The organism is Achromobacter semiaridum (assembly GCF_053543755.1).
Window position 1 is genome coordinate 2604 of record NZ_JBLVOL010000097.1, and the last position, 55403, is coordinate 58006.

The 55403-nt window shown below is 64.2% G+C and carries 57 protein-coding genes, 1 tRNA gene and 1 pseudogene (1 of these 59 only partly in view); 39 read left to right on the forward strand and 20 right to left on the reverse strand.

Annotated features, from left to right (window positions below; translation table 11 throughout):
• Together truB and typA are read left to right on the forward strand one after the other, a co-directional pair.
• The coding region (gene truB / locus ACNPP0_RS22485) for a tRNA pseudouridine(55) synthase TruB (RefSeq protein ID WP_448707058.1) at positions 1-702 on the forward strand (702 nt) is incomplete at its 5' end.
• Positions 699-2522, forward strand: a complete 1824-nt coding sequence (gene typA / locus ACNPP0_RS22490) for a translational GTPase TypA (protein ID WP_332610422.1) — start codon at positions 699-701, stop codon at positions 2520-2522. The genes truB and typA, both read left to right, overlap by 4 nt.
• 117 nt (positions 2523-2639) lie before the next feature.
• On the opposite strand, the gene ACNPP0_RS22495 is transcribed toward typA, so the two are convergent.
• Positions 2640-3038: a tautomerase family protein gene (locus tag ACNPP0_RS22495; RefSeq protein ID WP_332610420.1), complete on the reverse strand. Its 399-nt coding sequence runs from the start codon at positions 3036-3038 to the stop codon at positions 2640-2642.
• Between the two features lie 104 nt (positions 3039-3142).
• On the opposite strand from ACNPP0_RS22495, the gene ACNPP0_RS22500 reads away from it, so the two are divergent.
• Positions 3143-4006 carry a LysR family transcriptional regulator gene (locus ACNPP0_RS22500; protein ID WP_448707059.1) on the forward strand — a complete coding sequence of 288 codons (864 nt, stop codon included), beginning with the start codon at positions 3143-3145 and terminating at the stop codon, positions 4004-4006.
• A 110-nt stretch (positions 4007-4116) separates the two neighbouring features.
• On the opposite strand, the gene ACNPP0_RS22505 is transcribed toward ACNPP0_RS22500, so the two are convergent.
• Positions 4117-4797 (reverse strand): LOG family protein, encoded by a 681-nt coding sequence (locus ACNPP0_RS22505; protein WP_448707060.1) that lies wholly within the window; start codon positions 4795-4797, stop codon positions 4117-4119.
• Between ACNPP0_RS22505 and polA the strand changes: the two genes are divergently transcribed.
• The 3 genes from polA to ACNPP0_RS22520 all read left to right on the forward strand — a co-directional run bounded on the left by polA (position 4796) and on the right by ACNPP0_RS22520 (position 9315).
• Positions 4796-7513, forward strand: coding sequence for a DNA polymerase I (polA, locus tag ACNPP0_RS22510; protein ID WP_332610416.1), 2718 nt, complete (start codon positions 4796-4798; stop codon positions 7511-7513). The genes ACNPP0_RS22505 and polA overlap by 2 nt on opposite strands.
• 117 nt (positions 7514-7630) lie before the next feature.
• Positions 7631-8470, forward strand: a complete 840-nt coding sequence (locus tag ACNPP0_RS22515; RefSeq protein WP_448707061.1) for a ZIP family metal transporter — start codon at positions 7631-7633, stop codon at positions 8468-8470.
• A 56-nt stretch (positions 8471-8526) separates the two neighbouring features.
• Positions 8527-9315 (forward strand): dienelactone hydrolase family protein, encoded by a 789-nt coding sequence (locus ACNPP0_RS22520; RefSeq protein WP_448707062.1) that lies wholly within the window; start codon positions 8527-8529, stop codon positions 9313-9315.
• 165 nt (positions 9316-9480) lie between these two features.
• On the opposite strand, the gene ACNPP0_RS22525 is transcribed toward ACNPP0_RS22520, so the two are convergent.
• The gene (locus tag ACNPP0_RS22525) at positions 9481-11142 is read right to left on the reverse strand and encodes a Na/Pi cotransporter family protein (RefSeq protein WP_046802783.1); all 1662 of its coding nucleotides are present in this window, start codon (positions 11140-11142) and stop codon (positions 9481-9483) included.
• A 175-nt stretch (positions 11143-11317) separates the two neighbouring features.
• Here ACNPP0_RS22525 and ACNPP0_RS22530 point away from each other — a divergent pair, with 175 nt between their 5' ends.
• Positions 11318-12709 carry an L-serine ammonia-lyase gene (locus tag ACNPP0_RS22530; protein WP_332610412.1) on the forward strand — a complete coding sequence of 464 codons (1392 nt, stop codon included), beginning with the start codon at positions 11318-11320 and terminating at the stop codon, positions 12707-12709.
• 88 nt (positions 12710-12797) lie between these two features.
• Here the strand turns inward: ACNPP0_RS22530 and htpX are convergent, their stop codons facing one another.
• On the reverse strand, positions 12798-13679 hold the full coding sequence (htpX, locus tag ACNPP0_RS22535) for a protease HtpX (RefSeq protein WP_046802784.1): 882 nt from the start codon (positions 13677-13679) through the stop codon (positions 12798-12800).
• Between the two features lie 153 nt (positions 13680-13832).
• On the opposite strand from htpX, the gene ACNPP0_RS22540 reads away from it, so the two are divergent.
• A complete protein-coding gene (locus ACNPP0_RS22540; RefSeq protein ID WP_448707063.1) occupies positions 13833-14687 on the forward strand; it encodes a DMT family transporter in 855 nt (284 codons plus the stop codon).
• 29 nt (positions 14688-14716) lie between these two features.
• Positions 14717-15568 carry a sulfurtransferase gene (locus ACNPP0_RS22545; protein WP_448707064.1) on the forward strand — a complete coding sequence of 284 codons (852 nt, stop codon included), beginning with the start codon at positions 14717-14719 and terminating at the stop codon, positions 15566-15568.
• Between the two features lie 84 nt (positions 15569-15652).
• On the opposite strand, the gene ACNPP0_RS22550 is transcribed toward ACNPP0_RS22545, so the two are convergent.
• Entirely contained in the window at positions 15653-16222 is a 570-nt protein-coding gene (locus ACNPP0_RS22550) for a phosphonate degradation HD-domain oxygenase (RefSeq protein WP_006218288.1), read from the reverse strand.
• Positions 16223-16275: 53 nt separating this feature from the next.
• Entirely contained in the window at positions 16276-17139 is an 864-nt protein-coding gene (locus ACNPP0_RS22555; protein WP_332610858.1) for a LysR family transcriptional regulator, read from the reverse strand.
• Positions 17140-17286: 147 nt separating this feature from the next.
• Here ACNPP0_RS22555 and ACNPP0_RS22560 point away from each other — a divergent pair, with 147 nt between their 5' ends.
• The 5 genes from ACNPP0_RS22560 to ACNPP0_RS22580 all read left to right on the forward strand — a co-directional run bounded on the left by ACNPP0_RS22560 (position 17287) and on the right by ACNPP0_RS22580 (position 23371).
• On the forward strand, positions 17287-18441 hold the full coding sequence (locus ACNPP0_RS22560) for a putative 2-aminoethylphosphonate ABC transporter ATP-binding protein (RefSeq protein ID WP_448707065.1): 1155 nt from the start codon (positions 17287-17289) through the stop codon (positions 18439-18441).
• Positions 18442-18448: 7 nt separating this feature from the next.
• A complete protein-coding gene (locus ACNPP0_RS22565) occupies positions 18449-20221 on the forward strand; it encodes a putative 2-aminoethylphosphonate ABC transporter permease subunit (RefSeq protein WP_448707066.1) in 1773 nt (590 codons plus the stop codon).
• Between the two features lie 24 nt (positions 20222-20245).
• Entirely contained in the window at positions 20246-21067 is an 822-nt protein-coding gene (gene phnX, locus ACNPP0_RS22570) for a phosphonoacetaldehyde hydrolase (protein ID WP_332610405.1), read from the forward strand.
• Positions 21068-21204: 137 nt separating this feature from the next.
• The gene (locus ACNPP0_RS22575) at positions 21205-22227 is read left to right on the forward strand and encodes a putative 2-aminoethylphosphonate ABC transporter substrate-binding protein (RefSeq protein WP_332610403.1); all 1023 of its coding nucleotides are present in this window, start codon (positions 21205-21207) and stop codon (positions 22225-22227) included.
• Between the two features lie 13 nt (positions 22228-22240).
• Positions 22241-23371, forward strand: a complete 1131-nt coding sequence (locus ACNPP0_RS22580) for a TIGR03364 family FAD-dependent oxidoreductase (RefSeq protein WP_448707067.1) — start codon at positions 22241-22243, stop codon at positions 23369-23371.
• Positions 23372-23531: 160 nt separating this feature from the next.
• Here ACNPP0_RS22580 and put2H read toward each other — a convergent pair whose 3' ends face one another.
• From put2H to ACNPP0_RS22595, 3 genes are all read right to left on the reverse strand, one after another.
• Positions 23532-24677: a putrescine 2-hydroxylase Put2H gene (gene put2H / locus ACNPP0_RS22585; RefSeq protein WP_332610400.1), complete on the reverse strand. Its 1146-nt coding sequence runs from the start codon at positions 24675-24677 to the stop codon at positions 23532-23534.
• A gap of 332 nt (positions 24678-25009) precedes the next feature.
• Positions 25010-26020, reverse strand: a complete 1011-nt coding sequence (locus ACNPP0_RS22590) for an acyltransferase (RefSeq protein WP_448707068.1) — start codon at positions 26018-26020, stop codon at positions 25010-25012.
• A 227-nt stretch (positions 26021-26247) separates the two neighbouring features.
• On the reverse strand, positions 26248-27216 hold the full coding sequence (locus tag ACNPP0_RS22595; RefSeq protein ID WP_332610398.1) for a Bug family tripartite tricarboxylate transporter substrate binding protein: 969 nt from the start codon (positions 27214-27216) through the stop codon (positions 26248-26250).
• 169 nt (positions 27217-27385) lie between these two features.
• On the opposite strand from ACNPP0_RS22595, the gene ACNPP0_RS22600 reads away from it, so the two are divergent.
• From ACNPP0_RS22600 to ACNPP0_RS22655, 12 genes are all read left to right on the forward strand, one after another.
• Positions 27386-28240 carry an IclR family transcriptional regulator gene (locus ACNPP0_RS22600; RefSeq protein WP_448707069.1) on the forward strand — a complete coding sequence of 285 codons (855 nt, stop codon included), beginning with the start codon at positions 27386-27388 and terminating at the stop codon, positions 28238-28240.
• 82 nt (positions 28241-28322) lie between these two features.
• The gene (locus ACNPP0_RS22605) at positions 28323-28589 is read left to right on the forward strand and encodes an exodeoxyribonuclease VII small subunit (protein ID WP_046802796.1); all 267 of its coding nucleotides are present in this window, start codon (positions 28323-28325) and stop codon (positions 28587-28589) included.
• Positions 28590-28596: 7 nt separating this feature from the next.
• On the forward strand, positions 28597-29508 hold the full coding sequence (locus tag ACNPP0_RS22610) for a polyprenyl synthetase family protein (RefSeq protein WP_332610396.1): 912 nt from the start codon (positions 28597-28599) through the stop codon (positions 29506-29508).
• 53 nt (positions 29509-29561) lie between these two features.
• Positions 29562-31430 carry a 1-deoxy-D-xylulose-5-phosphate synthase gene (gene dxs / locus ACNPP0_RS22615; protein WP_332610395.1) on the forward strand — a complete coding sequence of 623 codons (1869 nt, stop codon included), beginning with the start codon at positions 29562-29564 and terminating at the stop codon, positions 31428-31430.
• Positions 31431-31744: 314 nt separating this feature from the next.
• Entirely contained in the window at positions 31745-32542 is a 798-nt protein-coding gene (gene folE2, locus ACNPP0_RS22620; RefSeq protein WP_332610394.1) for a GTP cyclohydrolase FolE2, read from the forward strand.
• Positions 32543-32549: 7 nt separating this feature from the next.
• A complete protein-coding gene (locus ACNPP0_RS22625; RefSeq protein ID WP_332610393.1) occupies positions 32550-33473 on the forward strand; it encodes a DUF817 domain-containing protein in 924 nt (307 codons plus the stop codon).
• 195 nt (positions 33474-33668) lie between these two features.
• Positions 33669-34043 carry a 30S ribosomal protein S6 gene (gene rpsF / locus ACNPP0_RS22630; RefSeq protein ID WP_006218306.1) on the forward strand — a complete coding sequence of 125 codons (375 nt, stop codon included), beginning with the start codon at positions 33669-33671 and terminating at the stop codon, positions 34041-34043.
• Positions 34044-34094: 51 nt separating this feature from the next.
• Positions 34095-34418 (forward strand): primosomal replication protein N, encoded by a 324-nt coding sequence (gene priB, locus ACNPP0_RS22635; RefSeq protein WP_046802801.1) that lies wholly within the window; start codon positions 34095-34097, stop codon positions 34416-34418.
• A 118-nt stretch (positions 34419-34536) separates the two neighbouring features.
• A complete protein-coding gene (gene rpsR, locus ACNPP0_RS22640) occupies positions 34537-34809 on the forward strand; it encodes a 30S ribosomal protein S18 (protein ID WP_006218308.1) in 273 nt (90 codons plus the stop codon).
• A gap of 15 nt (positions 34810-34824) precedes the next feature.
• Entirely contained in the window at positions 34825-35280 is a 456-nt protein-coding gene (rplI, locus tag ACNPP0_RS22645) for a 50S ribosomal protein L9 (protein WP_332610392.1), read from the forward strand.
• A 127-nt stretch (positions 35281-35407) separates the two neighbouring features.
• Positions 35408-36247: a BUD32 family EKC/KEOPS complex subunit gene (locus ACNPP0_RS22650; RefSeq protein WP_448707070.1), complete on the forward strand. Its 840-nt coding sequence runs from the start codon at positions 35408-35410 to the stop codon at positions 36245-36247.
• The gene (locus tag ACNPP0_RS22655; RefSeq protein ID WP_006218311.1) at positions 36244-37626 is read left to right on the forward strand and encodes a replicative DNA helicase; all 1383 of its coding nucleotides are present in this window, start codon (positions 36244-36246) and stop codon (positions 37624-37626) included. The genes ACNPP0_RS22650 and ACNPP0_RS22655 overlap by 4 nt, the downstream gene beginning before the upstream one ends.
• Before the next feature lie 103 nt (positions 37627-37729).
• On the opposite strand, the gene ACNPP0_RS22660 is transcribed toward ACNPP0_RS22655, so the two are convergent.
• The 5 genes from ACNPP0_RS22660 to ACNPP0_RS22680 form a co-directional block, all read right to left on the reverse strand.
• Positions 37730-38707 (reverse strand): bile acid:sodium symporter family protein, encoded by a 978-nt coding sequence (locus ACNPP0_RS22660; RefSeq protein WP_448707071.1) that lies wholly within the window; start codon positions 38705-38707, stop codon positions 37730-37732.
• 167 nt (positions 38708-38874) lie between these two features.
• Complete coding sequence (gene pdxA / locus ACNPP0_RS22665; RefSeq protein ID WP_448707072.1) at positions 38875-39855, reverse strand: 4-hydroxythreonine-4-phosphate dehydrogenase PdxA; 981 nt, start codon at positions 39853-39855, stop codon at positions 38875-38877.
• Positions 39852-40160, reverse strand: a complete 309-nt coding sequence (locus tag ACNPP0_RS22670; protein WP_332610386.1) for a hypothetical protein — start codon at positions 40158-40160, stop codon at positions 39852-39854. The genes pdxA and ACNPP0_RS22670 overlap by 4 nt, the downstream gene beginning before the upstream one ends.
• 92 nt (positions 40161-40252) lie before the next feature.
• Positions 40253-40711, reverse strand: a complete 459-nt coding sequence (locus tag ACNPP0_RS22675; RefSeq protein ID WP_050446088.1) for an Lrp/AsnC family transcriptional regulator — start codon at positions 40709-40711, stop codon at positions 40253-40255.
• 77 nt (positions 40712-40788) lie between these two features.
• Positions 40789-41394 carry a hypothetical protein gene (locus ACNPP0_RS22680; protein WP_448707073.1) on the reverse strand — a complete coding sequence of 202 codons (606 nt, stop codon included), beginning with the start codon at positions 41392-41394 and terminating at the stop codon, positions 40789-40791.
• Between the two features lie 183 nt (positions 41395-41577).
• Here ACNPP0_RS22680 and ACNPP0_RS22685 point away from each other — a divergent pair, with 183 nt between their 5' ends.
• A complete protein-coding gene (locus ACNPP0_RS22685; protein ID WP_046802809.1) occupies positions 41578-41823 on the forward strand; it encodes a hypothetical protein in 246 nt (81 codons plus the stop codon).
• 236 nt (positions 41824-42059) lie between these two features.
• Positions 42060-42332: a hypothetical protein gene (locus tag ACNPP0_RS22690; protein ID WP_332610381.1), complete on the forward strand. Its 273-nt coding sequence runs from the start codon at positions 42060-42062 to the stop codon at positions 42330-42332.
• 9 nt (positions 42333-42341) lie between these two features.
• Here the strand turns inward: ACNPP0_RS22690 and ACNPP0_RS22695 are convergent, their stop codons facing one another.
• Together ACNPP0_RS22695 and ACNPP0_RS22700 are read right to left on the reverse strand one after the other, a co-directional pair.
• On the reverse strand, positions 42342-42905 hold the full coding sequence (locus ACNPP0_RS22695) for a DedA family protein (protein WP_448707074.1): 564 nt from the start codon (positions 42903-42905) through the stop codon (positions 42342-42344).
• Entirely contained in the window at positions 42902-44341 is a 1440-nt protein-coding gene (locus ACNPP0_RS22700) for an aminotransferase-like domain-containing protein (RefSeq protein ID WP_448707075.1), read from the reverse strand. The genes ACNPP0_RS22695 and ACNPP0_RS22700 overlap by 4 nt, the downstream gene beginning before the upstream one ends.
• Positions 44342-44498: 157 nt before the next feature.
• On the opposite strand from ACNPP0_RS22700, the gene ACNPP0_RS22705 reads away from it, so the two are divergent.
• The 4 genes from ACNPP0_RS22705 to ACNPP0_RS22720 all read left to right on the forward strand — a co-directional run bounded on the left by ACNPP0_RS22705 (position 44499) and on the right by ACNPP0_RS22720 (position 47125).
• Complete coding sequence (locus tag ACNPP0_RS22705; RefSeq protein WP_448707076.1) at positions 44499-44900, forward strand: hypothetical protein; 402 nt, start codon at positions 44499-44501, stop codon at positions 44898-44900.
• Positions 44901-44924: 24 nt separating this feature from the next.
• Positions 44925-45001, forward strand: a tRNA-Met gene (locus tag ACNPP0_RS22710).
• A gap of 222 nt (positions 45002-45223) precedes the next feature.
• Entirely contained in the window at positions 45224-45568 is a 345-nt protein-coding gene (locus ACNPP0_RS22715) for a hypothetical protein (RefSeq protein WP_046802813.1), read from the forward strand.
• Between the two features lie 294 nt (positions 45569-45862).
• A complete protein-coding gene (locus ACNPP0_RS22720) occupies positions 45863-47125 on the forward strand; it encodes a TIGR03862 family flavoprotein (RefSeq protein WP_448707077.1) in 1263 nt (420 codons plus the stop codon).
• A gap of 28 nt (positions 47126-47153) precedes the next feature.
• Here ACNPP0_RS22720 and ACNPP0_RS22725 read toward each other — a convergent pair whose 3' ends face one another.
• Positions 47154-47561, reverse strand: a complete 408-nt coding sequence (locus ACNPP0_RS22725; protein ID WP_448707078.1) for a hypothetical protein — start codon at positions 47559-47561, stop codon at positions 47154-47156.
• A gap of 13 nt (positions 47562-47574) precedes the next feature.
• Positions 47575-47934, reverse strand: a complete 360-nt coding sequence (locus ACNPP0_RS22730; RefSeq protein WP_332610375.1) for a hypothetical protein — start codon at positions 47932-47934, stop codon at positions 47575-47577.
• 275 nt (positions 47935-48209) lie between these two features.
• Between ACNPP0_RS22730 and ACNPP0_RS22735 the strand changes: the two genes are divergently transcribed.
• The 6 genes and pseudogenes from ACNPP0_RS22735 to ACNPP0_RS22760 all read left to right on the forward strand — a co-directional run.
• Positions 48210-48338 carry an entericidin A/B family lipoprotein gene (locus ACNPP0_RS22735; protein ID WP_039883990.1) on the forward strand — a complete coding sequence of 43 codons (129 nt, stop codon included), beginning with the start codon at positions 48210-48212 and terminating at the stop codon, positions 48336-48338.
• A gap of 128 nt (positions 48339-48466) precedes the next feature.
• The gene (locus ACNPP0_RS22740; RefSeq protein WP_332610374.1) at positions 48467-48898 is read left to right on the forward strand and encodes a BPTD_2524 family lipoprotein; all 432 of its coding nucleotides are present in this window, start codon (positions 48467-48469) and stop codon (positions 48896-48898) included.
• 3 nt (positions 48899-48901) lie between these two features.
• The gene (locus tag ACNPP0_RS22745) at positions 48902-49312 is read left to right on the forward strand and encodes a hypothetical protein (RefSeq protein ID WP_332610373.1); all 411 of its coding nucleotides are present in this window, start codon (positions 48902-48904) and stop codon (positions 49310-49312) included.
• A gap of 166 nt (positions 49313-49478) precedes the next feature.
• Positions 49479-50771: an aspartate carbamoyltransferase gene (locus ACNPP0_RS22750; protein WP_332610372.1), complete on the forward strand. Its 1293-nt coding sequence runs from the start codon at positions 49479-49481 to the stop codon at positions 50769-50771.
• A 136-nt stretch (positions 50772-50907) separates the two neighbouring features.
• Complete coding sequence (locus ACNPP0_RS22755) at positions 50908-52329, forward strand: diguanylate cyclase (protein WP_332610371.1); 1422 nt, start codon at positions 50908-50910, stop codon at positions 52327-52329.
• Positions 52330-52486: 157 nt separating this feature from the next.
• Positions 52487-53081, forward strand: a pseudogene (locus tag ACNPP0_RS22760) (IS3 family transposase); the annotation flags it as partial.
• A gap of 75 nt (positions 53082-53156) precedes the next feature.
• Here the strand turns inward: ACNPP0_RS22760 and ACNPP0_RS22765 are convergent.
• A complete protein-coding gene (locus ACNPP0_RS22765) occupies positions 53157-54056 on the reverse strand; it encodes a recombination-associated protein RdgC (RefSeq protein ID WP_006218333.1) in 900 nt (299 codons plus the stop codon).
• Between the two features lie 151 nt (positions 54057-54207).
• Between ACNPP0_RS22765 and ACNPP0_RS22770 the strand changes: the two genes are divergently transcribed.
• On the forward strand, positions 54208-54417 hold the full coding sequence (locus tag ACNPP0_RS22770; RefSeq protein ID WP_046802820.1) for a hypothetical protein: 210 nt from the start codon (positions 54208-54210) through the stop codon (positions 54415-54417).
• Positions 54418-54830: 413 nt separating this feature from the next.
• Here the strand turns inward: ACNPP0_RS22770 and ACNPP0_RS22775 are convergent, their stop codons facing one another.
• Positions 54831-55403, reverse strand: partial view of an MFS transporter gene (locus ACNPP0_RS22775; RefSeq protein ID WP_442880325.1) — the 3' end only. 1089 nt of this gene lie beyond the right edge of the window; only the last 573 of its 1662 coding nucleotides appear in the window; the start codon falls outside the window, past its right edge; the stop codon is at positions 54831-54833.

A 55403-nucleotide genomic window follows, 5' to 3' on the forward strand; every position in this document is an offset into this window, starting at 1 on the left:
CCCGTAGGTTTGTCGAGCAACCACGCCTTGCAACGCGCCAAGCGTTCCATGGACGCGGCGAAAGCCGGTCATACGGGAACGCTGGATCCCTTCGCCACCGGCTTGCTGGTGTGCTGCATGGGACGCGCAACCAAGATTTCCGGCGCGATGCTTAACGCTGACAAGGCGTATCGCGCTACGCTGCAATTTGGCAGCGAAACCGATTCTGGCGACCTGACCGGCAATGTCGTGTCCACCGCCGAACCGGGCTTTACCCTTGACGAACAGGCGCTGCGCGACGCGCTGTCACGTTTCTCGGGCACGATCGAGCAGATTCCGCCGATGTACTCCGCGCTCAAGCGCGACGGCAAGCCGCTGTACGAGTACGCGCGCGCCGGCATCGAGCTGGAACGGGCGCCGCGCCAGATCACGATTCACCGCATCGAGCTGTTGTCCCTTTCGGGAACGCAGGCAGAGATCGATGTGGCTTGCAGTAAAGGCACATACATCCGAACACTGGCCCAGGACATCGGGCGCGTGCTGGGCTGTTTCGCCCACCTGACGGCGCTGCGGCGCACGCATGTCGGGCCATTTTCTCTGGAACGCGCCGTTGAGCTGGAAGCCTTGCAGGCCATGCCAGACCCCAAGCAGGCATTGCTTGCACTGAACGAATTGCCGGAGGGCTTGCTGCCCTCCACCCTGACCTTAAAGGACTCGCTATGACTCGCGCCTTGCGCAACGTCGCCATCATCGCCCACGTGGACCACGGTAAAACAACCCTGGTCGACCAGCTGCTGCGCCAATCCGGCACCTTCCGCGAAAACCAGGCGCTGACCGAACGGGTCATGGACTCGAACGACCTGGAAAAAGAACGCGGCATTACGATTCTGGCCAAGAACTGTGCCGTTGAATACGAAGGCACGCACATCAACATCGTCGACACCCCGGGTCACGCTGACTTCGGTGGCGAAGTCGAACGCGTGCTGTCCATGGTTGACGGCGTGCTGCTGCTGGTTGACGCCGTTGAAGGCCCGATGCCGCAGACCATTTTCGTGACCCGCAAGGCACTGGCCCTGGGCCTGAAGCCGATCGTGGTCGTCAACAAGGTCGACCGCCCGGGCGCCCGTACCGACTTCGTCATCAACGCCACGTTCGACCTGTTCGACAAGCTGGGCGCGACGGAAGAGCAGCTGGACTTCCCCGTGGTGTACGCCTCGGGCCTGTCCGGCTACGCCGGCCTGACCCCTGACGTGCGCGAAGGCAACATGCGCCCGTTGTTCGAAGCCATTCTGCAGCACGTGCCGCAGCGTGACGACGATCCCAACGGCCCGCTGCAGATGCAAATCATCTCGCTGGACTACAACAGCTACGTCGGCAAGATCGGCGTGGGCCGCATCAACCGTGGCCGCATGCGCCCCGGCATGGAAGTGGCTTACAAGTTTGGTCCGGACGGCCAGGGCGGCAAGGGCCGTATCAACCAGGTCCAGAAGTTCCATGGCCTGGAGCGCGTTGTGGTTGAAGAAGCCGAAGCCGGCGACATCGTGCTGATCAACGGCATCGAAGAGCTGGGCATTGGCTGCACCGTGACCGACGTGCTCACGCAGGAAGCCCTGCCGATGCTGCGCATCGACGAGCCGACGCTGACCATGAACTTCATGGTCAACACGTCGCCGCTGGCCGGCCGCGAAGGCAAGTTCGTGACCAGCCGCCAAGTGCGTGATCGCCTGGACCGCGAGCTGAAGTCCAACGTGGCGCTGCGTGTGCGTGACACCGGCGACGACACGGTGTTCGAAGTGTCGGGCCGTGGCGAACTGCACCTGACGATTCTGCTGGAAACGATGCGTCGCGAAGGCTACGAGCTGGCCGTGTCGCGTCCGCGCGTGGTGTTCAAGGACATCGACGGCGTGAAGTGCGAGCCGTTCGAATCGTTGACCATCGACGTTGAAGATGCCCACCAGGGTGGCGTGATGGAAGAGCTGGGCCGCCGCAAGGGCGACCTGCAAGACATGCAGCCGGACGGCCGTGGCCGTACGCGTCTGGAATACCTGATCCCGGCCCGTGGCCTGATCGGCTTCCAGAACGAATTCCTGACGCTGACGCGCGGCACGGGTTTGATGAGCCACATCTTCCACGAATACGCCCCGGTCAAGGAAGGTTCGATCGGCGAGCGTCGCAACGGCGTGCTGATCAGCCAGGACCAAGGCGATGCCGTGGCCTACGCGCTGTGGAAGCTGCAGGATCGCGGCCGCATGTTCGTGAGCCCGGGCGATGCGCTGTATGAAGGCATGATCATCGGCATTCACAGCCGTGACAACGACCTGGTCGTGAACCCGATCAAGGGCAAGCAGCTGACCAACGTGCGCGCCTCGGGTACCGACGAAGCCGTGCGCCTGGTGCCGCCGATCCAGATGTCCCTGGAATACGCCGTGGAATTCATCGACGACGACGAGCTCGTTGAAATCACGCCGAAGTCGATCCGTCTGCGCAAGCGCCATCTGCTGGAAAACGAACGCAAGCGCGCCGCGCGCGAAGCCTCCGTCTAAGACGAACCCCGGGGCATTCTGCCCCGGCGATTCGGCAGCAAAAAAGCCGCACACCTTTGGGTGCGCGGCTTTTTTTATGGATGCGGCTCGGCCCGCTGCGGGGCCGCCGCCGGAGGACTACACCCCGCTTTGCTGATGCCGGTATTCCTGCGTGGCGCCGCCGTATCCATAGGCGGCTGCCCGCGCGTCGATCACGTGCACGTACGAGCATTCGTGCAGTTCGCCCAGTATCTGCTGGAAGGACGCATAGATCTCTTTGATGTAGCGTGCCTTTTCGGCCTTGGTGTTGGTTTCATCCGTGACGCTGATGTCCAGGTGGAAAGCGTTCTTGCCCAGTTCCGATAGCGGCTTGCCGCCGATGAACCAGAGATCGTGGGGGATGTGCTGCAACGTAATGGCGATGACCGGCAGCTTCTTGCCCAGCACGGACTGCGTCAGTCCAGCCACGGAGTCGACCACGCGACGATTGATGGCAGGGTCCGACTGGCCGGAAAGGTGTACGACGATATGGGGCATGACAAGCTCCTGTGTAGGGGTAGAAGGCCAGTGTAGAGAGACGTTTGACATCGGAAAAGCAGGAAATTACGATTCTATCCATCGTAGAAACCGTTGGATGGGCTATGCCTGGATTTGACCTTGACCAGTTGCGCACGCTGGTCGCCGTGCTTGATGCCGGCAGCCTGACGGCGGCGGCGCCCAAGGTTTTTCTGTCGCAATCGTCGGTAAGCGAGCAGATGCGCAAACTGGAAGAGCGCGCCGGCCAGCCGCTGTTGACGCGCGCCAAAACGGGCGTGACCGCCACGCCGGCGGGCGAGCGCCTGCTGCGTCATGCGCGCGCCATCCTGGCGCTAAGCGACGAGGCTTACCGCGATTTGCGCGGCGTGGCGCTGCGCGGCGAATTGCGCTTGTTCATCACGGATTACTTTCGCCCCGGCGATGTGGCGCGCATGCTGCGGCGCTTGAACGAACAGTATCCGCAGGTGCGGTTGCACGTGACGATCATGAAAAGCGGCGCGATCGAGGCCGCCTACGAGCGAGGTGAGATCGACGTGGGCATATCGATGTCGATCCAGGAACGCGGCGCGCCACGGGCCCGGGCCCAGGGTGCATTGCTGCGCCGCGAGCCGCTGCTATGGATGGCCGCCGAAGGCGCCGCGGCGCCTGCCGGCGAACCCGTGCCGTTGCTGGTCTTGCCCGAGACCTGCGCATTGCGCCAATACGTGGAACGCCAGCTGACACGGCATGCCGTGCCGTACGCCGTGGCGCATGTGGCATCGGGCGTGGCAGGCTTGCAGCTGGCCATTTCGGCGGGCCTGGGGGTGGCGTGCCTGAACGAGTCAGCGCTGGCGCCCGGCATCGCACGGTTGCACGCACCCGGCCTGCCGACGCTGCCGTCGGTGGAGTTTCGGCTCTTGCCCGCCCGCCCCGGAGAGAGCGAGTTCATCGGACTGGCGCGCGAAGCCATCGTCAAAGCCATGGCCTGAGGCGGTGGCCTGGAGTCACGGCCAGAGATCGCGGCGCGAAACCATAGGATTGACGCGGCAGCCTGGGGCGGCCGCCGCGTCCTGCGCAGGCTAAAAGCCCCGCCTTGGACTCAGGCGGGCAGGGACGGCGCGTATTGCGCCTCGGAAGTGACCTTGTCATGGAATTCCACGACGCGGCGCACCACTTTGACGGGGTCGTCCTCGATGATGAAAAGGTCAAGGTCGTGCGCGCCGATCATGCCATTGCCCAGCACCTGATCGCCTAACCACTCGACCATGCCCGACCAGTATTCGCTGCCCACCAGCACGATGGGCGCGGGCGGCACTTTGCCCGTCTGGATCAGCGTCAGCGCTTCGAAGAGCTCGTCCAGCGTGCCAAAGCCGCCCGGCATCGCCACGTAGGCGAAGCTGTGCATGAAGAACGTCGCCTTGCGCGAGAAGAAATATTCGAATGACAGGCTGATGGTCTGATATTCGTTGTTGTGCGCTTCGTGCGGCAGGCTGATGTTCAGCCCGATGCTGGTGCCGCCTGCCTCGAAGGCGCCCTTGTTGGCGGCCTCCATGATGCCGGGGCCGCCCCCTGCGATGACCGCGAACCCGGCACCTGCCAAGGCGGCCGAAATGGCAACGGTGGTTTCATAGTGGGGGGAGTTGCGGCTGACGCGTGCGCTGCCGAAGACACTGACTGCGGGCCCGATGTTCGCGAGCTTATCTGCCGCCGTCCGTATCTCTGACATAATCAGCGGAATTTGTTTGCCGGCGGGTGTTTCCATATCTGCCTTTGTAACCATGAAAAAAACCTTATTACTGGTCGACGGTTCAAGCTACTTGTACCGCGCTTTCCACGCTATGCCTGATTTGCGCAACGCGCAAGGCGAACCCACGGGTGCGCTGTACGGCGTGGTCAATATGCTGCGCAAGCTTGTATCTGATCATAAGGCAGAGTATGCCGCATGTATTTTCGATGCTCGCGGCAAGACTTTCCGAGACGACCTGTATCCCGAATACAAGTCGCATCGGCCGCCCATGCCGGAAGACCTGGCGGCGCAGATCGAACCCATCCACCGCGCCGTGCGCGCGCTGGGCTGGCCGGTGCTGGCCATCGAAGGGGTAGAGGCCGACGACGTCATCGGTACGCTGGCCAAGCGCGCTGCCGAACACGATGTGCACACCATCGTTTCGACCGGCGACAAGGACCTGGCGCAGTTGGTCAACAGCCACGTCACGCTGGTCAACACCATGACCGGCGAAGTGCTGGACGAGCCCGGCGTGGTCAACAAGTTTGGCGTGCCGCCCGACCGCATCGTCGACTACCTGATGCTGGTGGGCGATACCGTGGACAACGTGCCGGGCGTCACCAAGGTTGGCCCCAAGACGGCCGTGAAGTGGTTGACCGAATTCGGCTCGATCGACAAGCTGATCGAAGGCGCCGACACCATCAAGGGTGTGGCCGGCAACAACCTGCGCGAGGCCATCCCCAACTTTCCGCTGACCCGCCAATTGTTGACGGTGAAGTACGACTGCGACCTGACCGGCCATGTCGAAAGCGTGGACGACCTGAAACCGCGCGCGCGCGACGACGCCACCTTGACCGAACTGTACGAACGCTACGGCTTCCGTACCTGGCTGCGCGACCTGACCGGGGACGCCGAACGTGTACCCACGGGCGATGCGCGCATCGCCGTGGATATGCCCGAGGCGCCCACCGAACTGGACTACCGCATCATCTCCGACTGGGCCGAATTCGACGCCTGGTTCGAGCGGCTGCAAAATGCATCGCTGGTGGCGCTGGACACCGAAACCACTTCGCTGGACCAGATGCAGGCGCGCCTGGTGGGCTTGTCCCTGGCGGTGGAACCGGGCGTGGCCTGCTACATCCCCGTGGCGCATCGCGGGCCGGACGGCGCCACCCAGTTGCCCAAGGCCGAGGTGCTGGCGCGCCTGAAGCCCTGGCTGGAAGATGCGTCGCGCGCCAAGCTGCTGCACCACGCCAAGTACGACGCCCATGTGTTCGCCAACGAAGGCATTGCGCTGGCGGGCATCACCGACGACACGATGCTGCAAGCGTACGTGCTGGAATCGCATCGCGGCGTGGGGCTGAACGACCTGGCGCAGCGCTATCTGGGCCGCAGCGGCGTGTCGTACGAAGACCTGTGCGGCAAGGGCGCCAAGCAGATCGGTTTTGACGAGGTGGCTGTCGACAAGGCGGGGCATTACGCTGCCGAAGATGCCGACTTCACGCTGCAATTGCATCGTGTGCTGCGCCCGATGGTGGCGGCGGACCAGGGCCTGGACCGCATCTACCAGCTTGAGATCAAGGTGTCGGCGGTGCTGACCACGATCGAACGCAATGGCGTGAAGGTGGATGCCGAAGAACTGGGCCGCCAGAGCCACAAGCTGGGCCAGGAAATGCTGCGCCTGGAGCAAAAGGCCTATGAATTGGCCGGTCAGCCCTTCAACCTGAATTCGCCTAAGCAACTGGGCGAAATCCTGTTTGAACGCATGCAGTTGCCGGTGGTGCGCAAGACCGCCAGCGGTGCGCCGTCCACCGACGAAGACGTGCTGACCAAGCTGGCGCTGGACTACCCGCTGCCCCAGGTGCTGCTGGAATACCGGGGCCTGTCCAAGCTGAAGTCCACCTACACGGACAAGCTGCCGCGCATGATCAACCCGGCCACGGGCCGCGTGCACACGCGTTATTCGCAGGCGGCGGTCATTACCGGCCGCTTGGCGTCGTCCGATCCCAACCTGCAGAACATCCCCGTGCGCACCGAGGCGGGCCGCCGCGTGCGTGAAGCCTTCATTGCCGAACAGGGCGTGCTGCTGTCGGCCGACTATTCGCAGATTGAACTGCGCATCATGGCGCACGTGTCCGATGACGCCAACCTGCAAAGCGCGTTCGCCGCCGGCGAGGACATTCACCGCGCCACGGCGGCCGAAGTGTTCGGCGTGGCTTTGTCGGACGTGTCGACGGACCAGCGCCGCGCGGCCAAGGCCATCAACTTTGGCCTGATCTACGGCATGGGCGTGTTCGGCCTGGCGTCCAACCTGGGCATCACCCGGGACGCCGCGCAGGCCTATATCGACCGCTATTTCGCGCGCTATCCCGGCGTGGCGATGTATATGGAAAACACCCGCAGGCTGGCGCGCGAACAGGGCTACGTCGAAACGGTTTTCGGTCGACGTCTGCAATTGCCGGAAATCCGTGGCGCCTCGGGGCCGCGTCGACAAGGCGCCGAGCGGGCCGCCATCAATGCGCCCATGCAGGGCACGGCGGCTGACCTGATCAAGCTGGCCATGGTGGCCGTGCAAGATTGGCTGGAAGCCGAAAAACTGCAAACCCGCATGATCATGCAGGTACACGATGAACTGGTTCTGGAAGCGCCGGACGCCGAGATCGACGTGGTCAAGGAAGCACTGCCTCGCCTGATGTGCTCGGTGGCCGAACTGCGCGTGCCGCTGGTCGCGGAAGTGGGCATGGGCAAGAACTGGGAACAGGCGCACTAAGCTCTGCGCGTACTTCACGGAGATACCGATGGGCCGTCCTTGGACGGCCCATTTCCGATTTTGGGATTGCAACAATATAATGTTTCGCTTCCTCCCCGCCTATACTGCGTCCCCCAAATGTTGCTGCTCTGGGTCCTGCTTGCCACCGTAACCGGCGGGCTTATCGCCGTCTTTGTCGCCAGCTGGCTGGCCTACAAGGTGTTCGCCCAATACCTGCATCACATGGTGAGCCTGTCGGTGGGCGTGCTGCTGTCGGTGGCGCTATTGCACTTGCTGCCCGAGGCCTTCGAGGGCGCGGTCGGCAACGCTCATGCCTTGTTTGGCCTGATGCTGGCCTCGCTGATTGGTTTTTTCGTGCTGGAGAAGATTGCGTTGCTGCGCCATAGCCATCACCACGAAGGCGACGGGCATCACCACCACAAAGGCCACGACCACCACGAAGCGGGGCGGGGCGGCGTGCTGATCCTGATCGGAAGTTCGCTGCACAATCTGTGCGACGGGGTGCTGGTGGCGGCGGCGTTCCTGACGGATCCGCTGCTGGGCGTGCTGACGGCGGCGTCGATCATCGTGCACGAAGTGCCGCACAAGCTTAGCGATTTTGTCGTGTTGCTCAATGCCGGGCTGCCGCGTCGCCGTGCGTTTTCGCTGATCCTGTTCACCAGCTTGTGTTCAGCCGTGGGCGGCATAATAGGGTACTTTGTGTTGCAGCAGGCGCAGGACTGGGTGCCGTATATCTTGGTGGTTGCCGCAAGTAGCTTCCTGTATATCTCGGTGGCCGACCTGATGCCGCAAATGCACGAACGGGTGTCCCTTTCGGATGCCGTCCCGCAGTTGTTGCTGGTGGGCCTGGGTGTCGCGCTGATCTACAGCGTGACCACGCTGATGCACCATGGGCACGAGCACGGGGCCGACGCCGGCACCGGCGCGCCCCACGCGGAGCACGCTCACACGCATTAGGGCGCGCGCGGACGGGATGCCTGCTTGTCGATCAATTCCCAACAGGAGCGTCCCCCATGAGCTTTTCCGCCGCCGCCGGCAACGTTGCCCCCACCGTCATCCACACTGACACCGAAGGCCTGGTCCACGCTGACTTCAAGCTGCCCGTGGCAGACGGTTCAATCGCCGCTTATTACGCCGCGCCCGAAGGCCGCCAGGACCTGCCCATCGTGCTGGTGGTGCAGGAGATCTTCGGCGTGCACGAGCACATCAAGGACCTTTGCCGGCGCATCGCCAAGGCCGGCTACCTGGCCGTCGCCGCGAATCTCTATGAACGCCAGGGCGACGCCTCCGTCTACACCGACATTCCGAAATTGATCTCTGAATTGGTCAGCAAGGTACCGGATGAACAGGTGTTTTCCGACCTGGACGCCAGCGTGGCCTGGGCGGCGGAAAATGGCGGCGACCCCAAGCGCGTGGCCATCACGGGCTTTTGCTGGGGCGGCCGCCTGACGTGGATGTACGCCGCTCACAATCCGGACGTGAAGGCTGCCGTGGCCTGGTACGGCAAGCTCAGCGTGGGCCACGGCCCGCTGATCAAGCGCGTGGCCTTCGATGTGGTCAACGAGCTGCATGCGCCGGTGCTGGGCCTGTACGGCGGCAAGGACGCCAGCATCCCGCTGGCCGATATCGAAACCATGAAGGCCAAGCTGGCGACCGGCAACGCGGCGGCCAAGCAGTCGGAATTTGTGGTGTACCCGGACGCGGACCATGCGTTCCTGGCGGATTACCGGGCCAGTTACCAGCCCGAGGCGGCCAAGGACGGCTGGAGCCGGATGCTGGCGTGGTTCCAGCGCTATTTGTAATGTGCGCCGGGGGCAGGGGCAGGGTCAGTTTGCGCTGCCCCGACTAAAGCGCGGGGCCTGGCGGGGGAAGCGCCCGCCGTCCGCCGCAACACGGCTGGGGTGGCGGGCTTCCGTCTAATGCGTGCTTGCGCGCGGGGTTGCCGCTTCCCCGGACCCCGCTTTCGCTTAGTTGCCGGCTTCGCGCAAGCGGCTGGGCAAAAGCTCGCCGTGGCGGGCCAGCAGCGGATACGCCGCGGCGCCCACCAAGTGAGAGTTGATTCCCTTCATATCCCGCAGGATGTCCAGGTACAGCGCGCCGACTTCGGCCGCGTCCACCTGGCCTGACTTGATCTTTTGCAGATGGGTGTCGGCGGCCTGCGTTTCGATCGTGCGGAAACGCGCCTTTTCGCCGGCCAGCGCGCGTGCCTGGCGCAGGTCATCATTGACGAACAGCGCGGCGGCCTGGCGTTGGTTTGCGATCAGCTGGCCCAGCGTGTCATCCAGGCTGGCGCGCTGCTCGGGCGAAAACGTCCAGCCCTGCTTGCGCAGCTTGGCCACGTGGCTTAAGAGCCCGTGGTGCGCGATATCGCCCGCGTGGCCGATGTTGCTGGCAAAGGCCAGGATGTCGTCCATGCGCTGGATGTCGTCACGCGTCATGTTTTCCTGGTCCAGCGTGGCCAGGTAGGTCGTGATGGCGTTTTCCAGCTTGTCCAGCGCGGCGTCCAATTGCCGCGCCTGCACCATGCGGTGGCGGTTGTCGCGCTTGAAGCCGGCGCGCGCATACAGCAGCAACGTCTGCACCATGTCGGCCATGCGCAGCGCTTCGCGCGCCGCGTTGCCCAGCGCCACGGCGGGCACGTCGTGCGCCCATTCATCCAGATACTGCGGCCGGGACGGGTCGTTGGGGTCGGCGCGCTTGGGCAGCCAGCGCGTCAGCAACGCCGCATAGGGCGACAGCAGCGGCAGGAACAGGATGGCGATGACCGCGTTGAACAGCGTGTGGAAATTGGCCACGGCGCGGGCCGGGTCGCTGGCCATGTCGCTCATCAGGGGTTGCAGCACGGGCAGCAGGATCAGGCCGGCCAGCACGCCCAGCACGCGGGTCAGCAGGTTGCCCAGGGGCAGGCGGCGGGCGGCGGGATCGTCGCCCGTGACGCCTTCGATCATGGGGTTGATGGCCGTGCCCAGGTTGGCGCCCAGCACCAGCGCAAAGGCCACATGCGGCGCCACCATGTGATGGCTTGCCAGTGACATCACCAGCACCACCACGGCCACGCTGGAGTGCGCGGCCCAGGTGAACGCGGCGGACAGCAGGACGGCGGCCACGGGCTGGGTCGACAAGGCGTCCAGAATCATGCCCAGCATGGGCGCCGTCTGGAACGGCTCGAACAGTTCAACCAGCTGATGCAGGGAAAGCAGCAGCAGGCCCAGACCGATGAACACGCGGCCCAGGTCGCGCGTGCGGCCGGGGGGATACCGGCGGAACATCCAGACGCCCGCCAGGATCAGGATAGGGGCCAGCGAAGTCAGGTCAAACGACAGCAGCTGCACGATAAGCGTCGTGCCGACGTTGGCTCCCAGCATGGCGGCCAGCGCGGGCACCAGGCCAACCACGCCGCCGGCGGCAAACCCCGTGATCATCAGCCCCGTCGCGGTGCTGCTTTGCAGGGCGGCGGTGATGCCCAGCCCGGCGGCAAAGGCGCGCAGGCGCGTGCCCAGGGCGCGGCCCAGCGCTGCGCCCAAGGCGGCGCCAAACGCACGCTGCACGCCGGTTTGGACCATGTGCACGCCCCAAAGCAGCAAGGCGACGTAGCCGGCGAAGTCAAGCAGGGTAATAAGTCCAGACATCCAGGGGTGTTCCCGTTCTTTTTATGACAAGTAATATTTATGTAATGATCGCATGCCTGACCGGGTGGCGGAACCGGTGGCGGCGATACAGCATACGCCCCGCCGGCCATTCCTGCGCGCGGGGGTGGCAACGCGTATCATTGCCTGACTATTCTTTGATGTACTGGAGTGTCGCGTGGCCGTTTCCGTATTCGATCTGTTCAAGATAGGCATAGGCCCGTCTAGTTCCCATACGGTGGGTCCGATGCGGGCCGCCCTGCTGTTCGCGCAAGGCCTGGAACGCGATGGCCTGATTCCGCGCGTGGCGTATGTCCGCGCCGAGCTCTACGGCTCGCTGGGCGCGACGGGCAAGGGGCACGGCACCGACAAGGGCGTGCTGCTGGGTCTGATGGGCGAAGCGCCCGACACGGTCGACCCCGCCGCCATCGCCGGCATGATCGCCTCGGTGCGCGCCAGCCGCCAGTTGCCGCTGCTGGGCCGTTATCCGGTCGCCTTCATCGAGAAAGAACACATGGTGTTCTATCGCCGCGAAGCCATGGCCGAACACCCCAACGGCATGAAATTCCACGCCGTCGACGCCAATGGCGAGTCGCTGCGCGAAGCGCGCTACCTGTCGGTGGGCGGCGGCTTTGTGGTGACGGCAGGCGCCTCGAACAGCCAGGTGATCGCCGCGCACAATCAGCTGCCGTATCCCTTCCGCTCGGGCCGCGAACTGCTGACGATGTGCCGCGAAAGCGGTCTGACCGTGGCGCAGCTGATGATGAAGAATGAGCTGACCTGGCGCGAGGCCGCCGAGACGGACAGCGGCCTGGATCGCATCTGGCAGGTCATGCAGGACTGCGTGGCGCGCGGTTGCGGCATTGACTACCCGGAAGCCGACGGCGAATTGCCCGGTCCCTTGCGCGTGCGTCGCCGCGCGCCGGAGCTCTACCGCAATCTGACCCAACGCGCCGAGCGCACCTTGTCCGATCCGCTGTCAGTCATGGACTGGGTCAACCTGTACGCCATGGCGGTCAACGAAGAGAACGCGGCGGGCGGCCGCGTCGTCACGGCGCCCACCAATGGCGCCGCCGGCATCATCCCCGCCGTGCTGCACTATTACGATCGCTTCGTGCCCGGCGCCAGCCGCGAGGGCGTGCGCGAGTTCCTCTTGACCGCCGCGGCGATCGGCCTGCTGTACAAGTACAACGCGTCGCTGTCGGGGGCCGAAGTGGGCTGCCAGGGCGAAGTGGGCGTGGCCTGTTCGATGGCCGCCGGCGGCTTGGCCGCGGCGCAGGGCGGCACGGTGGAACAGGTTGAGAACGCCGCCGAGATCGGCATGGAACACAACCTGGGCCTGACGTGCGACCCCGTTGGCGGGCTGGTCCAGATTCCCTGTATTGAGCGCAACGCCATGGCGTCCATCAAGGCCGTCAATGCCGCGCGCATGGCCTTGCGAGGCGACGGGCAGCACTATGTGTCGCTGGATTCCGTTATCAAGACCATGCGCGAAACCGGCGCCGACATGAAGACGAAGTACAAGGAAACGGCGCGCGGCGGCTTGGCGGTGAACATCGTCGAGTGCTAATGCGCGGGCGCTGATGCCCAATAGAAAAAGCCCCTGGGGTTTCTGACCCCAGGGGCTTTTTGCTGCCTGCTTGAACAGGGCGCGGCGGTCAGACCACGCGGGCGTTCTGCAAGGCGGCGATGCGCGACGGGATGGGCGGGTGCGAGGCGAACATGGCCGCCAGGCCGCCGCGGCCAGTGATGCCCGAGGCCTCGAACGACTTGGGCAAATCGCCCGGTTCCAGGCCGCCCAGCCGAGCCAGCGCGCGGATCATGGGTTCGCGCGCGCCCATCAGGTGGGCCGAGCCCGCGTCGGCGCGGTATTCGCGCTGGCGCGAGAACCAGGCCACGATGATCGAGGCCAGCACGCCGAAGATGATTTCACAGACCAGCACGGTGATGTAGTAGCCCGGGCCGATGCCGCGTTCGTTCTTGAACACGACGCGGTCAATGAAGTAACCCACGACGCGGGCCAGGAACACGACGAACGTGTTCACGACGCCCTGGATCAGGGTCAGCGTGACCATGTCGCCGTTGGCGATGTGGGCCACTTCGTGCGCCAGCACGGCCGCCACTTCTTCTTCGCTCATGCTTTCCAGCAAGCCCGTCGACACGGCGACCAGCGAGTCGTTCTTGAACGCGCCGGTGGCGAACGCGTTGGGCGCGCCTTCGTAGATGGCCACTTCGGGGCGGCCGATACCCGCGCGGTCGGCCAGTTGGTGAACGGTGTCGACCAGCCAGGCTTCACGTTGGTTGCGGGGGGCGTTCGGGTCCAGCACCTGTGCCCCGGTGCTCCATTTGGCCATCGGCTTGCTGATCAGCAACGAGATGATGGCGCCGGTAAAGCCCACGACCACCGAGAAGATCAGCAGGGCGTTCAGGTTCAGGCCGTTGGCGGTGATGTAGCGGTCTACGCCCAGGATGCGCAGCGTGGCCGACAGCACGAGCATGACGGCCAGGTTGGTGATGACGAACAAGACAATGCGTTTCATGTTTTTTGTGTTCCTCTGCGAGCGGGAAATACCCGGGTTCGACATGGCGGCGGCCCGCCAGTTCCCCGACTCGCCGGCACCGCTCCCGGTGGGCAAGAGTATAGTATCGCTTTCCCCTATTTCCCCTCACTTTTCCCTTAGCGTAGACCCCCAATGCAGGCTCTCTGGATGTTGTTGGCGTCCGCCATGTTCGCCATCATGGGGTCGTTCGTGAAGTTCGGCACGGAACACGGCGCGTCGCTGCCGCAGATCGTGCTTTTTCGCGGGCTGCCTTCCGTCCTTCTTTTGCTGCTGTGGGCGCGCGCTGGGCGGCAATCCATCGTTCCGACCAGCTGGAAGTTGCACCTGTGGCGCAACCTGTCCGGCGTCACGTCGATGTGGCTGGGCTTCTTCGCCATCTCGCACCTGCCCCTGGCCACCGCCACCAGCCTGAACTACACCGCGCCGCTGTTCATCGCGTGTTGGATGCTGGGTTGGGGTGGCGCCCAGCGCGACCCGGTCCGCATCCTGGCGGTGGCGTTGGGCTTCCTGGGCGTGATCGCCGTGCTGCGGCCCAGCATCAACGAAGACCAATGGCTGGCCGCCGTCATGGGCATGGGCGCGGGCGCCATGTCGGCCATCGCGATGATGCAGATCCGCCAGTTGGGCCGTATCGGCGAACCCGAATGGCGCACCGTGCTGTTTTTCTCCGTGGCGGTCTGCGTGTCCAGCATTGCCGGCTTATGGTTCGAAGGCTGGGGCCACGCCGACTGGCAGGGCTATGCGTCGCTGTTCGGCGTGGGCGTGGCCGGCATGTTCGGCCAGCTTGCCATGACCCGGGCCTTCGGCATGGGCTCGGCGCTGCTGACCGCGGCATTGCAATACAGCACCATTATTTTCGCGGCCTTGCTGGGCATGGGCTTCTGGGGCGACCATCTGGACGCCGTGGCCTGGGCCGGCATGGGCTTGATCATTTCCGCGGGGCTGCTGTCGGTGTGGCGCACCATGCGCGACCCGAAGCCGACCTGACCCGCCCCCTTCGATCAGGAGCACCCCGAATGACGACTACACTGATTTCCGCCGCTGACCTGGCCGCGCGCCTCGATTCGCCCGACGTGCGGGTATTCGACGTGCGGCATGACCTGACCGACCACGCCGCCGGCCGTCAGGCCTATGACGCCGGGCATATCCCCGGGGCCCGCCACCTGGATCACGAAACCGAGCTGGCGGCACCGCGCACCGGTAAGAACGGCCGGCATCCGTTGCCGTCGCGCGCCGAATTCGGGGGGCTGATGGCGGCTCATGGCGTGACGCCGCAAACGCTGGTGGTGGCGTACGACGCCAGCGGCGGCATGTACGCCGCGCACCTGTGGTGGATGTTGCGTTGGTTGGGCCATGAACGCGTGGCGGTGCTGGACGGCGGTTGGCAGGCGTGGCTGGCGGCCGGTTTGCCGACCACGACCGACGCGGCGGCCGCGGTCAACGCGGGCCAGCCGACGGCGCCCGGCGAGTCGCTGGCCGGTTCCGTCGACGCCCCAGCCGTGCTGGACAACATCGCCCGCCCGGCCTTTACCGTGATCGACGCGCGCGCGGCCAACCGCTATCGCGGCGAAGTCGAACCCATGGACCCCGTGGCCGGCCACATCCCGGGCGCGCTGAACCGTCCCAACGGCGAAAACCTGCAAGCCGATGGGCGCTTCAAGTCACCCGAGCAGTTGCGCGCGGAATTCGCCGACCTGCTGGGTGACCGCGACCCCAAGGCCGTGGTGCATCAGTGCGGCTCGGGCATCACGGCGTGCCATAACCTCTTGTCGATGGAAATCGCCGGCCTGTCCGGCTCGCGGCTGTACCCGGGCTCGTGGAGCGAATGGTGCAGCGACCCGTCCCGCCCGGTGGCGAAGGGCGCCTGAAGCGTCAGGCGCCTGGCCCGCGCACTCGAAAGCGCGTGTTGCGGCACCCTTGTTGCGTGCAAGCCGGCGCTGCGCCCCGGTTCGTTACCAGATCGCGGCCAGCTTCACGCGGCCCGACACGCTTTCCGCAATTTCCAGAAAGTGGTCCAGCGGCGGCGTGGCCAGGCCCGGCACCTTGGCCATGTCGTCCCACCGCCTTAGCCGGATCGCATCCGGCGCGCCCGGCATGCTGGCGAAATCCACCGCCTGGCTCGCATCAAAACTGCCGCCCTGTAATGCCAGGCTGCGCTTGGAATCCTCGGAGAGCGACGCTTCATATTGCGGCTCCACGTAGCACAGGTAGCGCTTGGCTTCGACGTGCAGGCGGATCGGGTCCAGCACCGCCGAACTGAACAGCCCGCGCAGGAACGGCAGCACGAAATACTGGTGCTTGTCGTCGATGCCGCGCAGCGTGGGCGTGCCCGGCCGGTCGGCGATCAAGTGCCCCAGGTCGTGCAACAGGCTGGCGGTGATCAGGTGTGCGCTGGCGCCGTGGCGCTCGGCCAGCGACGCCGTTTGCAGCGCGTGGCGCAAATGGCTGACGGATTCACCGTGATACGACCGGTGTCCGCGTTCCAGAAAAATCTGCTCGATGTCTTGCAAGGTCAAGGCCATGGTTGTCTCCTGATTGGCCGCAAGGGGGAGGGGGCGGGCAGTGACCCAGCGGGTCAGCCGGCTGCCGGCGCCATCTCCAGGAAGCGCGCGATCAGCTGCACCGGTTGGCGCTCGCGCAGGCAGTACAGGTATTCATGCATCACGATGTCGGCGCCGTCTATATCCAGGGCAGCCAGATCGGGATGGGACGGAATCTCGCGCGACGGGATCAGGCTGATCCCCAGGCCGCACAGGATGGCTTGCCGGATCGATTCCCGGCTGCCGATCTCCAGCGTGCGTTGCACCGTAACGCCCGCCGCTTGCAGGGCGTCTTCGGTCAGCTGGCGCGTCATCGAACCGGGCTCGCGCACAAGCAGCGCGTGCTCGGCAAGGTCGGCCAGCCGCACGCGGCCACGTCGGGCCAGCGGATGGTCGCGATGGGTGACCACGCGAATCGGGTCGGCCGCGATCATCCGCCGATACAGGTGCTTGTCATCCATCAGAAAAGACGACGTGGCAATCTCGATGCGATAGTCGTGCAGCGCTTGCAGCATCGACTGCGAATTGCCGATCGTGACCGCCAGGTCGATGCCGGGGTAGCGCTGGTTGTATCGGCGCACCGTGTCCATGATGTAGAACGGGCCCGTGGCGCCGACACGCAGATTGCCTTCGCGCAGGTCGCTGGCGTCGCGCAGCCGGAAATCGATCTCGGTTTCCTGCTGCACCAGCTTTTCCACCATGGGCATCAGGTTCTGCCCGGCGTCCGACAGGCGCATGCCGCGCCCTTGGCGATGGAACAGTTCAATGCCGTAGCGCGATTCCAGCTGGCGTAGCTGCCCCGTCACCGTGGGCTGACTGACGCCAAGCTGGGCGGCGGCCTTGGTGACGGTGCCGCAGCGGGCCACGGCGTAGAAAGATTTGAGTTCGGCGACAAGCACGATGACGGAGGCGGGAAAGGGACGCAATGCGCAAGACCGCCAGTACACCAAAATAATTTGATGTTTTTATTACTGCATTTGCGCGAAGTGTCATAAACGCTCAATACGCGGCTTCCATACTGCCTTCGTTCCCAGACCGGAGGCAGCATGCCCCAAGCCGATAACGACCTTTACCCCGCCGGGCCGCCCCAAGCCGGGCTTGACCCGATCGCGGGCAAAGAGCCCCAGCAAGGGGCAAAGCGCGGCGGCTTTCTGACCGTACGAAATCTGGTCAAGACTTTCGGTAGCCACACGGCGTTGGCCGACGTTTCGCTGGACATTCGCGCCGGAGAACTGGTGTGCCTGCTGGGCCCGTCCGGTTGCGGCAAAACGACGCTGCTACGCGCCATTGCCGGGCTGGAACGCCAGGACAGCGGCTCCATCGTGCTGTCGGGCCGCGATATTTCCCATGCCGAGCCGCAAGCGCGCGACTACGGCATCCTGTTCCAGTCCTATGCGCTGTTCCCCAACTTGACGGTCGCGCAGAACGTGGCTTACGGCCTGAGCGGCAAGCGCACGCATCGCAAGCACGTGGCGCACCGCGTAGAGGAAATGCTGACGCTGGTGGGGCTGGCCGGCGCCGCCGACAAGTATCCGGGACAGATCTCGGGCGGACAGCAACAGCGCGTGGCTTTGGCGCGCGCGCTGGCCCCGTCGCCGTCCCTGTTGCTGTTGGACGAACCGATGTCCGCGCTGGACGCCCGCGTGCGTGAGCATCTGCGTATTGAGTTGCGCGCCTTGCAAAAGCGCCTGTCCATCACGACGCTGATGGTCACGCACGACCAGGAAGAGGCCATGGTGATGGCCGACCGTATCGCCGTCATGAACGGCGGTGTCATTGAACAGTACGGCACGCCGCGCGAGCTGTATCGCCAACCGGGCTCGGCCTTCATCGCCGATTTCGTGGGCGAGGCGAACTGGCTTCCGTTTGAACGCGTGGACGCGCACCGTGCCCGCGTCGGCCGCCAGGAACTGGCGGTGGACGACACGCTGGATGGCCGATTCGGCAAGCTGTTTGTCCGGCCCGAGGCGGTGCGCGTCAGCATGGCGCGCCCGGAAGAACCCAATTCGATGCTGGCCGATGTACTGGACGGCGTGTTCCTGGGCCGCGGCTACCGCCTGGCGTTGCGGCTGGAAGGCGTGCCCGGGTCCACCGTGCATTCCATCGTGTCCCCCGAAATCGGAGACGCCTTGTTGGGTCCCCATGCTGCCAGCCGCTGCTGGGTGGAGCTGCCGCGCCATGCGCTTCGCGCCTACGCTTGATTCCGCCATGACCGGTTCTTCTTCGGTGGCTGAAGCGCCGCCGGCTCCGGCCGCGGCTTCGGCTTCGGCTTCGGCCGTGGCCTTGGGCCGCCGCCCCATGCCGGCCTGGATCGGCTCGCTGGGCCTGACTATGGGGCAGGGCGCGTTGCTGCTGTTCCTGTTTCTGTTCCTGGCGTTGCCGCTGGCGGCCATTCTCGCCAAGTCCGTGACGGACAACGACGGCGCATGGGCGGGCCTGTCGGTGCTTACCGGCATCATCGGCGCGGACGGCTTTCTGGCGATGGTCGGCCGCAGCCTGACAGCGGGCCTCGTGACGATGCTGCTGGTGGTGCCGTGCGCCTATGCCTACGCCTACGGCCTGACGCGTACGCGTCTGCCCGGCAAGGGCCTGTTGCGCACCATCGCCTTGCTGCCGCTGCTGGCGCCGTCGCTGCTGCCCGGTATCGCCCTGGTCTACCTGTTGGGCAACCAGGGCCTGCTCAAGGGCGTGACGGGCGGCGCCACCATTTACGGCTTCTGGGGCATTGTCGTCGGCGAGGCTTTCTACACCTTCCCGCATGCGCTGATGATCCTGTTGACCGGGCTGACGCTGGCCGACGGGCGCCTGTATGACGCGGCGCGCGCCATGGGCGCCGGCCCGTGGCGTACCTTCCTGACCGTGACCCTGCCCGGCACGCGCTATGCCGTGTTCTCAGCCTGCTGCGTGGTGTTCACCCTGACGGTCACCGATTTTGGCGTGCCCAAGGTGGTGGGCGGCGACTACAACGTGTTGGCCATGGAAGCCTACAAAGCGGTGGTCGGCCAGCAGAATTTTCCGAAGGGCGCGGCCATCGGCATCCTGCTGCTGCTACCCGCCTTGCTGACCTTCGTGCTGGACCGGCGCCTGCGGGCCCGCCAGGGCGCTCAGATGAGCGGCCGCGCGCAAGCCTATGCGGCAAGTCCGAACCGCCGCCGCGATGCCGCTTTCCTGGCGCTGGCCGGCGTGATGGCCGCGTTCCTGCTGCTGATTATCGGCGTGGCGGTGTGGGCGTCGTTCGTGAAAATGTGGCCCTATAACGTGTCCATGTCGATGCGGTCCTACGACTTCGACAACATGGACGGCGGCGGCTGGCTGGCGTGGCGCAACAGTTTGCAGCTGGCGTTCTTTACCGCCGTGATCGGCACGGCAGTCGTCTTCGTGGGCGCCTGGATGATGGAAAAAGTGCCGGCGCGCGGCCAACTGGGGCGCGGCCTGCGCGGCGCAGTCAGCATGCTGGCGCTGATGCCGATGGCCGTGCCCGGCCTGGTGCTGGGCCTGGGCTACATCTTCTTTTTCAACAGCCTGATGAACCCGCTGAACGTGCTGTACGGCACCATGCCGTTGCTGATTCTGTGCACGGTCGTGCACTTCTACACCAGCGCTCACCTTACGGCCGCCACCGCGCTGAACGCGCTGGACCCGGAATTCGAAGCCGCGTCCGCATCGCTGAAGGTGCCGCGCATGACGACGTTCCTGCGCGTGACCCTGCCGATGTGCCTGCCCGCCGCGCTGGACATCGCCCGCTATTTGTTTGTATCCGCCATGACGACCGTGTCTGCCGTGGTGTTTCTTTACAGCCCGTCCACGGTGCTGGCCGCCGTTGCCGTGCTTAACATGGACGACGCCGGCTTCATCGGCCCGGCCGCCGCCATGTGCACGGTGATCATGGCCAGCTCGGCCGTCGCGGCGTTGACGCTGCATCTGGCCAGCCGCGCGCTGGTGGCGCGCAGCCAGGCCTGGCGCCGCCCCGTGGCCCTTTGAACGATTGATTTCAGGACGACCCTTATGACTGTTTCTTCCTTACCCGTGCAGCTGGAAGCCGTGATCTTCGACTGGGCCGGCACGCTGGTCGACTTCGGGTCGTTTGCCCCCACCAAGGTGTTCGTCGATGCGTTCTCGCAGTTCGGCATGGACGTGTCGCTGAAAGAAGCCCGCGGCCCGATGGGCATGGGCAAGTGGGACCACATTCGCGCGCTGTGCAACCAGCCCGCCATCGCCGCCCAGTATCAGGCCCAGTTCGGACGCGTGCCCAGCGATGACGACGTGACGGCCATCTACGAACGCTTCCTGCCGATGCAGATGGAGAAGGTGGCCCAGTATTCGGCGGCCATCCCCGGCGCGGCTGAGCTGTTGCGCGCGTTGCGCCGTAAAGGCCTGAAGATCGGCTCGTGCTCGGGCTACCCGGACAGCGTGATGCGCCGCGTAGTCGAACGCGCTGCGTCCGAAGGGCTGGAGCCCGATTGCATCGTGGCCAGCGACGACGTGCCGCGCGCGCGCCCGGCGCCGGCCATGGCGTTGAAGAACGTGGTGGAACTGGGCCTGTCGGACGTGGCCGCGTGCATCAAGGTTGACGACACCGCGCCCGGCATCGAGGAAGGGCGCCGCGCCGGCATGTGGTCGGTGGGCTTGCTGCTGTCCGGCAACGCCGCCGGCCTGACCCTGGACGAATACCTGAGCCTGGACGAGGCCGGCCGCGACCTGGTCCGCGCCGATGCCAGCCGCGAGCTTGCCACTGCCGCGCCGCATTACCTGATCGATACGGTCGCGGATCTGCCGGCCGTCATCATCGACATCGAAGCCCGTCTGGCACGAGGCCAACGCCCCTGATCTAGCTTCCGCTTGCCGGCGCCGCCGGCCCTGCATTCCCTGTTGTGCGCGCCTTTGTACCGCAGCCGGCACCCGCCGGCAGTGGGGGCGACGTTCACCCTTTTTACGCGTTTTTCCGCTTATCCACGGAGTTCTTCATGAATCGCTACAAGCTGCTTGCACTGGCCACCGCCCTGACGGGCGTGATGGGCGTCGCTTCCGCCGAGACCACGCTGACGGTCTACACCGCGCTGGAAGCCGATCAGATCAAGGTCTACCAGGCCGCGTTCGAAAAGGCCAATCCCGACATCAAGATCCAGTGGGTGCGCGATTCCACCGGCATCATCGCGGCCAAGCTGCTGGCTGAAAAAAGCAACCCCAAGGCGGACGTGATCTGGGGCTTGGCGGGCACGGCGCTGGGCTTGATGGACAAGGAAGGCATGTTGCAGCCGTACGCCCCGAAGGGCCTGGACCAGATCGCCGCCAACATGCGCGACGCCAAGGCCGAGCCGTCGTGGGTCGGCATGGACGGCTACGCGGCTGCCATCTGCTTCAACACCATCGAAGCCGAAAAGCAGAAGCTGCCCAAGCCCACGTCGTGGCAAGACCTGACCAAGCCGGTGTACGCCGGCAAGATCGTCATGCCGAACCCGGCGTCCTCGGGCACGGGTTTCCTGGATGTCAGCGCCTGGTTGCAGATCTTTGGAGAAGACAAGGGTTGGGCCTATATGGACGCCTTGCACAAGAACATCGGGTCGTACACGCACTCGGGCTCGAAGCCTTGCAACATGGCGGCCGCCGGCGAATTCCCGATCGGCGTGTCGTTCGACTATCGCGCAGCCAAGCTGAAGGCCGACGGTGCGCCGGTTGAAGCCGTGTTCCCGTCGGAAGGCCTGGGCTGGGAAGTCGAAGCCACCGCCATCATGAAGGGCACCAAGAACCTGGACGCGGCCCGCAAGCTGGCTGACTTCTCGGCCAGCCGTGAAGCCAACGAACTGTACAAGGCCAACTTCGCGGTGCTGGCGATTCCGTCCATCGCGACGGTCAACCCGAACCTGCCGGCTGACCTGACCAAGCGCATGATCAAGAACGATTTCGTGTGGGCCGCGACCCACCGCGAACGCATCATCGCCGAGTGGACGCGCCGCTACGACGGCAAGTCGGAACCCAAGAAGAAGTAAGGCGCGGCCCGCGATGAAAACATACGACGTAATCGTGGTGGGCGCGGGCATGCTTGGCATCGCGCACGCCTGGGCGGCCGCCAAGCGCGGCCTGTCGGTGGCGGTGATCGAACGCAGCCGCCAGGCGCATGGCGCCACCATCCGCAACTTCGGCCAGGTCATTGTGACCGGCCAGGCGCCCGGCATGATGCTGTCGCATGCCCAGCAGGCGCGCGAGCTGTGGTTGGATCTGGCCGCCAAGGCGGGCTTTCATGTGCGGGCCAACGGCGCGCTGGTGCTGGCGCGAAATATCGACGAGGCCAGTGTGTTGCAGGAATTTGCGGACACGCGCTTGATGCAGGAAGGCTACCGTGCCGAGCTGCTGTCGGCGCGCCAGGTGGCCGGCCTGTATGGCGGTCAGTTGGCGCACCACTGCCTGGCGCTGCGCGGGCATGACGACCTGCAAATCTACTCGCGCGATGCCCTACCGGCCATCACGCGATACCTGGCCGAGTCGCTGGGGGTGACGTTCATCACCGGCACCCTGGCGCGCGCGGTCGAAAACGGGGGGGTGGGTACCACCGCCGGCGAGTTCCAGGGCAGGCATGTGTTTGTGTGTCCCGGCCATGATTACCTGACGCTGCTGCCCGAACGCTTCGCGCCGATGAACCTGGAAGTTACGCGCCTGCAAATGCTGCGCGCGGCGTTCGAGACGAACCCCATTGCCCTGGACCGCCCGGTGTTGACCGGCTTGTCCTGCGTGCACTACGGCGCCTTCTCGGACCTGCCCACGGCGCATGCGCTGCGCCAGCTCATCCAGGAACGCACGCCGATGCTGCTGGAAAACGGCATACACCTGTTGATCAGCCCCACGCCCAACGGTGAACTGATCATCGGTGATTCGCATCGTTATGGCACGGACGCGTTCCCGTTCAACGACGAAGCGGTCGACAACACGATGCTGGATCTGGCCTCGCAGGCGCTGGGTGCGCGCCTGCGTGTGCTTGAGCGCTGGCAGGGCGTTTACGGCGCGCACGGACCGGCGCCGTTTTCGGTGATGCCGGTGGATGCGGCCACCACCGTTGCAGTCATGCATTCAGGCGTGGGCATGACGGTGGGTCTGGCCATCGGCGAACGCACCGTGACCAAGGTATTGGGGCACTGATGGCCCTGGTCGGATGACGGTCGGGCGGTTGGGCCGTGATCCGATTGCTTGAGACAAAAGAAAAGGGCCTTGCGTTGTGTGACGCAAAGCCCTTTTTGTATGGCTTGTATGGTCCGTATGGCAAAAGCCAGGGGGCCTACAGGTCTACAGGTACCCAGGTCTACAGGTCCTGCATGATCCGGCGATACCATTCGTGGAAGTGTTGCATGCCGTCTTCCATGGGCGATTGATAAGGGCCGGCTTCGTTCACGCCGCGCAACATCAGCGCCTTGCGGCCCGCGTCCATGCGTTCGGCGATCTCGTCGTCTTCAATGGCCGTTTCCATGTACGCCGCACGCTGGGCTTCGACGAATTCGCGTTCAAACGCCGAGATTTCCTCGGGGTAGTAGAACTCGACGACGTTCACCGTTTCCTGCGGGCTCTTCGGGTATAGCGTGGACAGCACCAGCACGTGCGGATAGAGCTCGATCATGTGGGTCGGAAAGTACGTGACCCAGACCGCGCCGAAATCCGGAGCGTCGCCTTCGCGGAACGACAACAGGCGGTCGTGCCATTGCTTGTACACATCCGAACCCGGCTGCGCCAACGCGTTGTGCACGCCCACTTTTTGAAGGCTGTACCAGTCGTTGAATTCCCAGGTCAGGTCGTCGCAGGTGACGAAGCGGCCCAGGCCCGGGTGGAACGGGCCAACGTGGTAGTCCTCAAGGTAGACCTCGATGAAGGTCTTCCAGTTGTAGTTGCACTGATGCACCTCGACGTGGTCCAGCACGTAGTCGCCGAAGTTGAATTCCGGGCGCGAGAACAGCGGCGCCATGTCGGCGGCCGGATCGCGCGGGCCTTCGAACAGCAAACCGTGGCAATCGCGCAGGCGGAACTTCTGCAAGTTCATGCAGGGCGTGGTGTCGAACTGAGGCGCGCCCAACAACTCGCCTTGGTTGTTGTACGTCCAGCGGTGCAGGGGGCAAACGATGTTGCCACCGGTTGCCTTCAGGTTTCCGTGCGTATTGCAGTTGCCGGCCACATTGCCGGCCTCGCCGCCCAGCATCAAAGCCTGGCGGTGGCGGCAGACATTTGAGATGAGTTCAACGCCTTGCTGGTTGCGAACCAGCACGCGTCCCCCGCTTTCCTGTACCAACGACCGCCAATCCCCGATTTCGGGCACCAATTTCTGATGGCCGACGTATTGCGAGGATTGCTTGAAAATGAGTTCTTGCTCGCGGGCAAAGAGGGCTTCGTCAAAATATGCACTGACGGGTAGCTGGGTGCGAGCTGGCACGACATGTGCCATCCGACCGATGTCGGTCATGATTCCCTCCGCTCGGATAAAAAAGCCAGGACGGTTTGAGCTCTGCCAAGCGCTTTTGTTCAAGCCCAGCAGTTTCAAGGATCCGATTCGAAAGCCGAAAACCGAAAGCCGCTTCGAAAAACGATCTGAAAAACTGCTTGGAGCTCAACCGTGAGCTTGGCTACGTACGTGCTGGCGCGAAGAAAAATCGGTGTCTGGCCGATCAAATAAGCCGTGAATTGTACCCCAAGGGCCTCCCTCCCGCCCGGGAAGATGGACGGGCCTAAATCCAGCGTTGGCGGGGCCTGCCGGCCCTGTCCCATCGTCGATTAACCCTTCACGGCGTAGGTCTTTCAGACGAGCTTGCGCGTGGCCGGATGACGCCTTAACAGCCAGCTGCTGGCTGCCGACAGCGCGAACACGGCAACGGTCAGCAAGGGCACTGCCCAGGCGTCGCGCGGGTTGCCGGAGATGGCGCCGGCCCGGCGTGCCACGTCCAGGAACACGGGATGGATCAGGTACACGCCGAAGGTCAAGGGCGCCAGGGCGGATAGCCGCGGTAGCCAGGGCGAAGACACGATCCACTGGAAGGCTGCCAGCGACATGAAGGGCACCGTCAGGCTGAAGTAATCATAAAAGTACGTGTCCAGCGCATGGCCGTCGGACATCACGGTGACGCCAAGCGCCGTTGCCGCTACGCTGCCCGCAAGTATCAGGCCCGGCCGGGGAATGCGCAGGTCGCCATCGAAAATCAATCGGCCCGCCACGAAATAACCCAGATACGGCAGGAACCAGGTCAGGAAGAATCCGTGCGGGGCGCCCAGCGCGCGGCGGTACAGCGCATCCAGGATGGCCACGCCCAGAATGCCCACCACCCACAGCGACCGGCCGCGCGGCGTGCTGCGTGCGTACAGCAGGCGGGCCAGCGGGGCAAACAAGTACAGCCCCACGATCATGTACAGGTACCACAGGTGGTAATAGGGTTCGCCTTGCGCAACCTTGCGTGGCCAGAACGAAAAGTCCACCCGGCCGTCGTCCCACCAGTCCAGGCCGGTGCGCCAGGCCAGATAGAACAGGGTCCAGAAGAGCAGCGGCGCGCAGATGCGCGCCATGCGGCGGCTGTAAAACTTGCGGGCGTCTTGGGGCTTGTTCGGATCTAGCAGCAGGGCGCCGCTGACCATGACGAAAACGGGCACGCACCAGCGCGCCGCCGAGTCATACAGATTGGCGGCCAGCCACGCGCCGCCGCCATACGCGGCAGGGTCGCTGACAATCAAGGCCGCGCTATGCAGCAGGACGACGGCTACGGCCGCCAGCCAGCGGGCGGCGTCCAGTCGGGCATAACGGTCTTCGGGGGTTTGCATCGGGCTCCCGCTGGTGTTTTCGCTTTTTCACCATAGCAGTCGGTCCCATGCCCTTCTGTATCCAGCGGTTAGGCAAGGCATGAAAAACCGACAGGACCCGGCCGGGTGCTGTCGGTGCAATGGGGCCGGGCCCGTGGCCCGGCAAGCTTTGGCGGCCGGGTCCGCGCGCCAACGATTTGTCACGAAAACCGGAGACGGCGGGCCGGCCGCATCAGGGCATTGCCGCGTTACTGCAAGACGATGTTGGCCTGCTTGATCAACTGCGAGACGATGGGTTGTTCGGTCTTGATCTGCTTGTCCAGCTCGGCCGCCGTGCCGGAACGCGGGTCGATGCCCATGTCCAGCAGGCGCTTTTTCACGGCGTCGTCCTTCAGGGTCTCGGTCAGGGCGGCTTGCAGCTTTTCAAGCACCGGCGCGGGCGTGCCCTTGGGCGCCACGAAGCTGAACCACGCCGTCATGTCGAAGGCGGGGTAGCCTTCTTCGGCCAGCGTTTGGAGCTTGGGCAGCGTCGCCAGGCGCGACGGGCTGGTGATGGCAAACACCTTGACCTTGCCCGCGTCCGCCTGCGGCATGCCGGTGGCGACCATGTCAAAGAACAAATCCACGTCGCCGCTGATCAGCGCGGGCAGCGCTTGGGTCGCCCCCTTGAACGGCACGTGCAGGATGTCGATGCCGGCGCGTTCCTTGAACAGTTCACCCGCCAGATGGGACGAGGTGCCGGGGCCGAACGTGGCGAACGTCAGCTTGCCGGGGTTCTGCTTGGCATAGGCCACGACGTCCTGCGTGCTGTTGAACGGGCGCTTGGGGCTGGACAGCAGCACCAGGGGGCCCACGCCCACCATGCCGATACGGGCGAAACCGTCCGGGTCGTAGGGCAGTTCCTTATACAGATAGCGGTTCGTGACCAGCGTGGAATTGGTGGCCATCAGGATGGTGTAGCCGTCCGGCTGCTCGCGCGACACGTAGGCCGCGCCGATGGACGTGCCGGCGCCTGCCTTGTTTTCCACGATCATCGGTTGGCCCAGCGTCTTGGCCATGCGTTCGGCCAGGATGCGGGTCAGCACGTCGGTGGCGCCACCGGCCGGGAAGGGCGAGATGACCTTGATCGGGCGGGTCGGGTAGGTCTCGGCCTGAGCGCCCAGCGCGGCAGCGCTGAGCAGGACGGTGGCCAGCAGTTTGAGGCTCGTGCGAATCATGTTTTCCCCTTGAAATCGCGTGCATGAGTGGATCGCCGGGCCTGGCTTGGCCGCCGCGTCGCGTTGCGCCGCGCGGTGGCTTGCCAGGTCTCCTTGGATGTTTTAAATTCCGTGTACTGGAATTTGGTTTTGTCGTTCGAAATAAACTATAAAAACGAAGCGAATAGAAATGCAATCTTTTTCTGACTCCAAGCGCGTCGTGCACGCCGCCGTCAAACCGGACGAAACGCTCGAACTGAGCCAGCCGGCACGCCGCAAGCGCACGGCCGGCGTGGGCGAGGGCGCCAATTCGCCCGACTTCATTACCGCCCTGGCGCGGGGTCTGGACGTGTTGCGCTGCTTTCGCCATGGCGTGACGGCGCTGGGCAACCTGGACCTGGCGCGCCTGACCGGCCTGCCCAAGCCGACCATCAGCCGCATCACCTACACGCTGACCGAACTGGGCTACCTGCGCTATCACCCCGACACCGGCAAGTATTCGCCCGGCTATGGCGTGCTGGCGCTGGGTTTCGGCCTGTTGGCCGGGCTGGAAGTGCGCGAACTGGCCAAGGCGTCAATGACCGAACTGGCGCGCGACACCGGCGGTGCCGTGGCCTTGGGCGCGTTCGATGGCGACGCGATGACCTACGTTGAAGCCATTCACGGGTCGTCGGCGCTGTATCTGCGGTTGCCCGTGGGCTATCGCGCCAGCCTGGACAGCGCCATGGGCCGGGCCTATCTGGCCAGCTTGCCCCACACCGCTTGTCAGGAAGTGATGGCGCGGCTGGGCCCGGTGGCTCCGCCGGTGGCCGCCATTGACCGCGCCCGCGCCGAATTGCAGGAATTCGGCTGCTGCTTCGCGCTGGGTGAATGGCAATCCGGCATCAATGCCGTTGCCGTGCCCTTTACCTCGATCACCGGCGAAGGCGTCTTCGTGATGAGCTGCGGCGGGCCATTGAGCCTCTTGCCCGAACCGGACCTGAGGTCTCGCGTAGGCCCGGCATTACGGGCCGCGATTGCGGGACTGGCGGGGGCGCCGGCCTGATCCTCGCGGCGCATCCGGGTCCGCGTTGGCTATCTCGTACAATTCACAAATTGATCCACCCCTAGCGCCCTCGGAGACCCGTTTGGCCAACCCCACACAAGCCGATCCGCAGATCGATGACCGTCCCTTGCCCCAGGATTTTGAAACGGCCCTGGCCGAATTGGAATCGTTGGTTGCGGCCATGGAAGACGGCTCGTTGCCGCTTGAGCAGTCGCTGGCTGCCTACCGGCGCGGCGTGGCGTTGACGCGGGTCTGCCAGGAACGCTTGGCGCAGGCGGAACAGCAGGTCAAGGTATTGGAAGGCGACTTGCTGCGCCCGCTGGACCCGGCGGCGCTGGATGACGAATAAGAAACCGATGAAGACCACTCAACTCCCCTTCGCGGAGTGGTTGCAGGGGCGCGTGCGGCACGTTGAAGACGTCCTGGACGACCTGATGCCGCCCGCGGATGTGCTGCCTGTCCGCCTGCATGAAGCCATGCGTTACGCCGTGCTGGGCGGTGGCAAGCGCGTACGCGCCGCCATGGTCTACGCCGCCGGGCAGGCCTGCCCGGTCAGCGGCAGTGTGCTGGCCATCGAGGCCTCGCTGGACCGCGCGGCCGCCGCTGTCGAATTGATCCACGCTTATTCGCTGGTGCATGACGATCTGCCATGCATGGACGACGACACCTTGCGTCGTGGCCGGCCCACTACCCACGTGCAGTTCGACGAAGCCACCGCCATGCTGGCCGGCGACGCCTTGCAGCCGCTGGCGTTCGACCTGCTGGCATCCATGCCGATCGCGCCCGCGCTGATCGTGCAGGCGACGCAGTCGCTGGCGCGCGCCGCCGGCAGCCAGGGCATGGCGGGCGGCCAGGCCATCGACCTGCTCAGCGTCGGCCATTCGCTGTCGCGCGATGAACTCCAGACCATGCACAGCATGAAGACAGGCGCCATGCTTGCGTGCAGCGTGGCGCTTGGCGGCATCGTGGCGGGCGCAAGCTCGGCCTCGCGCCAGGCGCTGGACGCCTACGCGCAGGCCATGGGCTTGGCGTTCCAGGTGGTGGACGATATTCTGGACGTTACCGCCGACACGGCCAGCCTGGGCAAGACGCCCGGCAAGGACGCGGCGGAAAACAAGCCGACGTACGTGTCGCTACTGGGCCTGTCCGAGGCGCGCGAGTTCGCCGAGGAATTGCGTGTGGCCGCGCTGGCGGCGCTTGAACCCCTGGGCGATGCCGGTTTGCGCCTGGCGCAATTGGCCGACTTCATCGTCCTTCGAGACCGCTGATCCGTGACAAGCCCGGCCTGAGTCCAGGTCGGGTCAACGAACCCCAAAAAAGCATGACGACTGATTTATTGGACCGCATTCAATCCCCGGCAGACCTCAAGCGCCTGGATCGTCGCGAGCTGAAAAAGCTTGCCGACGAACTGCGCGGCTTCGTGCTGGAGTCGGTATCCAAAACGGGCGGGCACCTGTCGTCCAACCTGGGCACGGTCGAGCTCACGCTAGCCCTGCATCAGGTGTTCGACACGCCGCATGACCGCATCGTCTGGGACGTGGGCCACCAGTCCTACCCGCACAAGATCCTGACCGGCCGCCGCGCCGGCATGGCGCAGCTGCGGCAACAGGGCGGCATTTCCGGCTTTCCCAAGCGCAGCGAATCCGAATACGACGCCTTCGGCACGGCACACTCGTCCACGTCGATCTCGGCGGCGCTGGGCATGGCGGTGGCCTCGCGCAATGCCGGCGTGCAGCGCCAGCACATCGCCATCATCGGCGACGGCGCCATGTCGGCGGGCATGGCATTCGAAGCCATGAACAATGCAGGCGTCACCCCCAACATCAACCTGCTGGTGATCCTGAACGACAACGATATGTCGATCTCGCCGCCGGTGGGAGCGCTGAACCGCTACCTGGCGCGCCTGATGTCGGGCCGCTTCTACGCCACTGCCAAGAACGTGGGCCGCGCCGTCTTGCAGCACGTGCCGCCCGTGCTGGAACTGGCGCGCCGTTTTGAAGAGCACGCCAAGGGCATGGTCACGCCGGCCACGTTGTTCGAGGAATTCGGCTTCAATTACGTCGGCCCCATCGACGGCCATGACCTGGACGCGCTGGTGCCCACCTTGCAGAACCTGAAGGCGCTGCAAGGGCTGCAATTCCTGCACGTGGTCACCAAGAAAGGGCAGGGCTACAAGCTGGCCGAAGCGGACCCGGTGCTTTATCACGGCCCGGGCAAGTTCGATCCCGCCGTCGGTATCCTGCAATCGAAGGCGCCGGGCAAGCGCACGTTCACGCAGGTGTTCGGGCAGTGGCTGTGCGACACGGCCGAGCAGGACACGCGTCTGGTCGCGATCACCCCGGCCATGCGCGAAGGCAGCGGCCTGGTGGAATTCGAAAAGCGCTTTCCGCTGCGTTATTTCGACGTGGGCATCGCCGAACAGCACGCCGTGACGTTCGCGGCGGGCGTGGCCTGCGAAGGGCAAAAGCCCGTTGTGGCCATCTACTCGACCTTTATGCAACGCGGCTACGACCAGTTCATCCACGACGTGGCGCTGCAAAATCTGGACGTGACGTTCGCGCTGGACCGCGCCGGCATCGTGGGCGCGGACGGCGCCACCCACGCGGGCAATTACGACACGGCATTCCTGCGTTGCGTGCCCAATATGGTGGTGGCCACGCCGTCCGACGAAAGCGAAACGCGCTTGCTGCTGTCGACCTGTTATCAGCATCCCGGCCCGGCGTCCGTGCGCTATCCGCGCGGCGCGGGTTGCGGCGCGGTCGAAGCCCCTGGCCTGGATACGGTGGAACTGGGCCGTGGCGTGGTGCGGCGCGAGGGCAAGAAAATCGCCATCCTGGGTTTCGGCACGCTGGTGCAAGCCGCGTTGGCCGCGGCCGGCAAGTTGGACGCCACGGTTGCCGACATGCGCTTCGTCAAGCCGATCGACAAGGCGCTGATCCTGGACTTGGCCGGCCGCCACGATGCGTTGGTCACGATCGAGGACGCCTCCATCATGGGCGGCGCGGGCAGTGCGGTGCTGGAAGTGTTGAGCGCCGAGGGCGTGCAGATTCCGGTGCTGCAACTGGGCTTGCCGGACGTTTTCATCGACCATGGCGAACAATCGGCCCTGCTGGCCGGCATCGGTCTGGATGCCGCCGGTATCGAGCAGTCGATCCGTAACCGCTACGCCGATCTGCTCGCCGAAGATTAAGCCGGTTGCACTTAGCCGGCCTCACTTAGCCGGCCTCACTTAGCCGGCTTCACTTCGCCGGTTTCACTTCGCCGGCTTAACTTCGCCGGCTTCGGCCCTGCCGGTGGTTGACCCAGCCGGCGGTCGACCCGGCCGTCCCTTCGGGCAACGGCCTCGCCATTGCCCAAAATCTGGAACACACTGTTCCGCCGTCACCGACCTACCCGTAGAAGGGTTTTCCCAGGCGTAGGCAAGGCTTTCGGCGATAATGGCCCCCTCTTCAAGTTTCCTAGGCGCGTCCGCAAGCGATCGATCGCCTAGACAGGTACGCTGACATGAATTCTCCGATCGACCCCGCCCTGGTGATGCCCGATGTTCAAAGTTCGGCTGACACCCGGCACATCCCGATTCAGCGCGTGGGCATTCGTGGCGTGCGCCATCCCATGCTGGTTGAAGGCGGTGATGGGGCGCCGCAGGGCACCGTCGCCAACTGGACGCTGACCGTGGCGCTGCCCCCCGAAGAAAAAGGGACGCACATGTCCCGCTTTGTGGCGCTGCTGGAAAAATACCGCAGCACGCCCATGACGCCGGCCCGCTTCCGCGCCATGGCGGCCGACATGCTGCCGTTGCTGCACGCCGAAAGCGGCGACATCACCGCCGCCTTCCCGTATTTCATCAATAAGTCGGCCCCCATTTCGGGCGTGCAAAGCCTGCTGGACTACGAAGTTCAGTGGATCGCGCGCGCCAAGGGTGACGCGGTCGAATTCGAGCTGGTCGTCCAGGTGCCGGTGACCAGCTTGTGCCCGTGTTCGAAGGCCATCTCGGAATACGGCGCGCACAACCAACGTTCGCACGTGACGGTGTCTGCCATTCTTGGCGACGACATCAGCATGGACGGCGTGATCCGCCTGATCGAAGAAGAAGGCTCGTGCGAACTGTGGGGCCTGCTCAAGCGGCCCGACGAAAAGTACGTGACCGAACGCGCCTACGACAATCCCAAGTTTGTCGAAGACCTGGTGCGGGACGTGGCCGCGCGCCTGACGGCGCACCCCGGCATCGCGCGTTACCGGGTAGAAGCCGAGAACTTCGAATCGATTCACAACCACTCGGCCTACGCCGTCGTGGAAGGCTGAAACCACCGTGAATCATCCGGCGGCCACCGACTGGCCGCTTATCGCAAGGCTGCAAGCCTGGGAATCGCGGCTGGCCAATAACCTGGCCGGCCGCGGCCGTTTGGGCGTGGCGCTTTACGAGTTTTTCCGCTTTGGCATCAAGCAAGCCTGGGCCTGCCTGTTCGGCGGGCTGATGTGCGCGCTGCTGCTGGGCACGCACTGGTGGTACCCCAAGGATGCGCTGCTGGCGCGCTACGATTTCCTGACGCTGGCGGCGCTGGGCATCCAGGCCGTCTTGCTGGCGCTGCGCATGGAAACCTGGAGCGAAGCCCGCGTGATCCTGATGTTCCATGTGGTGGGCACGGGCATGGAAATCTTCAAGACCGCGGCGGGGTCCTGGATCTACCCCGAGGCCAGCGTGCTACGCATTGGCGGTGTGCCGCTGTTTACCGGCTTTATGTATGCGGCAGTGGGCAGTTATCTGGCGCGCGTTTGGCGGCTGTTCGATTTCCGCTTTCGCGCGCATCCTCCGCTGATGGCCACCGTGGCCTTGTCGGTGATGATCTACGTAAACTTCTTTTCGCACCATTTCGTCATGGATTTCCGGTGGTTGCTGTTTGCGCTGACCGCCGTGCTGTTTGCCCGCACCTGGGTGTATTTCCGCATTTGGCGCGTCTACCGCCGCATGCCGCTGTTGCTGGGTTTCGTGCTGGTGGCCTTGTTCATCTGGTTTGCCGAGAACATCGGCACCTTTGCCAACGCCTGGCGCTATCCAAACCAATCGCACGCGTGGCAGTGGGTGTCCATCGCCAAGCTGGGGTCGTGGTTCCTGTTGATGATCATCAGTTACGTGATGGTCAGCGTGGTTAACCGGCCCAGGGAAATCGCTGTTGCCAATCTGCCGCAAGCGGCGGGGCAGGGCGGCGAAAAAGCCCCGTCCCTGATTTCCTGACGCGCCAGGCGCTTGCGAAGCAATCTTCAATCGGTAATAATCGAGGGCTTTCTTGCTCGACCGCCCATGGTTTTTGGGTAGCGGGCTGCCCCTTGCGGGACTGATGTCTTTTGTGAACCACCACACAACCACCCATGATGGAAAGCGCGGGTGCAAGACGCCAGGCCGGCAAGACATCCTCAAGGAGTTTTACTCATGCGTCACTACGAAGTAGTGTTTATCGTTCACCCCGACCAAAGCGAGCAAGTGCCCGCCATGGTCGAACGCTACCAAGCGCTGGTTACGGGCCAAGGCGGCTCGGTTCACCGCCTGGAAGACTGGGGTCGCCGCCAACTGGCCTACCCGATCCAGAAGCTCGTCAAGGCTCATTACGTCTGCCTGAACATCGAGTGCGGCCAAGCCACGCTGGATGAGCTGGAACACTCGTTCCGCTACAACGACGCCGTTCTGCGCCACCTGGTCATCAAGACCAAGAAGGCCCAGACCACGCCCTCGATCATGATGAAGTCGGTCGAGCGTGAAGAAGCCCGTAAGGCTTCGGCTGAGGCTGTCGCGGTTCAGCCCGAATAAGCAGGGCTCACGCAGAGCTCAACTTATGAAGTCCCCTTGGTGCCTGGCAGGATGAATCAGCTGGAACTTAGCGCGCGCGTTCTCGAATGCGAGCCTTTGCGCCACACTCCCGCCGGCCTGCCCGCACTGGAAATGGTGCTGGCACACGAGTCCGAAGTTATCGAAGCCGGCCATCCGCGCCGTGTTGAATTGACGATTACGGCCGTGGCACTGGGCGATCTGGCGTTGCTGTTGAAGAACACCGCGTTAGGGTCTGAATTGCTGGTGCAGGGGTTTTTGGCTCCCGCCCGCAAGGACTCGGTGAAGATCAAGCTGCATTTGCAGCAGGCACGCAAGATCAGCGGTAGCGCAGGACGCGATCCGCAGGTGGCTTGAACAGGTTGAGCAAAGGGTGCGAGAGCGCCTTCTGAATACGGATAGGTTATGGGGAGCTGGGCCCGGTTTCTAAAAACCCCGGGTAAAACCCGCCCCCTCAAACATAGAGGCACATATCATGGCTTTCTTCGGAAAACGCAAAGAAAAACGCAAATTCACGCAGCAGAACCCGCTTTTCAAGCGTCGTAAGTTCTGCCGCTTTACCGCAGCCGGCGTCGAAGAGATCGACTACAAGGATCTGGACACCCTGCGCGACTTCGTGCAAGAAAACGGCAAGATCATCCCGGCTCGCCTGACCGGCACCAAGGCAATCTACCAGCGCCAGCTGGACACGGCCATCAAGCGCGCGCGCTTCCTGGCTCTGTTGCCTTACACCGACAACCACAACTAATCCGGGGCACTGAAAATGCAAGTTATTCTGCTCGAAAAAGTCGTCAACCTGGGCAACCTGGGTGAAGTCGTTCGCGTGCGTGACGGTTACGCCCGCAACTTCCTGATCCCCCAGCGCAAGGCCCGTCGTGCTACCGACGCCGCCCTGAAGGAATTCGAAGCTCGCCGCGCCGAACTCGAAAAGGCCCAGGCTGAAAAGCTGGCCGCCGCCCAAGCGCTGGGCGAGCGCATCGCCGGCTACCAGCTGAAGATCGCTCAGAAGGCCGGTGTTGACGGCCGTCTGTTCGGCTCGGTCACCAATGCCGACATCGCCGAAGCCCTGAAGAAGGCCGGTTTCGAAGGCGTTGAAAAGGCGCAAGTGCGTCTGCCCAACGGCCAGCTGAAGTCGGTTGGCGAGTTCCCGATCCAGGTCGCCCTGCACGCCGACGTTGTCGTCGACGTCACGGTCCTGGTGGAAGGCGAACTGTCCTAAGCCGTACCCGCGGTAAAAAGAAGCCGGCCCGCGCGCCGGCTTTTTTTCTTTTTGACCGGCCGTCGTTGCGTTCCGCCTTGGCGGCATCACGCATCGCCTCGCCATCTTGCCCAGCTCAGAGGACCTCTTGACCCACCCGCCCGTCCATCACAACGCGCCGCCCGGCCTGCGCGCCTGGCTCGACAGTGTCGACGCCTTGCGTGAACCTTCGGTGCGTGACGTGACGATCGATGGCGTGCGCTGCATCGTCAAGCGCCGGCGGCCCGGCTTCGGGCGTGGCGTCAGCTATGCGCTGCGCTATGTGCGCGCCTTTCTGCTGGGCGTGGGCTGCAAGCTGTTCCTGGGTGAATTTCCGCGCCCGGGCGTGTTGCTGCGCAATGGCTTGACCCACGAAGCCCAGCGCCTGTCGATGTTGCTGGAGGCCGGATGCCGTGTGCCGGAAGTGTGGTGGCAGGAGCATGGCCTGTTGGTGCTGGAGTACGTGGGCGACGACCTGGCTGATCTGATTCGCAACGAAGACGCTACCTCGCAGCTGTGGCTGACCCGTGCGGCCGCCGCAGATCTGGCCGCCTTCCACGCGCGTGGCATGTGGCACGGCGGCGCGCAAATCCGTAACGTCACCTTGCAGGACGGGGAGCTGTGGCGCATCGACTTCGAAGAGAATATCGGGTCGACGCTGTCGCGTCCGCTGGCGCAGGCGTACGACCTTTTCCAGATGTTGTCCTCGCTGGTGTCTTTGCGTAAATTGCCCGATGACGTCGCCGTCACGCTGGGTAAACTGGCGCTCGACGTGTACCTGGACAGCAATCCCGATGCCGCCGTCAAAGCGCGCCTGACCCGTCTGGCGCGCATTCTTTGCAGCGTCGCGGCGCCTTTGCGTCCCTTGTTGCGGCGCCTTCCGTCGCGCGATGTGCAAGGGTTTTTTCGCGTTGCGGACATCCTGCAGCCGTTACTATTGAAGTCATGAACACACCTGCCGATCCCCAGCTTGAATACCTGCGAGTTCCCCCCCATTCCATCGAGGCGGAGCAGTCGGTTCTGGGCGGCCTGCTGCTGGACAACACCGCGTGGGACCGCATCGCCGACGTGCTGGTCGAAGAAGATTTTTATCGCCACGACCACCGCCTGATCTGGCACCACATCGCCCGGCTGATCGGCCTGGCGCGTCCGGCCGACGTCATCACCGTCAATGAATCGCTGATCAGCGCCGGCAAGGCCGAGGACTCGGGCGGCCTGGCATACCTGAATGCGCTGGCGCACAACACGCCGTCGGCCGCCAACATCCGCCGCTACGCCGAAATCGTGCGCGAGCGCGCCATGCTGCGCAAGCTGGTGTCCATCGCCGACGAGATCTCGTCGGCCGCCCTGAACCCGCAGGGCAAGGAAGCGCGCCAGCTGCTGGACGAAGCCGAATCCAAGGTGTTCAAGATCGCCCAGGAAGGCTCGCGCGGTGCCGCGGGCTTCCAGGAAATCCAGCCGCTGCTGACCCAGGTGGTCGAACGTATCGACGAGCTCTACCACCGCGAAGGCAGCTCGGACGTGACCGGCGTGCCCACCGGCTTTACCGACCTGGACAAGATGACGTCCGGCATGCAGGGCGGCGACCTCATCATCGTGGCCGGCCGCCCTTCCATGGGCAAGACCTCGTTCTCGATGAACATCGGCGAACACGTTGCGATTGAGCAGGGCCTGCCCGTGGCGGTGTTTTCCATGGAAATGGGCGCCGTGCAGCTGGCGATGCGTATGCTGGGTTCGGTCGGTTTGCTGGACCAGCATCGCATGCGTACCGGCAAGCTGATCGCCGACGACTGGCCGCGTGTGACCCACGCCGTGCAGCTGATGCAGGACGCGCAGGTCTACATCGATGAAACGCCCGCGCTGAGCCCCATGGAAGTGCGCGCGCGTACCCGCCGCCTGGCGCGCCAATGCGGCCAGCTTGGGCTCATCATTATCGACTACCTGCAACTGATGTCGGGTAACGGCTCGGGCGAAAACCGCGCGACCGAAGTGTCGGAAATCAGCCGTTCGCTGAAGGGCCTGGCCAAGGAACTGAACTGCCCGCTGATTGCGCTGTCGCAGCTGAACCGAAGCCTGGAACAACGCCCCAACAAGCGCCCCGTGATGAGTGACCTGCGCGAATCCGGCGCTATCGAACAGGATGCCGACGTGATCCTGTTCATCTATCGAGACGAAGTCTACAACCCGGACTCGCCGGACAAGGGCACGGCCGAGATCATCATCGGCAAGCAGCGTAACGGCCCTATCGGCACGGTGCGGCTGACCTTCCAGGGTTCCAGCACGCGCTTCCTGAACTTCTCGGGTGCACAGCCACGCGACATGTACTGACCGCCATCGCCGCAGTCGCCGCCTTGGCTCCAAAAAAAAACCGCGCCCCGTATTAAGGGGCGCGGTTTTTTTTTATGTCTGGACGGTAGATCAATCGCGGCGATCAGCCTTCAATTTCAGGACGCTTGCCATAGCGCGCGGCCAACACGCCGCACACCATCAGCTGGATCTGGTGGAACAGCATCAAGGGCAGCACGATCGCGCCCACGGCGTGGCCGGCGAACAGCACCTGCGCCATCGGAATGCCGCTGGCCAGGCTCTTTTTCGAACCGCAGAAGAGCAGCGTGATGCGGTCTTCGACGTTGAAGCCGAACATCTTGCCGGCCAGCGCCGACAGGCCCAGCGCAAGTGCCAGGATGACCGCGCAGCAGACCACCAGGCCCACCAGCGCGGGGATGGGCGTGGTGCTCCACAAGCCTTCGTTGATGGCTTCGGAAAAGGCGGTGTACACCACCAGCAGGATCGAGCCCTGGTCAACGAACTTCAGCATGGCTTTGTGCTTGTGCACCCATGCGCCGATCCAGCGGCGTGCGAGCTGGCCCAGCACGAAGGGCAGCAGCAGTTGCAGCATGATCTTGCCGACCGCGTCGAACGAAATCGGCGCGCTGCCCGCGTTGGCCACCACCGTGCCCACCAGCAGCGGCGTCAGGAAGATGCCCAGCAGGCTGGAGGCGGATGCGCTGCACACGGCGGCGGGCACGTTGCCGCGCGCCATCGACGTGAAGGCGATGGCCGATTGCACCGTGGCCGGCAGGCAGCACAGGAACAGGATGCCCAGGTACAGCTCGGGCGTGACCAAGGGTTCCAGCACCGGCTTGAGCGCCAGGCCCAGCAAGGGAAACATCAGGAACGTGGCCGAGAAAATCGTAAGGTGCAGCTTCCAGTGCGTCAGGCCGGCGATGATGGCCTCGCGGGACAGGCGGGCGCCGTGCAGGAAGAACAGCAGACCAACCGCGATGTTTGTGATCCAGCCAAATACCACCACGCCTTGCCCGTGCGCGGGCACGATGCTGGCAAGGATGACGGTGCAGATCAGGTAGAGAGTGAAGCGGTCGGGCAGAAGGCGGACAAGGCGTGACATGGACGAATAGAGAGGAGCAGACGAAAAGCGGGAACAACGCGCTGCGAACCAGGCGGCAAGCCAAGCGGAAAACCCCGCGGCGAATCAAGCCTGGGCAGTCGGCGGCGCATGGGAGGCGTCGGAAACGGGGCGTATTGTAGTCCCCGTCGCCGTCGCCGTCGTGCGCATCAGGGTGTCATTGCCAGCGCCAAGTCGAACGCGGCTACCAGCGAGGCGTGGTCGGCCACACCCCGGCCGGCGATGTCGAACGCGGTGCCGTGGTCGACGCTGGTGCGCACGAAGGGCAAGCCCACCGTGACGTTCACGCCATGGTCCAGGCCCAGGTACTTCACGGGGATCAGCCCCTGGTCGTGATACTGCGCCACGACGATGTCGAATTCGCCCCGGCGGGCACGCATGAAGATGGTGTCGCCCGGCCAGGGGCCGCTGGCGTCGATGCCTTCGGCGCGCGCGCGGGCGATTGCCGGTTCAATGATGTCGATATCTTCGCGGCCGAACTTGCCGCCTTCGCCGGCGTGCGGGTTCAGGCCCGCTACCGCCACGCGCGGCGCGCCAATGCCCATCTGGCGGCACGCGCGGTCGGCCAGCCGCATGGTGGTCAGCTCGGCGTCGGGCGTGATGCGGGCTATCACGTCTGCCAGCGCCACGTGTATGGTCACCAGCAGGACGCGCAGCTCGTCATTGGCCAGCATCATCGCGAAGTCCTGCGTGGCCGAGCGGTCGGCCAGGATTTCAGTGTGGCCGGGGTAGTCGATGCCGGCTTCATGCATGGACTTTTTGTTCAGCGGCGCGGTGACGATGGCGCGGATGCGGCCGGCCTGCGCGTCGTCAATCGCGGCGCAGACGTAGTCGTAGGCGCCGCGTCCTGCCGCTGCGCTGATCTGCCCCAGCGGCAAATCGTCGGGCAGGGCCGGGCTACAGGCGATGACATGGATGCGCCCTGCATCGGGGCCGGCCTGGGCGACATCGCCCACTTCGACAACGTCCAGGCGTGCGCCAAGCTGAGCCACCGCGCGGCGCAGCGCGCCCGCATCGCCGTACACCACGCAGGGGGCGCTCAGGCCTTGCGCGATCGCCTTGACGACGATCTCAGGGCCGATGCCGGCGGCATCGCCCATGGTGATGCCCACGGGCAATGAGGCGTTCACGATGCCTTGTCCTTGGGCGGCTCGACAACGCCGCATTCAAACGTAACCGTGGCGCGCTTGGAGCCCAGGCCCGTGGCGTGATTCGACGTGACCTTCGGTTTTTGCAGCTTGCGGCCGATGCCCTGGCAATACTGGTCGGCGCGTTGCAGCGTCTGGTTCTTCAGTTCCACCCACGTCAGCAACTGCGTGCCTGAACTATAGGTGACGCTGTAGGTGTCTTTGCCGACGGAGGTGACCTCGCTCATGCTGGAGCAGGCGGCTAGCAAGGTCAGCAGGGCGGCGGCGGGGGCAAGGCGTGCAAGCATGGGGCATCCAGAAAACGCGATATCCGCCATTACAACACCATGTCGGCCCACGAGAAAAGACGGCCGACCGGCCCAAGCAGGGTCAGGTACGTTTAGGGCGCGGCCACCGCGCTGCGGCGGTCGACCTTGCGGCTAAGGACGATGGACGTCTGCGTTTGCTTGACGCCGTCGATCAGGCCGATGCGGTCCAACAGGTCGTCCAGCTGCTCGTGCGTTTCGCAGCGCAGAAAGATCAGGTAGTCGTACGGGCCGCTGACGGACGAGACTTCTTCCACTTCCGGCATGCGTTCCAGCTCGCGGATCACGGCGGCCGGTGTCTTGGGCAGCACGCTGATGAAGCAATACGCGCGCACGGCGGCTTCTTCCAGGCGGCGCCCCAGGCGCACGCCGTAGCCCGACACGATGTGTTCGCGTTCCAGCCGCGCAATGCGCGCGACCACGGTGGTGCGGGCCAAGCCCAGCTTGCGCGCCAGGATCGCGGCGGGCTCGCGCGCATTGGCCGATAGCAGGCTGAGCAATTGCCGGTCGATGTCGTCGAGTCGTTCGTTCATGCAAAAGGCGTGCCGCAAATAGCGAAGAGCCGACGGTACAGGCGGGCGGGCGCCCGCGTCAATGCGATGACGCGTTGTTAGCCGTCCGATTCTGGCGGAATGCCGCCATGGTAGATGCGGCCATCGAATTCGAATCGGGTGATGGTTTTGTGGGCCGCGTCGAAAATGCGGTCGCGGGCGGCGTCTGTCAGGCCGTCGTGATCGGCGAAGCGGAAGCGGCAAAGGTCGATGTCGCTGTCATAGAAGACCGAATTGACGTAGCGGCTGACGTCGGCTTCATGCGCGAAGTGCGCGAATTCGCGCAGCTGTTCCATTTCGTGGAAGGCGCCGTTGCGGCTGACCAGCAGCATGCCGAATTTGCGTTCCTCGTCGGCTACCGGTTCAGGCGCGGGGGGCGCGCTGGCGGACAAGGCGTCGTCATAGTCGAAGCGGGCGCCGGTTTCGTGCATGGCGTCCAGCACGCCTTGCCACTGCGCTTCGTCCAGCGCCAGGCGCGCCATCATGAAGAACAGCCGTTGCCGGCCTAGCGCGCGCGGCTCGGGGCCACCCACGAAACTGGACCACGGCGTTGCGGCATCCAGCCCGGCCAGCTCGGCCATGCGCGCGTCACTGAATCCCAACCTGTCCTGCAAGCGCTGCAAAGATTGGGCATCTGGCGGTGCATAGTTCTGGATCGTCTTCATACGCGCGCTCCGGTGGCCCCGGGCGCCGTGGATGGCGCCCGGCTGCGTGCGCCGCGTTGCTTGAGCGGCACGCTTTATGCTAGCGCGGCCCCCGGCGCTTGCCTAGCACGCGCCAGGCGCCCATGGGCTGCCGGAGGCCATGCTAGGATTTGCGCCGATCATCAATGCCAGGAGGCTTCAGTCATGGATACTCAAGAACAAATCGCCGTTATCGTCCACACCATTTCGCACCAGGGCGGCCGCATCGACGCGCTGAATTCGACGCTGCTGTCGATGCTGCATCTGGCCAAGGCATCGCCGGGCCTGCGCGAGGCCATCGAGGCGCAACTGGAACAGAACTATTCCAGCCTGCTGGCCCGTTCCGAGAATCCCCAGTATGTGGCGGGCTTTGAAAGCGTGCGCGACATGATCATTGCCGCGTTGAAATAAGCGCTAGGGGCAAGCGGTCAGCATCTGGGTGGCGGACCGGCGTTCCGAGTCGCACCGGCGGGAAAGTTACCCACAGCTTCTGTGGACAAGCCTTGGGATAGTCCGGGCATAGATCGGCATTTGCCTTTAAATACAAAGGCTTGGATAGGGCGGTCAAAGGTGGCTCCATTTGCGCGTTTCAAGCGCGCGATTGTGTGGTGTCCACACCGCCGCCAAGCCGGGTAATATGCGGCCCCATGCGGAATCAGTATCGATTGGAACATCCGGGCAGCGCCATGTTGGCGCGTGTCTCGGAAGCGGCAAAGCTGGCGGCGTTCGACCCCGGCAAACTTTCTCCCGAAGCGCGCGAGAGCTGGGAGCGCATGGGCCATGGCTTCAAGGCGTGGCACGACTTCGACCAACGCCATCCCATCCTGCGCCGCCTGGCGCTGCTGCCGTTTATTGGCGGCTGGTACCGCAAGGCGCGCCGCCGTCACGTGCTGCGCGCCAGCGGCAGGTTTGTCTGCTGACGACGTCGCTCAACGACGGCGCCGCGCCAGCAGGTGATAGGCCAGGCCAATCAGCCCCCCAATCGCCAGCGCCACGGCCAGCTTGGTCTCTACGCCATGCAGGCGCCCCAGCAGCGATTCAATCGTCTGGCCAAACGCATAACCCACCACGCTGAAGCACACCGCCCAGATGACGGCGGCAATGGCATTGAGCACCAGAAAACGCAGCGGCGGCACGCTGGACATGCCCAGCGCCACCGGGCCGACGGTACGCAGGCCATACAGGAATCGCAGGCTCAGGATGAATCCGTGCGGGTAGCGGTCGATGGCGGCTAGCGCTCTTTCAAACGCGGGTTTTTCGCGGATGCGCCGCACAAAGCGGTGATCGCGATAGCGGCGTCCCAGAAAGAAAAGCAACTGGTCCGCGATGAACGACCCGGCAAACGCGCACAGCATCACGTAGGGCAAGTGCATCAGATGCTGGTGGGCCAGAAAGCCGGCGAACACCACCACGCTTTCGCCTTCCAGGAACGTGCCGGCCAGCACGGCCCACAGCCCGTAATCGACAATGAACTGATGCAGGGACGCGTTCATGCGGCGCCTTCGCCCACGATGCGCGCCAGGGTCAGCAACGCCCGCGAGATTTCGGGCGTGGTGCGCTGGCCGCAACTGATGCGCAGGAAGTGGTTGTAGCGCGTGCTGTTGGAAAACATGGCGCCGGGCGCGACCCGGATGCCTTGCCGCAACGCGGCTTCGAACACGTCCATGCCGGACCGGCCGTCTGGCATTTCCACCCACAGCAGCATTCCGCCTTGCGGCACGCTTAACCGGGTACCCCGCGGAAAGTGCGCGGCAATGGCTTCGGCCGTCTGGTCGCGCTGCGTTTTCAAATGTCGCCGCAGGCGTGCCAGATGGCGGTCATAGGCGCGCGACCCCAGGTATTCGGCAACGGCAATCTGTGCAAGCGGTTCATTGGGCCGGCTTTGTGCGTACTTGAGCATGGCGATGCGCGCCTTCCAGCGCCCGCCCAGCAACCAGCCCAGCCGCATGCCCGGCGCCAGGGTCTTGTGCATCGACGAACAATAGATGACGTTGCCGGTGGCGTCCCATGATTTAGCGGCTGCCAGCGGCGCGTCGTCATCGGTCAAGGCGCCGTAGGTGTCGTCTTCGATCAGCGGCACCTGCTGGCGTTCGCACAGCGCCACCAGGCGCGCCTTTTCGGCATCGGGCATGACGCAGCCCAAGGGGTTCTGGAAATTGGGCACCACAACCACGGCGCGAATATTGCCGTGCGTCTGAAACGCCAGGTCCAGCGCTTCGATGGACAGGCCATGTTGCGGGCTGGTGGGAATTTCCAGCGCGCGCATGCCCAGGCTTTCCAGGATTTGCAGCAGGCCGAAATAGGTGGGCGATTCGACGGCGATGGTGTCGCCGGGGCGTGCCACCGCGCGCAGCGCCAGGTTCAAGGCTTCGATGCAGCCGTGCGTGACGATGACGTCATCCGGCGTGGCATTGATGCCGTTGGCCAGGGCGCGGCGCGCCAGCACCGTGCGCAGTTCGGGATGGCCTTGCGGGGGCACAGGGCTGACCAGCACCTGGGGCGACACGCGCAGCGCGCGCGTCATGGCCTGCTTCAGCGCGTCCATCGGATACGCCTCGGGCACCGCCGCCGCCAGCGCAAAGTTGGCGCTGACGGGATGCGCCTCGCATTTGGCGATGAAGTCCGAGACGCGATCGTGGATGCCGACATACTGCGCGGCACCCAGCGCTTGGCGGATATCGGGCTCGCTAACGGGGGGGATGCTGTTGCGGCGCGCCTGCAAGACGAAATAGCCCGACCGGGGCCGGGCTTCGATCAAGCCGTCGTCTTCCAACCGGCGGCAGGCCTGCAAGGCAGTGGACAGGCTGACATGGTGCGTGCGCACCAGTGTGCGCACGGATGGCATGCGCTGCTCGGGCGCCAGGACGCCCGTCTGGATGGCGCGCCGGTAGTGGTTCGCCAAGCGTAGGTACAGCGGTTGTGGGTCCATGTGCCGATCATGCTCCCGGTGGTTGGACTGAAGGAAGGCACAGATTCATGAAAAGTACACCATAACAGCGGTGAAATCGAGCGTCTGCATCGGTACAGAAAGCGGCGCTGTGTGGCTGTTGCGCGAAGCAGGGCGGGCGTAGCCTGTCATTGTCCGATTGGAGAACATCATGCACGCCGACCTCGATTCCCCCACCCCCTTCCAAGCCCCCTCTCACCGCGTCGAAATCGCCTCGGGAGCCGGCCGCGCCTTCGTCCTGAAGGCGGGTGCAACGCTGGTCTGCGTGTCAGGCAGCGTGCGGGTCGAACAAGTCGCGGCGGGCGCGGAAGCCGCAGGCTGCCTGCATCTGCCGCGTTCGGTGCGCGTCAATGCCGGTGAAGCGCACGGCATGGCCGAAGGCGGGGTGGTACGCGTGACGGCGATTCAGGCCGCGGACGTGATCTGCGTGGACCCGCCCGGTCCCGTTGCCCGCTTTTTGAACACTATGGCGAGAATATTTCGCCATAAAAAGGCCAAATCCGCGAATAATCGGCTGGGTGCGCTGCACAAGATTTCATAATGGTGTATGATTCATCACATCAGACGCGGGGTGGAGCAGTCTGGCAGCTCGTCGGGCTCATAACCCGAAGGTCGTAGGTTCAAATCCTGCCCCCGCAACCAGTTTCAAGAAAAAGCCGCGATGCATATCGCGGCTTTTTTTCGTCCATGCGTTTCGTCTGCGCTTTGCGTCCGCGCCGCTGGTCTGTTCTTTTCACGTTCACTTGCCCTGGGTCAATCCTTTGTTCCAGTCCGGAGTTTCCCGGATGTGCCCGCCCGCACAGCGCCGCAACCCTGAGCTACCATGGGTCACGCGCGCTAGGTTGCCGCACAAGAGGAGGGTCCATGGGTACAGCAAAATACGATCATCCCGGATTTGTCGCCGACACAGGCGCTGAAGGCAAATACCACGTCGGCATCTGGTGCCCGCACGGCTATCCCGCTCACATCCACATTGGCCGGCCCGCCGAACGCGGTGATCCTCAAGCGCTGCTGCGCCTGCGCATTCCGGATGGCGTCTTCCAGTCCTTGCCAGATGACCCCGAAACCCTGTGCCGCCGTGCGCTGGGCCAGGCGATGGGCGCGGGCTTGCTGCGAACGGTGGCCGTGGACGGCGAATACCAGGAACTGCGTTTCGAGATGGACGCCGAGCCCTGGTCCGGGCCCATGCAAGCGGCGGGCAACGCCTGAAGGCACGGAAGTTACCCACAGCGACTGTGGACAAGCCTTGGGATAGCCTTTGCGCATGTCCGAATTGTCCAGCGATAACAAAGGCTTGGCGCCTGCGGTCAATAATTGGCCGGTGCCAGGCCTTTTTCTTTGGCCGGTAGCGGCGTTGCCCTGACTCCGCGCGCACCCGCAAGCCGCTCTGCCGCAAGCGCCATGCGACAATTCTTCCCGCATTTTGTTGTCTGCGACCCGTTCCTACTTCGCTATGTACTGTCTTCTATCTTCCCTTGCGCCCGCCACGATGAGCCGGCTGCCATGACGAACCTGCAACAGGCGGCGTCCTCCACCACGCCGCGCGTCGCGGTCATTGGCGGTGGGCCGGCGGGGCTGATGGCGGCGGAAGGGCTGGCCGCCCAGGGCTTGCAGGTCGATGTGTTTGACGCCATGCCATCCGTCGGGCGCAAGTTCCTGATGGCCGGGCGCGGCGGGCTGAATCTGACGCATAGCGAAGGCCCGAGTGCTTTCCTGGCGCGCTATGGTTCGCGCGCGGCTCACGTCGCGCCTTGGCTGCAAGCGATGGACGCCACGGCGCTGCGCGAGTGGGCGCACGCGCTTGGCATCGAGACGTTTGTCGGATCGTCGGGCCGCGTGTTTCCTCAAGAAATGAAGGCCGCGCCGTTATTGCGCGCGTGGTTGGCGCGGCTGCGTGCCGCCGGTGTGCGTTTCCACATGCGGCACCGTTGGCTGGGCTGGCCGCAAGACGAGACGATGTCTTCACAAACGCTACGCTTCGACACGCCCGACGGCGTCCAGGCGTGTGCGGCGGATGCCGTTGTGCTGGCGGTGGGCGGCGGCAGTTGGGCCAAGCTGGGGTCGGATGGCGCCTGGGTGCCGGGCTTGCAATCGCATGGTGTTCCCGTCGCGCCGCTGCGCCCCGCCAACTGCGGCTTCGACGTGGCGTGGTCTGCGCACTTTGTTGAGCGCTATGCTGGCCAGCCGGTCAAGTCGGTGTCCATGGCGTGCGCGACGATGCCGGCTCGGCAAGGCGAATTCGTCGTATCCGCAAGCGGTATCGAGGGCAGCCTGGTGTATGCGATGTCCGCGGCGTTGCGCGACGAGATCGACCGATCCGGCCGCGCGGTCGCCATGCTGGACCTGGCGCCCGATTGGACACAGGGCAAAGTCAACGCAGCGGTCATGCATCCACGCGGAGCGCGTTCCATGTCCAGCCATCTGCAAAGCCGTATGGGCTTGACCGGCGTGAAGGCGGGGCTGCTGCGCGAATGCGCCACGGCGGAAGACTTCAAGGACCCGGCTCGATTGGCCATGCGCATCAAGGCATTGCCGGTGACGCTGTTACGGCCGCGACCCATCGACGAAGCCATCAGCACGGCGGGCGGCGTGGCGTTTGACGCGGTGTCGGCGGGTCTGATGCTGGTATCGGCGCCCGGCGTGTTCTGCGCGGGCGAAATGCTGGACTGGGAAGCGCCCACGGGCGGCTATCTGCTGACCGCCTGCATGGCTAGCGGCGTGGTTGCTGCCAGGGGCGTGTGCGAATACCTGGCTGGCCGGCGCTAAGGCCGGCCGCTGCGCTTGGCAGTGCCCTTCAAGACCCGGACGGGTAAGGCGACATGCCCAACGGTGCGCGTGGGGCCAAGTCGCCGACCACATGGCCGACCACCGGGGGCGCGCCTTCTTCTGGCTGGGTGATGATGCCGATCACGCGTGTGATGGCGCTGGCGGGAATGCCGGTGCCGTGCGCCGGATCTTGCACCAGTTGCCAGACGGTAGCGTCGGCTGGCCCGCCGTCCGTCGCGGTTTCGCTGGAAGAATCCAGGCAGTTGCGCGCAAAGAAGGACCAATCCGATGCGCTGCAAGGCAAGCCGTGTGCCGTGGCCAATCGGGCCAAAGCCAGAGGTGCGTCCGCCTGGCTCGCGGCATGCTGGGCGGCAGCGCCCAGCGTGACGTCCAGTGACAGCAAGCGGAGAAACTCTACGACGTTGTCTGAATTCATTGTGGGTCTCCTGTCAGCCGGGGCTTTGTCCCAGCATCGACACTAGCGATTTCTTCAGGCGCGCCGAAAAGATCGGCACCGTGTGCGACACGCCATTGCGGTCGACGCCTTCTTTCAGTTCAACGGACTGCCCCAGGAAAATCTCGGGCGCGGCATTGATTTCGTTGTAGCGGGCAAGCAGTTCATCCACATGGCTCTGTGCGTCGGCAAGCGTGCTGCTGTCGGCAAGCTTGCCTGCGGCATGGGCTTGCAGAATACGGTGCAGATCGTCGATAAACAGCGCCAAAGCCGCTTGTCCGCGGCACTGCGGCTGTTCCCAGCCCCAGCCCTGTGGGCCGGCGCCAGCGTTCTGCGATACGGGTTTTTTGTTCATTTGCGCATCCTAATCCATTGCAGGCAAATACGCGACACCGCGCCAGGGACGCGTTTGTCACGGCCGCGTAAGGGCGGTTACGGGGTTCGGTCCGGCCGGGTTACAAAGTGCGGCCATCAGCCTTCCGCCCTGGCGGCGGCCGAATTGTAGGCGCCAATTTGCAGCCCTGATGCGACACGTATTGGAAGCTGCACGCCAGGGCGTGCGAGTGGTGCGCAAATCTGTCCCTTTGCGGTATGCTGGCTTCGGTTTCCACGCCCAGACAGGAGATGTTTATGAAAAACAAAGTTGTTCTCGTCATGCTGCTTTCGATCGCCGCGCTTTCGGCGGGCTGCAATACTGTTGCGGGCGCCGGCAAGGATATTCAGCGAGGCGGTGAGAAGATCGAAGGCGCTGCGAAGTAAGACCGCAACGCCCAGCTGCTGATGAGCCAGGCCGAGGCCACGCGCGAAATGCCCAGGCATTTCCCGCGTGGCCTTTTTGCGGCCGCTGGCATAATCGCAAAAGTCAGAATTTCAATGCGGGAAGAATCATGCGCAAGTCTGTATGGGTGGGTGTAACGCTGGCAGTGCTGTTGGCCGGCTGCGCGAGCAAGGGGGTTTACGAATCCGACGCCGTGCAAAAAGAGACCTTTAGCGTCGACACCAACTACCAGGCCGCCTTCCGCCGGGGCGGCGAATATGTGCGCACCTGCCACGTGAATGTTCAGCATCCGTATGGGTTGGCGTACGCGTGGCGCCACACCCTGGGCGAGAAGGGCGCGCCCGATGAAATCCAGGTCTACAAGGTGGGCGAACCCGCCAAGGTGCTGGAACTGATTTCGGCCGAGGCCGACGGCCCCGCCAAGTCCAAGGTCACGGTCACCGTGCTGGGACAGGGCCGCTGGGATGCGGCAGAAATCGCCGCCGCGCGCGCCTCCATCCAAAGCGCCACGCCGGCCTGCCGCACCGGCAACGGCGGCTGATTCATGGACGCCCGCCACCCGCAGCGTCGATCCTCGGGGATGTCTTTTGCGCTGCTTGCGGGCGGCTTCAGATTCTTGGGCTGGCTCAACGGCGCGTCCGCGTTGGTGCTGGTCGCGTTCTCGCTTGGCATCGTGGGCGGCGACATCGCGGCGCCCGATCTCCAATTACCGTTGGCGCTGTTCCTGGCCGGGCTGCTGGTCTCTTGCATGGGACTGTTGTTCGCTTACCTGGCGCAGGTCAGCTTGTTGCGGCAAGGCGACATCGGCCATGTCACGCGCGGCCATTGGCCGACGCAGTTGCTGGCCATGATCTGCTACCTGTTGGGGGCGCTGGCGTTCTGCGCCGGCTGCTGGTTTTCGCTGGGCCAGGCGGCGCCGGACGTGCAGCAAAATACGTCCTACGCCAGCCGGTAGCGCCTCCCGGCATCGTGCCAAAGCCCGTTGCCGGCGCGCGCTTTCCTGCTGGTCGTGGCGCGGAAATAACAAGGGTAAACCCTTGTACGCAAAAATATTGGACTTGCACTTGTGTTGGGAATAATATGCGCGCTGCGTATATAAATCCTCTTTCTCGGGGCCCGTCATGACCATCTCCCAGCAAGCCTTCCTGCGCGACGCCATGCGACGCCTGAACCTCACGCGCGACGTGTTCGCGACCCGTATCGGCGTCAAGCGCCGGGCGCTGGATACGTGGTTGCTGCCCGAGGGATCTCAGGAATTTCGCGCCATGCCGGAAGTGGTGCAGCGCTTTGTCAGCGAGATCGTGCAAAACGGCGTGCTGCTGGAAAAATATACGCAAAGCGTACAAGATGGCCCCCTGCGTGAGCGCATCGCCGTGGAAGGCAAGAACCAACTGCTGTCGGTGGACCAGTTCACCCGCGAATCGGTCGAAGACCTGTTCCGCGTTGCCGACATGATGCAGCCTATCGCACGCCGTCAGAAAGTGTCGCGCGTGCTGGAAGGCGCCGTGCTGGGCAACCTGTTTTTTGAAGCCAGCACGCGCACCCGCGTCAGCTTCGGGTCGGCGTTCTGCCGCCTGGGCGGTTCGGTGTGCGACACCACGGGCTTCACGTTTTCGTCGATGGCCAAGGGCGAATCGATCTACGACACCAGCCGCGTCATGAGTGGCTATGTGGATGCCATGGTCATCCGCCACCCCGAGCAAGGTTCGGTTGCGGAGTTCGCGCGCGCCACCAACATTCCGGTGGTGAACGGGGGCGACGGCCCGGGCGAACACCCCAGCCAGGCGTTGCTGGACCTGTACACGATCCTGACGGAATTCTCGCGTCTGGGTAAGTTGCTGGATGGCGCGCACATCGCCATGGTTGGCGACTTGAAGTACGGCCGTACCGTGCATTCGCTGATCAAGCTGATGGCGCTGTACAAAAACGTAAAGTTCTCGCTGGTGTCGCCCAAGGGGCTGGAAATGCCCAGCTACATCATTGAGCAGGCCAGCCGCAACGGCAACATCATCGAGCAGAAGACGTCGCTGGCCGAAGGCCTGGCAGGCGCGGATGTGATCTACGCGACGCGCGTGCAGAAAGAGCGCTTCGCCAACGAGGAAAACGAAGGCTACACGCCCGATTTCCAGATCAACCGCGCCATCATCGACGCGTATTGCAGCCCCGAAACCATCGTGATGCACCCGCTGCCGCGCGACAGCCGTCCGGGCGCCAACGACCTGAGCGTGGACTTGAACCACGATCCGCGCCTGGCGATCTTCCGCCAGACGGACAACGGCATCCCGATCCGCATGGCGATCTTCGCGGTGCTGTTGGGCGTTGAAGGGCTGGTGCAGCATTCGCTGCGCGATGTCACGTGGCAGCATCCGTCGCACGTGGGTCCGGACGATTCCGCCTTCCACGGCTTGGAATAAGCTGGGTCATAAGCCTGGATAGCACTGCCGCGCGTGGGCCCCTGTAGGGGCCCACTTTCTTTTAGCGCATAATCCGCGCTGGTTTTTCGTCGCGTGTCGCTTTTGGCACGCGCGAAGTTTTTGGGGCGGATGATTTATGTCTTCGAGCAAGACGGCGTTGCCGGTTTGGACAAGCGGCGCTGATCAAGCGTGCTACCTCAGCGCGTCCAACGCGCAAGCGTGGGAAGCGGTCTACCAGTCAGTGGACGCCTACACGCGCGGCCAGGTGGCCGCCGTGGTGGCGGACAGCGCCAAGGAGCTGGTGGACGCGTTCTATTCCACCTTGCTGGCCGACGTTGAAGCCGGGCCGCGCCTGTCCCACGAGATCGTGTCGACGCGCCTGCACAAGGGCATGAAGCACTGGCTGCTTGGGCTGCTTTGTGTGCGCGACCAGGGCGATATCGTGGCCTTGATGGCCACGCAGAAAAAGGTGGGCGAAGTGCATGCCCGCGTCCATATCCCGATCCATCTGGTGATGGCGGGCGCGCGTGTGCTGAAGAACGAAATTGCCGAACGGCTGCGCGCCAGCGATCTGGACGGCATGGCCGCGTCCATCGCCACGCAATACGTCTGTAATCTGTTTGATCTGGCGATCGAACAGATGAGCCGCGCCTTCATGCGCGATATCAACCGCGGCGCGCGCAACGACGAGGCCTATCGCCTGTTCGCATTGGGGCAGAACATATCCACCGAGCGCGAGCGCCAACGCGCCGCGCTGCTGGAATGGAGCCAGGCCGTGCTGATCGGCCTGCATTACCGCGCGCCGGAACAGGCGCTGCCTCGCTTGGCGGCTTCTGAATTCGGCCTGTGGTTGCAGCACAAGGGCGGAGTGCTGTTTGAAAGCGCCCCTGCGTTGCGCCAGATCACCGACGCTGTCGCTGAGCTGGACGACGTGGTGCTGCCTCGGCTGCTGATGGACGACGGCGAGCGCCAGTTGTCGATGCCCGATCAGGTGCGGCAATTGCAGGAGCTGGTGGCGCGCATCAAGCATCTGCTCAATGGGCTGTTCGATATGGTGGCCGAGATCGAAAGCGGCAGCGACCCACTGACCAACGTGCTGAACCGGCGCTTTTTGCCGTCGGTCATCGGCCGCGAGATCGCCATCTCCAGCCGTCAAAACAGCCGGTTTTCGGTACTACTGCTGGACATCGACCACTTCAAGGCCATCAACGACGCGCATGGGCATTCGGGCGGCGACCACATCTTGCGCCAGTTTGCCGAGGTGGTTCACCAGTCGTGCCGGTCCAGCGATTTTGTGTTCCGTTATGGCGGTGAGGAATTCCTGGTGGTGTTGGTGGACACCGGTCCGGAAGCCGCGTTGGCCGCGGCCCAGAAGCTGGGCGCCGAGATCCGCCGCCACGCGTTCACCATCCCCGAAGCGGGCGCGCAACGCATCACGGCCAGCATCGGCGTTGCCACGTTTGACGGCCACCCTGACTACGCCTACCTGATCGACCGGGCCGACAAGGCGCTGTACCAGGCCAAGTTGGCCGGACGCGACCGCAGCGTGGCGGCGTAAGCGGCGATCCCGGCCGATGTGTCGCCGGGGCTGTCGATAAGCCCCGGGGCGCAACTGCCCAGCAACCGCCCAGCCACCGCCTGGGGCGATTGCCGGCGTGTACGTCGCATCAATGAAAAAGGCCGCCCGTTCCTGAACTGAACGTGGTCCAAGGGGATTAAGGCCCAAGCATTCGCTCGAACTGCTGCTACGAGCAGCGAAGCTCTCGCGCAGCACGTTCTACTACCAATTGAAGGCGCAGGCCGCCGTGGACGCGTACGCCCAGCTCAAGCAGCGCATCGGCGCAGTCTACGCACGCCACAAGGGCCGCTATGGCTACCGCCGGATCACGGCGGTGCTGCGTCAGGCGGGCAAACTGGTGAATCACAAGACGGTGCAGAAGCTGATGCAGATGCTGGGCTTGAAGTCGCTCGTGCGCGCCAAGAAGTACCGTTCGTATCGAGGGCAGTCGCATCACGTCGCGGCAAACGTGTTGGCACGTGACTTCCAGGCCGAGCGTCCGAACGAGGCTGGCGGCCCGGTCCGTGACCCAGAGCATGTCACGCAAGGGCAACTGCCTGGACAACGCCGCCATGGAAAGCTTCTTCGGCACGCTCAGGGCCAAGTTCTTCCACCTGAACCGCTTCAAGAGCGTCGACCAGTTGCAGGCCGGCATCAGGCAGTACATCCATTACTACAATCACGATCGCATCAAGCTCAAGCTAAAAGGCCTGAGCCCGGTGCAATACCGAGCTCAGGCCTTCGGGCTTTAGCTTCTGACGTCCAACTGTCGGGGGTCAGTTCATTTGCGGGCGGCCTTTGCGTTGGGCGTGATCCCGCGCGCGGGATCAGATCTTCTTTTCGCCGCCCAATGCTTCGACCAGTTCGGCCATCATCTTGGCCAGTTCGCCCGTCATGAGCATCATGTCGGAATCGAACTTTTCATCGTCGTTGGCGGCAACGCCTTCGTTGCCTTCCTTCAGCACGTCCAGCGGCGACACGCGCTTGACGTCCAGGCCTTCGGTCAGCACGAACGAAATGCGGTCGGCCCAGGTCATGGCCAGGCGCGTGCACTGCTTGCCCGACTGGATGTGGCGGCGCACGTCGTCGGCGTCGATCGAATGCTTGACGTAGCGGATGGCCGCGCCGCTTTCGCCCGATGAACGCAGTTCGGTGTCCTGGTCGATGCTGAAGTTCGAGGGGGCCTCGTCTTCGGCCAGCCAGCCCGTCATGGCAGACGCGGGCGATTGCGCCACGTACAGGTTTTCCAGCGGGAAGGGGTCCACGCACTTGGCCAGCAAGCCGATGACTTCGTCGGCTTTCGCGGAGGCCGCGGCGTCGATGACCAGCCAGTGGTTTTGCGGGTCGATCCAGACGCGCGTGTCGCGGTAAACGCTGAAGGCGCGCGGCAGCAACTCGTCAGTGACGCGTTCCTTGATTTCCTTCATCTGCTTGCGGCCCGGCTTGTAGCCTTGCTGCTCTTCGATTTCCTGGGCGCGCGCCTTGGCGACCTGGTTCACGACGGTGCCCGGCAGAAGCTTCTTTTCCGCGCGCAGGCTAAGCAGGATCTGCCCGTTCACAACGTGGGCAAGCCCGCCGTTTTCGCGCGGGGGAACCCAGCCCAGGCTTTGCATTTCAAGGTTGTTGCCCGCTTGGTAGGCGTGCCGCGCAAGCGTTTCTTCAAGCTGATCGCCAACGAGAGTCCACGGCGATGAGAGGCGGTAAATCTTGAGGTTTTTGAACCACATGAGCGTCGGCCAAAAGGGTTGATTCTATACGACGCGGCCGGTTTGCCGAAGTGCTGCAATACGGTTGCGACAGGGGACACGTTCTGTCACTGACACAGGGCGGGCGTTGCGTTAACTTGCGCGCACCGACATGGAATCGGAGAGGAAAAACATGAAAATCATTGGTGCCATCCTGATCGTCCTGGGCATTGTGGCTTTGGCCTACAAGGGCTTCAACTACAAGTCCGAAGAGACCGTTTTGCAGATCGGTTCGGTCAAGGCCACGGCCGAAACCGAGAAGTCGGTGCCGATCCCGATGTGGGCGGGCATTGCCGCCATCGTGGCGGGCGTGCTGGTTATTGGTGTGGGCATGCGCCGTTAATCAGGCCCGGTATCCGCACAATGATGGCCGCCTCGCGGCCATCATTTTTTTTGGGGGCTGCCTTTCCTGCGCTGCCTTTCCTGCGCTGCCTTTCCTGCACTGGCTTTCTAGCGCTAAAAAAAAAGCGGCCCGGCTCAATAAAGGCCGGGCCGGTACGGGAGCACACAATACCGCGTCATAAAAGGCTCGCGGGGAACGCGGTATCGGTGTCAGAACACTAGCCCTGCAATCGTCTGACAGGGGGATCAATCGTCATTCGATCTGAAGCAAGGCCGCAATCTGAGGCGCCAGTCTAAGCGCCAGGGTCTGACATCGTCCTGAAAGTGCGCAGAAGTTTCACGCAAAAAAAAAGCTCCGTAAGGAGCTTTCAAGGCCGGGCAGGCGCAGCAGTCCCGCCCGGCGGGGGATGGTCTTTACGCGTTGATGTCGTTGTCCTTGGATTCGCGCACGAACAGGGTGCCGATGACCAGGGTCATGACGGCGATGATGATCGGGTACCACAGGCCGTCGTAGATGTTGCCCGTGGCCGCCACCACCGCGAAGGCCACCGGGGGCAGGAAGCCGCCGAACCAGCCGTTGCCGATGTGGTAAGGCAAGCTCATCGAGGTGTAGCGGATGCGGGTCGGGAACATTTCCACCAGCATGGCCGCGATCGGGCCGTAGACCATGGTCACGTACAGCACCAGGATCGCCAGCAACACCACCACCATGACGTTGTTGCTTTGCGCCGGGTCCGCCTTGGCCGGGTAGCCGTGGCTGCGGATCGCGGTGGTCAGCGCCTTGTCCAGTTCAGCGGCCTTGGCCTTGAAGTCGGCCGGGGCCAGGGACTTGCCGTCGAACGAGGCAAATTCGTCATTGCCGATCTTGACTTTCGCCAGCGATCCGGCAGGCGCCGCTTCGTTCTTGTAGTTCACCGAGTTGCGAGCCATGAAGGACTTCACGACGTCGCAAGAGCTGGTGAACGCTGACGTGCCCACCGGGTTGAA

Excerpts from the sequence above, each read along its gene's own strand:
- ACNPP0_RS22600 (WP_448707069.1), top strand. The coding sequence starts at position 27,386 with ATGCAATCTTTTTCTGACTCCAAGCGCGTCGTGCACGCCGCCGTCAAA.
- ACNPP0_RS22675 (WP_050446088.1), bottom strand. The coding sequence starts at position 40,711 with ATGAACGAACGACTCGACGACATCGACCGGCAATTGCTCAGCCTGCTA.
- ACNPP0_RS22610 (WP_332610396.1), top strand. The coding sequence starts at position 28,597 with ATGAAGACCACTCAACTCCCCTTCGCGGAGTGGTTGCAGGGGCGCGTG.
- ACNPP0_RS22670 (WP_332610386.1), bottom strand. The coding sequence starts at position 40,160 with ATGCTTGCACGCCTTGCCCCCGCCGCCGCCCTGCTGACCTTGCTAGCC.
- rplI (WP_332610392.1), top strand. The coding sequence starts at position 34,825 with ATGCAAGTTATTCTGCTCGAAAAAGTCGTCAACCTGGGCAACCTGGGT.
- ACNPP0_RS22655 (WP_006218311.1), top strand. The coding sequence starts at position 36,244 with ATGAACACACCTGCCGATCCCCAGCTTGAATACCTGCGAGTTCCCCCC.
- priB (WP_046802801.1), top strand. The coding sequence starts at position 34,095 with ATGAATCAGCTGGAACTTAGCGCGCGCGTTCTCGAATGCGAGCCTTTG.
- ACNPP0_RS22695 (WP_448707074.1), bottom strand. The coding sequence starts at position 42,905 with ATGAACGCGTCCCTGCATCAGTTCATTGTCGATTACGGGCTGTGGGCC.
- ACNPP0_RS22545 (WP_448707064.1), top strand. The coding sequence starts at position 14,717 with ATGACGACTACACTGATTTCCGCCGCTGACCTGGCCGCGCGCCTCGAT.
- ACNPP0_RS22750 (WP_332610372.1), top strand. The coding sequence starts at position 49,479 with ATGACCATCTCCCAGCAAGCCTTCCTGCGCGACGCCATGCGACGCCTG.
- ACNPP0_RS22700 (WP_448707075.1), bottom strand. The coding sequence starts at position 44,341 with ATGGACCCACAACCGCTGTACCTACGCTTGGCGAACCACTACCGGCGC.
- ACNPP0_RS22685 (WP_046802809.1), top strand. The coding sequence starts at position 41,578 with ATGGATACTCAAGAACAAATCGCCGTTATCGTCCACACCATTTCGCAC.
- polA (WP_332610416.1), top strand. The coding sequence starts at position 4,796 with ATGAAAAAAACCTTATTACTGGTCGACGGTTCAAGCTACTTGTACCGC.
- ACNPP0_RS22560 (WP_448707065.1), top strand. The coding sequence starts at position 17,287 with ATGCCCCAAGCCGATAACGACCTTTACCCCGCCGGGCCGCCCCAAGCC.
- put2H (WP_332610400.1), bottom strand. The coding sequence starts at position 24,677 with ATGACCGACATCGGTCGGATGGCACATGTCGTGCCAGCTCGCACCCAG.
- ACNPP0_RS22520 (WP_448707062.1), top strand. The coding sequence starts at position 8,527 with ATGAGCTTTTCCGCCGCCGCCGGCAACGTTGCCCCCACCGTCATCCAC.
- dxs (WP_332610395.1), top strand. The coding sequence starts at position 29,562 with ATGACGACTGATTTATTGGACCGCATTCAATCCCCGGCAGACCTCAAG.
- ACNPP0_RS22735 (WP_039883990.1), top strand. The coding sequence starts at position 48,210 with ATGAAAAACAAAGTTGTTCTCGTCATGCTGCTTTCGATCGCCGCGCTT.
- ACNPP0_RS22720 (WP_448707077.1), top strand. The coding sequence starts at position 45,863 with ATGACGAACCTGCAACAGGCGGCGTCCTCCACCACGCCGCGCGTCGCG.
- ACNPP0_RS22690 (WP_332610381.1), top strand. The coding sequence starts at position 42,060 with ATGCGGAATCAGTATCGATTGGAACATCCGGGCAGCGCCATGTTGGCG.
- ACNPP0_RS22770 (WP_046802820.1), top strand. The coding sequence starts at position 54,208 with ATGAAAATCATTGGTGCCATCCTGATCGTCCTGGGCATTGTGGCTTTG.
- ACNPP0_RS22730 (WP_332610375.1), bottom strand. The coding sequence starts at position 47,934 with ATGAACAAAAAACCCGTATCGCAGAACGCTGGCGCCGGCCCACAGGGC.
- ACNPP0_RS22765 (WP_006218333.1), bottom strand. The coding sequence starts at position 54,056 with ATGTGGTTCAAAAACCTCAAGATTTACCGCCTCTCATCGCCGTGGACT.
- ACNPP0_RS22565 (WP_448707066.1), top strand. The coding sequence starts at position 18,449 with ATGACCGGTTCTTCTTCGGTGGCTGAAGCGCCGCCGGCTCCGGCCGCG.
- ACNPP0_RS22525 (WP_046802783.1), bottom strand. The coding sequence starts at position 11,142 with ATGTCTGGACTTATTACCCTGCTTGACTTCGCCGGCTACGTCGCCTTG.
- ACNPP0_RS22725 (WP_448707078.1), bottom strand. The coding sequence starts at position 47,561 with ATGAATTCAGACAACGTCGTAGAGTTTCTCCGCTTGCTGTCACTGGAC.
- folE2 (WP_332610394.1), top strand. The coding sequence starts at position 31,745 with ATGAATTCTCCGATCGACCCCGCCCTGGTGATGCCCGATGTTCAAAGT.
- typA (WP_332610422.1), top strand. The coding sequence starts at position 699 with ATGACTCGCGCCTTGCGCAACGTCGCCATCATCGCCCACGTGGACCAC.
- ACNPP0_RS22715 (WP_046802813.1), top strand. The coding sequence starts at position 45,224 with ATGGGTACAGCAAAATACGATCATCCCGGATTTGTCGCCGACACAGGC.
- ACNPP0_RS22550 (WP_006218288.1), bottom strand. The coding sequence starts at position 16,222 with ATGGCCTTGACCTTGCAAGACATCGAGCAGATTTTTCTGGAACGCGGA.
- ACNPP0_RS22595 (WP_332610398.1), bottom strand. The coding sequence starts at position 27,216 with ATGATTCGCACGAGCCTCAAACTGCTGGCCACCGTCCTGCTCAGCGCT.
- ACNPP0_RS22680 (WP_448707073.1), bottom strand. The coding sequence starts at position 41,394 with ATGAAGACGATCCAGAACTATGCACCGCCAGATGCCCAATCTTTGCAG.
- phnX (WP_332610405.1), top strand. The coding sequence starts at position 20,246 with ATGACTGTTTCTTCCTTACCCGTGCAGCTGGAAGCCGTGATCTTCGAC.
- ACNPP0_RS22575 (WP_332610403.1), top strand. The coding sequence starts at position 21,205 with ATGAATCGCTACAAGCTGCTTGCACTGGCCACCGCCCTGACGGGCGTG.
- ACNPP0_RS22660 (WP_448707071.1), bottom strand. The coding sequence starts at position 38,707 with ATGTCACGCCTTGTCCGCCTTCTGCCCGACCGCTTCACTCTCTACCTG.
- ACNPP0_RS22505 (WP_448707060.1), bottom strand. The coding sequence starts at position 4,797 with ATGGTTACAAAGGCAGATATGGAAACACCCGCCGGCAAACAAATTCCG.
- htpX (WP_046802784.1), bottom strand. The coding sequence starts at position 13,679 with ATGAAACGCATTGTCTTGTTCGTCATCACCAACCTGGCCGTCATGCTC.
- ACNPP0_RS22515 (WP_448707061.1), top strand. The coding sequence starts at position 7,631 with ATGTTGCTGCTCTGGGTCCTGCTTGCCACCGTAACCGGCGGGCTTATC.
- ACNPP0_RS22540 (WP_448707063.1), top strand. The coding sequence starts at position 13,833 with ATGCAGGCTCTCTGGATGTTGTTGGCGTCCGCCATGTTCGCCATCATG.
- rpsF (WP_006218306.1), top strand. The coding sequence starts at position 33,669 with ATGCGTCACTACGAAGTAGTGTTTATCGTTCACCCCGACCAAAGCGAG.
- ACNPP0_RS22500 (WP_448707059.1), top strand. The coding sequence starts at position 3,143 with ATGCCTGGATTTGACCTTGACCAGTTGCGCACGCTGGTCGCCGTGCTT.
- ACNPP0_RS22495 (WP_332610420.1), bottom strand. The coding sequence starts at position 3,038 with ATGCCCCATATCGTCGTACACCTTTCCGGCCAGTCGGACCCTGCCATC.
- ACNPP0_RS22580 (WP_448707067.1), top strand. The coding sequence starts at position 22,241 with ATGAAAACATACGACGTAATCGTGGTGGGCGCGGGCATGCTTGGCATC.
- ACNPP0_RS22755 (WP_332610371.1), top strand. The coding sequence starts at position 50,908 with ATGTCTTCGAGCAAGACGGCGTTGCCGGTTTGGACAAGCGGCGCTGAT.
- rpsR (WP_006218308.1), top strand. The coding sequence starts at position 34,537 with ATGGCTTTCTTCGGAAAACGCAAAGAAAAACGCAAATTCACGCAGCAG.
- ACNPP0_RS22740 (WP_332610374.1), top strand. The coding sequence starts at position 48,467 with ATGCGCAAGTCTGTATGGGTGGGTGTAACGCTGGCAGTGCTGTTGGCC.
- ACNPP0_RS22590 (WP_448707068.1), bottom strand. The coding sequence starts at position 26,020 with ATGCAAACCCCCGAAGACCGTTATGCCCGACTGGACGCCGCCCGCTGG.
- ACNPP0_RS22745 (WP_332610373.1), top strand. The coding sequence starts at position 48,902 with ATGGACGCCCGCCACCCGCAGCGTCGATCCTCGGGGATGTCTTTTGCG.